This window comes from Mesorhizobium sp. NZP2298, assembly GCF_013170825.1.
GTDB lineage: Bacteria > Pseudomonadota > Alphaproteobacteria > Rhizobiales > Rhizobiaceae > Mesorhizobium.
Genome location: NZ_CP033365.1, coordinates 1,810,001 through 1,867,671, shown reverse-complemented (window position 1 = coordinate 1,867,671; position 57,671 = coordinate 1,810,001). Strand labels below are relative to the sequence as shown.

Sequence of the window (57,671 nt, the reverse complement as noted above, 5' to 3'; positions counted from 1 at the left end):
TCCATGGCGGCGACAAGCGCGCGACGGCGGCGCAAGGCCCTGATGTAGACCGGCACCGGCAGCATTGCCGCTCGCGACAAAGGCCCGCTGACATTCGGGTCGACCGGCACCGATGCGCCTGTCGCCAGCCAGTCGGCATGCACCTCGGCCCCTTCCATGGCAGCGATCGAGCCACGCTTGGTCGCCGCGCGCAGATCGGCAATCATGTCGTCGATCGATAGATCCGCAATGCGCGCGCCAGCCTGTTCGATCTTGCCGAGACAACGCTCGAACGACGTCATGACCTCACCTTCCGTGTCGCCGAAAAGAACGCCGCGCGGCACACCAACGCGAAGTCCCGCGAGCGATATGGCCGCCAGCTCGGTCGGCACCTCGCCGGCCATCACGGCGTCGGTGGCGGCACATTGCGCGACGGTTCGGGCAAGCGGCCCGATCGAGTCCAAGGTGCCAGACAGCGGAAAGGCGCCGGCCAGCGGCACGCGCCGCGCCGTCGGCTTGAAGCCGACGACGCCATTGAGCGCGGCAGGAATGCGGATCGACCCGCCCGTGTCCGATCCGATCGAGACGTCGCTCGTTCCCTCGCCGACGGAAACGCCGGCGCCGGACGACGAACCGCCGGGGATGCGGCTGGCGTCAACGGCATTGCCTGGCGTGCCGTAGTGCATGTTGTCGCCGATCGCGGTGAAGGCGAATTCGGTCATGTTGGTCTTCCCGATGATGACCGCACCGGCCTGCCGCAGCCGGAGGACGACGGCGGCGTCATCCGACGCGGGCGCGCCGGTTCTGAGCATCAGCGAGCCCGCCGTCGTCTGTTCGCCCGCGACATCGAACAGATCCTTGATCGAGACGACGGTGCCGTCGAGCGGCCCGAGCGTCACACCGGCGCGCTTACGGGCGTCGCTGGCGTCCGCCGCGGCCCGCGCGGGCTCGACATAGAGCCTCGTGAAGACCTTCTCGTCGGCCGCACGATTGGCAAGACGTGACAGGATGATTTCGAGACGGTCGCGGATGGATTGCATGTCGATGTCGGACTCCGCCAGAATGCAACGTCTTTAAAGCAATTCCAGGAAAAGTGTGTGCGGTTTTCCGTCCGGAATTGCGAAAAAACAAAGACTTAACGCAGCCGGTTTGGCCTGCGGAAGGGATAACCCGGCCAGCGTGCCTTTGCACCTGCCAGCGATAGGAAGATACTGATGCTGTACAAAGGCAGCTGTCACTGCGGCAAGGTCGGCCTCGAATTCAAGGCGGAACTGACCGGCGCCGTCCGGTGCAATTGTTCGATCTGCTCACGCAAGGGCGCCTTGCTGTGCGCCATCCCGCATGAGAGCCTGACGGTCCTGGCCTGGGGCGATGATCTGGGCACCTACACATTCGGCAACCACACCATGGCGCACCGCTTCTGCCGCACCTGCGGCATCCACCCTTTCGCCGAGGATATCCGCGAAAGCGGCGAACGCACCGCCTACATCAACCTCAACTGCGTCGCCGATATCGACCCGTCCACCTTGCCGGTCTTCGATTTCGACGGGCGTTCGGCCTGAGCGACCCCAGACCGCATCACCGATAACCCGTTGCGTCGGCTGGCTTGCCGGCGTCCTGGACCTCCGGCACATAGCGCCAGGCATCGGGCCGCGAACCGTCGAGATCGGTAAAGCCGTACACCTGCGCCAGCCCGCCGCTGGACAGCGACTGCCCGTTCCAGCGTGAGCGATTAGAATCCGCAGCCAACGCGGCAACGGCGCGCCCAACGAAGCGCGGCGTCTCCGAGATGACGAAATGCGGCACCGTGGCGGTTGCATCACGCCAGTTCTCCTCGCGCACTCCGAAGGCTTCCAGCATCATCTCCGATCGCAGCCAGCCGGGCGTCAACGAGACTGAGGTGGCTCCGTGTTTCGCAAGGTCCTTGCCATGGGCCCAGGCCATGCGGTTCACGGCGACCTTGGCGAGATCGTAGAAAGGCGACAGGCGGTAGTGATCGGCATTGTATTCGGCGGTGCCGTCCGTGACTTCGACCAGCAGCCCGCCGGGCTGCTCGATCATGAGGGGCAGCGCATGATGGGCGGTGATCAGATGCGTGTCTATGGCCAGACGCAGCATGCGCAAACCGTTCTCCAGATTGTGGTCCCAGACTGGCTTGTCCCATTCGAACAGCTTTTCACCGCCCCAGATGTCGTTGACCAGGATATCGAGACGGCCCTGTTCGGTGCGGATGCGCTCGACCAGCCTGCGCACATCGTCGGACACGAGATGGTCGACCTGCACGGCGATGCCCCTGCCACCGCTCGCCGTGGCCATTTCCGCCGTCTCCTCGATTGTTTCGGGCCGCGCGTACTCCGATTGCTGCGCGCGCGTGCTCCGCCCGGTGACATAGACAGTGGCGCCGGCAGCGCCGAGCTCGACCGCTATGCCGCGCCCGGCACCTCGTGTGCCGCCGGCAACCAGCGCAACTTTTCCTTGCAAAGTCATTGAACTCTCCCAAAAACGGCACCCATCGATCAAAAAGGGATGGCTTGCGTCACATCTATCATATATAAATGATCATTCGGTTATATTGGAATGTCAAGATGACCCGTCCCAAGACCCAGTCCGACGAGCAGGTACTGGAGAACGCAGTGCGGCTGATGCACGAGCACGGCCCGGAGGCGCTTACATTCGAGCGTCTGGCAAAAGCCTGTGGCCTCTCCGGTGCAACACTGGTGCAGCGCTTTGGCAATAAGACACGGTTGAAGCAGCGCACCTTGCTGCATGCCTGGGACGGCCTCGACGACAGGACCAGGACGCTGGCCGACAGCGTGCCCAAGACTCCGGCCGGCGCCATTGAATTGCTGGTGGCGTTGTCGCAAGGCTATGGCGGCATCGAAGCCTATGCCGAAGGCCTGCTCGTCTTGCGCGAGGATTTGCGAGACCCCGTGCTCAGGACGCGCGGTGCGGCTTGGAAGACAGCCCTTTGCAAGGCACTGGCGGCTTGTTTCGCGGCAACGCCCACACCTCCGCGGGACATCGGCCTGCTGATGGCGTCGCACTGGCAAGGCTCCCTCCTGTGGTGGAGCTTCGATCCGGCAGTTGAAGTCGCCACCTATATCGAGGACAGCCTCAGCCGCTTCGTTGCCACCATCACAACGGCAGCGGCCCGAGAACCATGATGGTTCTCGGGCCGCTGGGCAGGTCAGGGATGGGAGACTATTCGGCCTGCTTCGGGCCTCGCAGGAACACGACGATCGCCGCCATCAGCGTTGCGATGCCGCAATAAGCGAAGGCGCTGGCCACGCCGGTATGATCGACCAGCAAGCCGCCGAAGACAGCACCCAGCGCGATCGCCACCTGGAAGGTCGCCACCATCAAGCCGCCGGCACTTTCGGCTTGGTCCGGCGCTGCCCGCACCAGCCAGCTCTGCAGCCCGACCGGCACCGCGCCGAAGGCAAAACCCCAGGCGGCGACGGCGGTGGCGGCAATTGTCGGCGAGGCACCAAAGACCAGCATCGAGGCGGCGGCCAGGGCAATCAGCAAGGGCGCCAGGGCAACGGCCGCCTTGAGGTTACGCTCCGCCAGGATGCCGCCGGCGATATTGCCGAAGAAACCGCCGACGCCATAGGCCAGCAGCACCAGCGAGATCGTCTCGATGTCGAGCACCGGCACCTTTTCGAGGAAGGGGCGCACATAGGTGAAGCCGGCAAAATGTCCGGACGCGACCAGCAGCACGACCAGCAGGGCCACCCGGATCGACGGCCGCTCCAGCACATCGAGCAAGGTGCGGAAGCTCGCGACACCCACCGGTGGCAGCTTCGGAATGGTGGCCAATTGCACCAGCAGCGCCAAGGCGCCGACGATGGTCGCAATCATGAACGCCGTGCGCCATCCCCAGATGTCGCCGACATAAGCGCCGACCGGAGCGGCGGTGACGGTGGCCAGCGAGACGCCGGTCAGGATGATCGACATGGCGCGCGGCATCAGCCGCATCGGCACCAGCCGCAACGCCATGGCCGCCGACATCGCCCAGAAGCCGCCGAGCGCAACGCCGAGCACGACGCGGGCAAGCAGAAGCATCGGCAGCGATGAGGCAAAGGTGGCCAGGAGGTTGGACAGGATGAGGAATGCCGTCAGCATCCACATCACAAGCCTGCGGTCCATGCGCCTTGTGATGATGGCCATGGTGGGCGCGGCGATGGCGCCGACTATGGCTGTTGCCGTCACCGCTTGCCCGGCCACGCCTTCGCTGACACCGAGATCGCGCGCCATCGGCGTCAGCAGGCTGGCGGGCAGGAATTCGGCGGTGACGAGACCGAAAACGCCAAGCGCCAGCGAAACCACGGCACCCCATGCCGGCTCGGCTCGTTCATCGGATTCTGTGGGGTTCAGAAGTGCGGCGTCGATGACGCCTGTCGCGGGTTCGGCCATGGTCAGTCTCCGATTTGTTGCGGCACAACATTTGGCTGCGGTGCAACATAGGGAGTGACGGGCTGGAGTTTCCATGCTAGAAACCCCATTATGCTTGACCGTTCGTCCAAAATTCCGATCACCGGCGACCCGTTGACAGACATATTGCGCGGCCTGCGTCTCGACGGTGTCGAGTATGGCCGCTGCGAAATGAAGGAGCCTTGGGGTATCCAGTTCCCGGCTCAGCCCGGAGCGCGGTTTCATTTCATCGGCCGCAAGGGCTGTTGGCTCAAGCAGCCATCCGGCGAATGGGTGCAGCTCAATGCGGGCGACGCGGTGCTGCTTCCACGAGGCGAGGCGCATGTGCTGGCCAGCGAACCCGGGGCACAGGCCTGGCCTATCCATGGCTACAAGCTCGAGGAAGTCTGCAAGGACGTCTATTGCACGTCAAACGCGGAGATGTGCGACAAGAATTGCCAGCCTGGAACACTGCTTTTCTGCGCCGCGATGTATTTCAACATCGACGGCCTGCACCCCCTGCTCGGCATGATGCCGGACGTGATGCGCACGCACGAGCTGGAAGCCTACGAGCCCGGCATTCCACACCTGCTGGAGTCCATGGCGCGCGAAGTAACGATGGAGCGTGTCGGCTCCGGCGGCATCCTGGCACGGCTGGCCGATGTGCTTGCCGCCACGGTCATCCGCTCCTGGGTCGAACGTGGTTGCGGCGACTCCTCCGGCTGGATCGCCGCGGTCAGGGACCGTGACATTGGTCGCGTGCTGGCGGCCATCCATCTCGAACCTGACCATGACTGGACGGTCGAGTCGCTGGCCCGGATGATGGGCGCCTCGCGCTCGGGCTTTGCCGAACGTTTCGCCACCATCGTCGGCGAAACGCCGGCAAGATATGTCACCCAGGTCAGGATGCATCAGGCGCGTCAGTGGCTGGTCCGCGACCGGATGAAAATATCAGTCGTTGCGGCCCGCCTTGGCTATGAATCGGACGCCGCCTTCAGCCGTGCCTTCAAGCGCGTCATCGGCGCGGCGCCCAGCCATCTGCGCGCCGAGGAACAGGCCGAAATCCGCCAGGCCAGTTGAGCCGGTATCCTTCGTTGCACGGCTACCCGGCTGAACCGAAACAGCGCTTCACCCGGCGTGGCGCAAGCTGACACCGCTGCCCTTGTCGAACAGCACCACCTTGTCCGGGTTCCAGGCAAAACGCACCGGCTGTTCGATCGCGACATCGGTCCTGGCCGGCACCGTGGCGCGCAGTGTTGTGTCGCCGACACGCAGCGTCAGGATCTTCTCGACGCCATGATTTTCCACGTCATGGACACGCGCCTCGACCGGAGCGCCGCTTTCCAGATAGACATCTTCGGGACGGATGCCGAAGACGAGCGGGCGACCTTCGGTCGCCGCACCCGTCTTGGCCCCCGCTGAAAGCGGCAGCTCGAAATTCATCGGCGCCATCACCGCGCGGTTGTTGACCAGCCTGCCGTCGATGAGGTTCATCGGCGGCGAGCCGACAAAACTCGCCACATAGGTGTCGCGTGGATTGTTGTAGATCTCGTGCGGCGTGCCGGTCTGCACGATGCGGCCATGGTTGAGCACGCCGACCTTGTCACCCATCGACATCGCCTCGATCTGGTCGTGGGTGACGAACAGGAATGTGGCGCCCAGCTGTATCTGCAGGTTCTTCAATTCCGTGCGCAGCGCCTCGCGCAATTTGGCATCGAGCGCCGACAGCGGCTCGTCCATCAGGAACACGCGCGGCTTGCGCACGATGGCGCGGCCGATCGAGACGCGCTGCATCTCGCCGCCGGACAGGCGGTCGGTCTTGCGGTCGAGCAGGTGTTCGATGCGCAGTGTGCGAGCAGCGCGGTCGACGCGGTCCTTGATCTCGGCATCGGGCAGCCGGCGGATCTTCGGCTTCAGCGGAAATTCGAGGTTCTCCCGCACCGTGTAGCGCGGATAGAGCGAATATTGCTGCAGCACCAGCGCCACGTCGCGTTCGGCCGCGCCCCACTCGGCGACATCGACGCCGTCGATGAGGACCTGTCCCTCGCTCGGTTTCTCGAGGCCTGCGATCAGCCGCAGCGTCGTCGTCTTGCCGGCGCCCGTCTCGCCGAGCAGCACGAAGAACTCGCCATCGGCGATGTCGAGGTCGAGCCCGGTCAGGGCGGTGTGATTGCCGAAACTCTTGGAAATATTCTTGAGCTGGATATGGGCCATCACAATCTCACTTCCAGCGACTTGCCGCTTGCCTTGTCGAAGAAATGCGCCTGCGTCGGATCGATCCGCGCAAAGACCTTCTCGCCGGGCCCCGAGATGAAGCCGCTCTTGGTGCGAGCGCGCAGCATCTCGGAGCCGACCTTCAGGTCGACGATATCGAAGGACCCGAGCGGTTCGACGATCTGTGTCTCGACGGCCATGAAGCCGTCGGCCGCGTCACGGCGAATGAGCACGCCTTCCGGACGGATGCCGAGCGCCAGCTGGCCGCCGGCATGGCCGTTGAGCTTCGACAGCAGCGCGCGCGGAAACTCGAAGCCGGTGGCCGCGTCACCGACCGTCACCGATGCGGACGCGGCTTTTTCGGCCACCGCCGCGTCGGCGACATTCATCACCGGGCTGCCAACGAATTGCGCCACGAACAGATTGGCCGGGCGCGAATAGACCTCGTCGGGCGTACCCACCTGCTGCAGCACGCCTTCATGCATGATGACGATGCGGTCGGCGAGGCTCATCGCCTCGATCTGGTCGTGCGTGACATAGATCGTGGTCGAGCCCTGCTTGATGTGCAGCCGCTTGATCTCGGCCCGCATCTCCTCGCGCAGCTTGGCATCGAGCGCACCGATCGGCTCGTCCATCAGCATCGCCTTGGGCCGTCGCACCAGCGCCCGGCCGATGGCGACGCGCTGCATGTCGCCGCCCGACAGCGCCGATGGCTTCTTGCCAAGCAAATCCGATATCTGCAGCGTCTTGGCGACCGAGCGCACCTCGCTGTCGATCTCGGCCTTGCTCTTGCGCGTGGCGCGCAAGGGGAAGGCGATGTTCTCGTAGACGCTCATATGCGGATAGAGCGAGAATGACTGGAACACCATGGCGATGTCGCGGTCGGCGGCCTTCAGATGCTGGACCGGCTTACCGTCGATGAGGATGTCGCCCTCATCGATCGTCTCCAGCCCGGCGATCGCGCGCAGCGTCGTCGTCTTGCCGCAGCCCGATTGGCCGAGCAGCACGATGAACTCATTGTCGGCAATCTTGAGGTTGAGGTCCTTGATGACCTGTACGGCGCCGAAGAATTTCTGGACGCCGCGAAGCTCGATCTGGGTCAATGCTCTGCTCCCGGATTTCGCGCGGCGTGGCCGGTGCCGGCCTCCTCCTCAGGCGCGATCTTCGAGGTGATGTTGAAGCCGATCAGCCCGATCAGGATGATGGTCAGGCCGTATGTGTGTAGCAGCATGTTCCAGGGCTGGCAGAGCGCCACGATGCCAAGCACCATGAGCACCTGCGAACCAGGCTCCAGGTATTTCTGATTGATGGCGCGAAAGCTCATTTGCGGATCGCTCCGAAGGACATGCCGCGCAACAGATGATTGCGGAGCAGGAAGGTGAAGATGGCGACCGGCAGCAGGAACAGGAAGGTCCCGGCGGCGATCACCGTCCAGTCGGGCAGGCCGGAGCCGACCTGGCTGGGGATGAAGGGCGGCGCTGTCTGCGCGCGGCGATTGGTCATGATCAGCGCGAAGGCATACTCGTTCCATGCCGTGATGAAGCAGAACACCGCGGTCGCGGCGATGCCGGTGGCGGCCTCCGGCAGCACGATCTTGAAGAAGGCCTCCATGCGCGTGTAACCGTCGACGAGGGCCGCTTCCTCATATTCTTTCGGGATCTCGTCCATGAAACCCTTCATCAGCCAGACCGAGAAGGACAGGTTGAAGGCGGTGTAGAGGATGATCAGGCCGATATGGGTGTCGTTGAGGCCGACCGCGCGGTACATGAGGAACATCGGGATCGCCACCACCACCGGCGGCAGCATGCGTGTCGACAGGATGAAGAAGAGGAGATCCGCCTCCCCCTTCACCTTGAAGCGCGAGAAGCCGTAGGCGGTGAATGTGCCCATGCCGACCGCCAGCACTGTCGAGGTGATGGCGATGATCAGCGAATTCAGGAAACGGCTCGGATAACCCGACCACTGCACCTGGCCTTTGCCGTCGCGCACGATCTTCTCGCCGCCATCGAAAACGACCCGCTCCCACCATGGCGCCGCCGCATATTCTTCGGGTGTCGGTGGGCTGCGCAATTGCGAGCGCTTGGTGAACAGCTTCACGAAAGGCGAAATTTCCGGCTGGAAGACGACCGTCGGCGGGATGGTCGTGGCCAGGTTGCGCGGCTTGAATGCCGTCGAGGCGATCCAGTAGATTGGGGCGAGGAAGATGATCGTCACCACCAGCACGGCAACGATGGCGACGCGGTTGAAGCCGATCTCGGAAGAAGTGCGGACGGCGGCCATCTCAGCGCTCCTTCACCTTGTTGAGGTATTTGACGTAGATGTTGGTGATGGCCAGCACCATGATCAGCACGATGTAGGCCATCGCGCAGGAGCGCCCGGTCTGCCATTCCTGGAACGCCATCTTGTAGAGCCGGATCGAGATCAGTTCGGCCGTCGGCTGGCTGGTCAGGATGTAGGCGAGGTCGAAAGTCTTGAACGCTTCCATGGTGCGGAAAATGACCGCGATCATCAGGATCGGCGCCACCAGCGGCAGCGTGATGCGGAAGAACGTGTAGAACGGCCCGGCGCGGTCGATCGCGGCGGCCTCGTAGAGATGCTTCGGCACCGCCGAGAGACCTGCCAGCGACAACAGCATGACGAAGGGCGACCACATCCAGATGTCGGTCAGCGCGACGGCGTAGAGCGCCATCTTGGGATCGGCCAGCCACTCGAAATTGCCGAGCCCGAGCGCATAGTTGATGACGCCCCATGACGGGTCGTAGAGAAGCTTCCAGAACAAGCCGACAACAGCCATCGACAGCATCATCGGCAGCAGCAGGAGCGTGGTGATAAGGCCCTTGAGCGGGATATCGCGGTTGAGCAGCATCGCCACGCCGAAGCCGACGAGCAACTGACCGGCGACCGAGATGATGACGTATTTCGCCGTGATGGCGAAGTTGGACCAGACATAGGGATCGTTGAGCAGGTCGCGATAGTTCTGCAGCCCTACGAAATTCGCCGGCGCGTTGGTCGAGGCGCGGAAGTCGGTAAAGGAATAGCCAAGCGAATAGATCAGCGGAAAGATGTTGAAGACGATCAGGAACAGGACCGTCGGAACAATGAAGAGGTTGCGGATCGAAATATCGCTCAGGCCGCGCGTGGCCGCCCGCGAGGACCTGTCCAGCGTTGTGATCATCGTGGTCGCCAAGACCCCTCTCCCATTTGCAGAAAAAGAAACGGAGGAGGCACCAACGCCCCCTCCGTGAGGCATGATTGTTACTGAACGCGGCCGTACTTCTTGAACGTCGCGTTCCAGTCGGCGGCCAGCGCGTCCAGCGTTTCCTTGGCGGTGCCGTCGCCACCGATCATGTAGGGATAGATGCGCTGGTTCAGCTGCTGCAGCAGTTCGGCGTATTCCGGCACGGCCCAGAAGTCCTTCACCTTGAACATGGTCTCGTAGAAGGCCTTGTTGTAAGGCGTGGCGCTCTGGAATTCCGGCGATTTGAGCACCGCCGCGCTGCAGGTATAGCCGCCAAGGGCCGCCCACTTCTTTTGGGTCTCGTCCTTGATGAACCATTCAAGGAACTTCATCGCCTCGTCCTGCTTCTTCGAGTACGAGATGACGGAGATACCCTGACCGCCGAGTGCGGCGAACTGGTCGCCATTCGGTCCCGGCGGGTTGGCGAAGAAGCCGGTGTTCTTGGCGTTCGGGTTCGACGCCTCGTTGATCAGCGAAGGGAAGAAGGCGAAGAAGTTCATGCTCATCGCCGCCAGGTTCTCGGTGATCGCCTGATTGTCCTCGACGAAGAACGATTTGGCCCAGCCGGGAGGCGTGAACTTGTAGAGTTCCTTGTAGGCGTCGAGCGCGGCTACGGCCTTGTCGGAATTGATGTGGCCATCGACCTTATAGGTCGCATAGTCACCCAGCTCGCCGCCATAGGAGAACAGCGCGTTCTCGAAGCCCATTGCCATCGCATCATAGGAATTGTCGGTATAGATCGCGATGCCATAGCGCTTCTGGTCGGGCCGATAGAAGAACTCGGCTATGTCGCGCAGCGCCTTGAAATCCTTCGGCACATCGAGGTCGTAGCCATATTTGGCCTTGAACGCTTCCTTCTCCTTGGGATCTTCAAACCAGTCCTTGCGGTAGGACCAGCCGACAGCGTCGCCTTCGAGCGGAATGGCCCAGTACTTGCCGCTGTTGCCGGGGTATTCGGCATAATATTTCACCGTCGCCGGCGCCATGACATTGCCGAGGTCGTGCTTCTTGAAGAAGTCCGTCAGGTCGACATAGTGTCCCCCGGTCGAACCGGCGCCCAGCCACTGCGAGTCGCCGACGACCAGGTCATAGGCATCGCCATGGGCGTTGAACTCGGTGAAGGCCTTCGTCTGGAAGTCGGCCCACGGCGTGGTCTCCACCGTGATCTTGACGCCGGTTTCCTTCTCGTACTCGTTGCCGAGTTCCTGCAGGTAATTGGCTGGATCCCATTCCGCCCAGAAGATGGTGAGCGACTTTTCCTGCGCGTAGACGGACGTTCCGCAGGCAAGCGTTAAGCCGATACCAGCAAGCATGCTGGTCACTAACTTGCGCATAATGATTTCCTCCCTTGTGCGCATTCTACCCTGTCATGCGAGCCGGCAACGGGGCCGGCTCCGGTAGTTCCTCCCGTGATCGCACCTTTCCGGCTTCGGGCCTCCTCGCCCTGCCGGAAAATGGATCGCAGCCCTCACTTTTGATCCACTTTTCTTTTCTAATCTGGTATTACCAATTCTGCATCGTCGTCAAGCCCTTTCTTGGAGGACGGGCCTAGCCATTCCGACGGAATTCAGGCTTTATCTGCCTGTTTTCCAATGATTTTCCTACTCAGTGATACGCAGGGGCGTTGCATAGCTCTCTGCGTCAGGGGTAATATTGATAGTCGGCATGCAAATCTGGTCGAACCAGATAGGCTCTATCTCACGATCACCCTTGAACCGTTGCCACCTCCTTTACCAATCGATTCCGCCACCGCCGCGCGCACCAGGGCGCCTGCCGCCCATTGCGCGACGGACCGCGTCTTGCGGCTGTCCAGACCCCAGATATCCTTGAGCACGATCAGCACCTCGACGCCGAAGATCAGCGACAGCGCCTGCGCCAGGCGCTTGAAGTCGCGCGGCGGCAAATGGCCCTTGAGCGGGCCGATCGCCTGCTGCAGCAAATCGACGCGATGACCGCGCGTGAAGGCCGGCTCGCCGCCCAGCGTGCCGGCCTGGCGTCGCGCCCATTGATCGAGCGACAATTTCAGCGCCGCCTTGAACGTCGCCTCGAAGGCCTCGATGCGTGGCATCGCCGTGTCGAACAGATCCGCGACTCGGCGCTCGGCGTCCGCGGAAGTCGATTGCCAGGTCAGGATTGGTCCCAGCCCCTCGTCGACGACGGCCTGCACCAGTGCCGCCTGGCTGGGGAAATAGCGATAGGCGGTGGCGCGGGAAACCTCCGCCGCTTCCGCCACCTCGCTCACCGACGGCGTGACGCCTGCCTGCATCAACCGTGTCGCCGTCTCCAGCATCAGCCGTTTCGTGCGCGCCCGGGGTCCACGCTCGGCGGCCTGGCCGCTTCCCCGCTCCGTGTCGTCGCCCGCAGTGGCTCGTTGACGTGAGATATCCATATCAATATGATACGCGCGTCTCAAAAATTTGCAATGACCTGGGAACCGCCCATGAAGCGCATCTACGTCGTGGGCACCGCCGACACCAAGGGCGAGGAACTTGCCTTCCTGGCCGACGCCATCGCCGCCACGGGCGCTGCCGTTTCTCGCGTTGATGTCGGAACACGCGCTTCAACCGTTCCCGTTGACATCAGCGCGAAGCAGGTGGCCGGTCATCATCCTGAAGGCAGCGCGGCCGTGCTCCGCGTCGATGACCGTGGCGCCGCGGTTGCCGCCATGGGCGTCGCCTTCACCCGCTTCGTCCTATCGCGAAACGACATCGCCGCCGTGATCGGCATAGGCGGCGGCGGCGGCACCTCGATCATCACGTCGGGCATGCGCGCGCTGCCGCTCGGCCTGCCGAAAATCATGGTCTCGACGCTCGCCTCGGGTGACACGGCGCCTTATGTCGACGTCTCCGACATCATCATGATGCCATCGGTGACCGATATGGCGGGACTGAATCGGCTTTCCCGCGTCGTGCTGCACAACGCCGCCCAGGCCATAGCGGGCATGGCGGCAAGCCCGGCCCCGGCGCCCGACGGCAAGCCCTCGATCGGGCTCACCATGTTCGGCGTCACCACGCCTTGCGTGACGGCGATCGCCGACCAGCTCCGCTCCGGATATGACTGCATGGTCTTCCACGCCACCGGCACCGGCGGCCGCAGTATGGAGAAGCTGGCCGACAGCGGCCTGCTGTCTGGTGTCATCGACATCACCACGACCGAGGTTTGCGACCTCCTGTTCGGCGGCGTGCTGCCGGCAACGGAGGATCGCTTCGGTGCGATTGCCCGCAGCAAGCTACCCTACATCGGTTCGGTCGGCGCGCTCGACATGGTCAACTTCTGGGCGCCGTCGACCATACCGGAACGCTATCGCGGCCGGCTTTTCTACGAGCACAATCCCAACGTCACGCTGATGCGCACAAGCGCTGACGAATGCCGCGCGATCGGCGAGTGGATCGGCACCAGGCTCGCCCTCTGCGAGGGGCCGGTACATTTTCTCATTCCTGAAAAAGGCGTCTCGGCCCTGGACATCGAAGGTGGCGCCTTTTTCGATCCGGAAGCCGACAACGCCCTGTTCGAAGCCATCGAGCGCACCATCGAACCGAGCGCCACGCGCCGTGTCACGCGCTTGCCATTGCACATCAACGACCCCGAATTCGCCAAGGCCGCGGTCGCGGCTTTTATCGAAATAGCCAGACACTGAGGTTCCAAAAAATGCCCGCCATACCGCGCAAGGACATACTGAAGAAATTCCGTGGAATGATCGACAAGGGCGTGCCGATCGTCGGCGGCGGCGCCGGCACCGGCCTGTCGGCCAAGGCCGAGGAAGCCGGCGGCATCGATCTTATCATCATCTACAATTCCGGCCGCTATCGCATGGCCGGCCGCGGCTCCGCCGCCGGCCTGCTCGCCTATGGCAATGCCAACGAGATCGTCAAGGAAATGGCCTATGAGGTGCTGCCGGTGGTCAAGAAGACGCCGGTGCTCGCCGGCGTCAACGGCACCGATCCGTTCGTCATCATGCCACTGCTTCTGGCCGAGCTGAAGACGATGGGCTTTTCCGGTGTGCAGAACTTTCCGACCATCGGCCTGTTCGACGGCACCATGCGGCAGAGTTTCGAGGAGACCGGCATGGGCTTCGGGCTCGAGGTCGACATGATCGCCGAGGCGCACAAGCTCGACCTCTTGACCACGCCCTATGTCTTCAATCCCGACGAGGCCCGCGCCATGACCAAGGCCGGCGCCGACATCGTCGTTGCTCATATGGGCGTGACGACGGGCGGCTCGATCGGCGCCACCTCGGCCAAGTCGCTCGACGACTGCGTGGTCGCGATCGACGCCATCGCCGAGGCGGCACGTTCGGTACGCAAGGATGTCATCCTGCTTTGCCATGGCGGCCCGATCTCGATGCCGGATGACGCCCGCTACATTCTGTCTCGCGCCAAGGGCCTGCATGGCTTCTATGGCGCGAGTTCGATGGAACGGCTGCCGGCGGAAGCAGCGATCGCCAGACAGACGGCCGATTTCAAGGCTGTCACACTGGGCGGCGACAAAGCGACCACGAAGAAAAAGAAGGGATGAGAGAGATGACGGACAAGAGCAAGGTGTTTGTCTATCCGAAGGACGTCAGCGCCTTCGGCTTCGACTGGGGCAGACTGGCGCTGACAGTGGCTCCGGAAGTGAATGGTGCTACCCGCTTTTCCGGCGGCGTCGTCGACCTGCCTTCCGGCAAGGGCCACACCCGCCACAACCATCCGGGCGCCGAGGAAATCATCTTCGTCATCTCCGGCCATGGCGAACAGATGGTCGAGGACGAGAAGGGCAATCCGGTGATCGCGAAGGTCGGCCCCGGCTGCACCATCTATGTGCCGGAGAGCCGTTTTCACTCGACGCTGAATACGGGTGACGGGCCGATGCAGCTGTTTGTTGTCTACTCGCCCGCCGGGCCTGAGCTGGCGTTGAGGGAACTGCCGGATTTCAGGTTGGTGCCGGCAGGGAAATAATCTTCCTCCCGTCCCTCATTTGCGGGGAGGCCCCTCATCCGGCCCTTCGCGCCCACCTTCTCCCCAAGGGGAGAAGAGACTGGCGTTCGCGCCGGCCCTCCTCTCCCCTCGGGGAGAGGTCGGATTGCCCCGAATTGCCCTTCGCAATCCGGATGGCAATCCGGGTGAGGGGCAGCACCCTTCAATACCGGCTAGGCGGTCCCACCCCGGTTCCACCCGCGCCCGCGATCGCCGAACATCACATAACCGCTGTCGGTCACCGCAAGCGTATCCTCCAGCTTGATGAAACCGCGCGTCGGGTGAAGCATGGTCGTCTCGACCGACAGCACCATGTTCTTTTCCAGCGGTTCGGCCGCGTAGGTGCCTTCATAAGTCACCGGATGGTTGGTCATCAGGAATGGCGCCTCATGCGTGATCAGGCCCATGCCATGGGCGAAGAAATCCGTATAGGGCGCGACCTTGGATTTCTTCAGCACGCCTTCGGCATGCGAAATCATGTCACCGCCCAGCGTGCCCGCTCTGACCTTCGAGAACGCCGCCTGCTGCACCGCCTCGACCTCGGCCAGCAGATCCTCCAGCTCGGCGTCCGGTTCACCCAGAATGCCCATCCGGCAGAGGTCGCCAATATAGCCGTGGTAATTGCCGCCGGAATCGATCGACAGCACCTCGCCCTTCTTCCAAGCTTGTGGCGAAGCGGCGCGGTTATGGCTTGAGCCCAGTGTCAGCAGGCAATATTCGAAATGCGCGCCGCGATTGGTTTCCTCGCGCCGCAGCTGTTCGATCATCTCGACCTTGGTCCTGCCTTCGCGCGCCCAGGCAATGGTCGCCAGCATGGAATCGGTGATCAGTTCGGAGGCGGTGCGCAGCTTCTCCAGTTCGGCGTCGGTCTTGATGGCGCGCATACGTTCCAGCATGTCGGTCGCGTCGATCAACTTCGCGTCCGGCAGCGCCTTGCGGATCAGCGTGTAGGCATCCGACGGCAGGAAGCCGGGCTCGATACCGATGCGGGCACCGGCCTTGCCGATCTTTTGCAGATGTTCGACGGCAAGATTGGCGGCATCCAGCGTGCCCCAGCAGGCGGCATGCAGCGTCGGCGTCCAGAACGGGTTGTTCTGGTGCTCGCCGCCCTCCATGCGGTTGCCGATATAGGCGGCGTGATCCGGCCCGCCCTTTTCATAGATGACAATCGGCAGGTAACGGCTGTGGCCGATCGCATCCATGGCGGCGAAGAAGATGAACTTGTAGCCGCCCAGCAGGTATTGTGTGTTGTGCTTGGAAGTTGCGAGCAGCACATCGATGCCGGCCTCCTCCATCAGCCGGTCGACCCTCGCCTGGTCAAAAGGGATATTGCTGACGGCATTCTTGCCCGGCGCAATGTTCATGTCTCTCTCCCTGAATTTGCCTGGGATCGATGCTGTTTCGCCCATATCCCTTGGCTGTGGATCAAATCTGCACCATTTTGCCCGCTCTGGTCTAGCCAGAAATACGCGAACGGCGCTGCGGGACAGTCACCAACTCATCATCTGTCGTATATGCGCCAAATCTGGTCCTACCAGATTACTTGGATTGAACCCGTTCTCTCAAACTGGTCCAGCGAACGAAAATTTCAAAGCCAAGCAAGGATGCGCCAATTCCGTCTCTGGCGAAACCCTCGGCAAGGCTCATAATCGCTGCCGCAAGGATGCCGATGCCGGCATCCGAGGGGTGTTGTCGCGCCCGAAGGGGTCGCGGAGAGGACGGAGTTCGATCATGCCAGGTTCCACGATTTCCAGACGCACGATGCTTGCCGGCTCGGCGATGCTTCTGGCTTCCACGGCCATGCCGACATTGGGCTGGACGCAGACGCCGAAGAAGGGTGGACGGCTGGTATTGGCCGCGGACTCCGAACCGCGCAACCTCAATCCGGCGATCGTCGCCTCCAACGGTGTCTTCTTCATCTCCAGCAAGATCGTCGAAACGCTGGCCGAAGCCTCCTTCGATGGCAAGGACGGGCTCGCCCCACGCCTGGCACTGAGTTGGGAAGGTTCCGCCGATGGGCTCTCAGTGACGTTCAAACTGCGCGAAGGCGTCAAATGGCATGACGGCAAGCCGTTCACCTCCGCCGACGTCGCCTTCTCCGCGCTGCAGATCTGGAAGCCGCTGCAGAATCTCGGCCGCACCGTGTTCAAAGACCTTGCGGCCGTCGACACTCCAGACGATTTCACCGCCGTCTTCAAATTCGCCAAGCCGACGCCATTCCAGCTGATCCGCAACGCGCTGCCGGCGCTGAGCAGTGTCGTGCCGAAACACGTCTACGAAGTCGGCAAGATCGAGGACAACCCGGCCAACACCGCCCCCATCGGCACCGGCCCATTCAAGTTCGGCGAGTACAAGCCAGGCCAGTATTACCGGCTGATCAAGAACACCGATTACTGGGCCAAGGACGAGCCCTATCTCGACGAGATCATCTACCAGGTTCTGCCCGACCGCACCTCGGCGGCGAACGCTCTGGAAGCCGAGGAGATCCAACTCGCCGCCTTCTCCGCCGTGCCGCTGGCCGACCTCGACCGCATCTCCAAGGTGCCGGGCCTGAAGGTGATCTCCAAGGGCTATGAAGGGCTGACCTATCAGCTCGTCGTCGAGATCAACCATCGCCGCAAGGAACTGGCCGATCTGAAAGTGCGCCAGGCGATCGCGCATGCCATCGACAAGGATTTCGTCGTCAAGACGGTGTTCCTCGGCTATGCCGCGACAGCCACCGGACCGGTGCCCAAGAACGATCCGCAATTCTACACCGCCAATGTGCCGACCTATGCCTTCGACGTCGCCAAGGCCAACGCGCTGCTCGACGAAGCCGGTTACAAGAAAGGCCCGGACGGCAAGCGCTTCACGCTGAAACTCTTGCCGGCGCCCTATTTCAACGAGACCAAGCAGTTCGGTGACTATCTGCGCCAGGCGCTGGCCGCCATCGGCATCGACGCGGAGTTGGTCAACAACGACTCCGCCGCGCACATCAAGGCCGTCTACACCGACCATGCCTTCGACCTCGCCGTCGGCCCGCCCGTATTCCGCGGCGACCCGGCGATCTCGACCACCATCCTGGTGCAGAGCGGCATTCCCGACGGCGTGCCGTTCTCCAACCAGGGCGGCTACAAGAGCGATGCGCTCGACGCGCTGATCACCAAGGCCTCGGAAACGCTCGACACCACGGCCCGCACCGACCTCTACAAGGAGTTCCAGAAGGAGGTGGCGGCCGACCTGCCGCTGATCAACGTCGCCGAATGGAGTTTCATCAGCGTCGCGCGCGACACAGTGGGCAACATCGCCAACAATCCGCGCTGGGCTGTCTCGAACTGGGCGGACACATATCTGGCTGGCTAGCGCTCCCTGCAGGCTTGCGCATCGCAAATCCGGGTGCTCAGGTTCGAGAATGAGAGTTCCTTCGCGCCCCCCTCTGTCCTGCCGGACAGCGCCAACCTTACACTCCCCCTTGTGGGGAGGGTAAGGCGATCATGACCCGCGCCCTCACCCTCATCCGCCGCCGCCTCCTCGGCAGCATCTTCGTACTGCTGATCGTCGTCATCGGCACCTTTCTATTGCTCGAGGCCGCACCCGGCGACGCGGTCGACGCTTATATCGTCTCGACCGGCGGCGACGCCGGCATGATCGAATTGCTGCGTCATCGCTGGGGTCTCGACCAGTCGGAACTGACGCGGCTCGCCAACTACCTCTGGGCGCTGCTGCACCTGGATCTCGGCCAGTCGGTGACCTTCTCCAGGCCGATCCGCGACGTCATCCTCGAGCGCCTGCCCAACACGCTGCTGTTGATGGTCAGCGCCACCGCGCTGTCCTTCGGCCTCGGCTCGACGCTCGGGATCTATGCCGGCGCCCGCCCCGGCAGTTTCCGCGACCGCTTCCTCTCGATCGGCTCGCTGGCGCTCTATGCCGTGCCGGGTTTCTGGCTCGGCCTGGTGCTGATCGTGATCTTTGCCGTCGGCCTGCGCTGGCTGCCGATCGGCGGCATCGAGACGCTCGCCTCGGACAAGACCGGCCTCGACCGTGCGGCCGACATCGCCGTCCATCTTGTCCTGCCGGTTTGCGCCCTTGGCTTCATCTATCTGGCGCTCTACCTGCGCATGATGCGCGCCGGCATGGCCGAGGCCTGGCGCCAGGATTTCGTGCTGGCCGCCCGCGCCAGGGGGCTTTCGCGTCGCCGCATCGTGCTCGCTCACGTCGCCCGCAATGCGCTCTTGCCGCTGGTCACCATGCTTGGCCTGCAATCGGCGCAGATGCTCGGTGGCAGCGTCGTCATCGAGAGCGTCTTTTCCGTGCCCGGCCTCGGCCGGCTGGCGCAGGAAGCGGTGGCTTCGCGCGACACGCCCCTGCTGCTTGGCATCATCCTCACCAGCGCCGCCCTGGTCATCATCATCAACCTTCTCGTCGACATCGCCTATGCCTTCCTCGACCCGCGCGTCGGTGCTGGCGAGGCCAGCGCATGAGCCCGCTGCGCCGCCTTCTGCGCACGCCCGAGGCCGTCGCCGGCGCCATCCTTCTGGCCGTACTGATTGCGATGGCGCTCATCGCGCCGTTGCTGTTTCCTGGCGACCCGCAAGCCATCGCCGGCCCGGCGCTGCTGCCACCCTTCCAGGACTGGCCGCTGCCGCTCGGCACCGACCGGCTCGGCCGCGACGTGCTGGCGGAGCTTTTCCACGGTGCCCGCACCTCGCTGGCTGTCGGCCTTGCCGCAGCGGCGGCGGCACTCGCCATCGGCGCGGTGATAGGCACGCTGGCCGGCTTTGCCGGCGGCCTCGCCGACGAGGTGCTGATGCGCATCACCGACGCCTTCCAGACCGTGCCGGGCTTCCTGCTCGCGCTGGCCTTCGTCAGCGTCGTCGGGCCATCGCTCAGCATCGTCGTTGCGGCAATAGCGCTCGGCACCTGGACCGGACCGGCTCGAATTGCCCGCGCCGAAGTCCTCTCCATTCGCGAACGCGATTATGTCGCCAGCGCCCGCGCCATCGGCATGCATCCGGTGGCGATCGCCTTTCGCGAGGTGCTGCCCAACGCCTTGCCGCCGGTACTGGCGATGTCCTCGGTGATCGTCGCGGCCGCCATCCTCACCGAGGCGGCCTTGTCCTTCCTCGGCCTTGGCGACCCCAACCGGGTCACCTGGGGTGGCATGATCGCGGAGGGCCGCGCCGTGCTACGCACCGCTCCCTTCCTGTCGATCGTCCCGGGAATAGCGCTGGTGTTGACAGTGCTCGGCGTCTATCTCGCCGGCGAAGGCATCGTCGAGACGACGGCGGTCAAAAGAGGCCTGTCGTGACCGCGCTCGCTTCGATCCACGACCTGACGGTGACCTACCGCCGCGACGGCAGCGCGGTGGCGGCACTGAAGGACGTTAGCTTCGATATTATGGCCGGCGAGCGCCTGGCCATCATCGGCGAAAGCGGCTCCGGCAAGAGCACGCTGGCGCTGGCGATTGCGGGGCTGCTGCCGGCTTCATCATTGGCTGGTGGGAGAATTGAATGGCCCGGCCATGGCCAATCTCCCCTCGGCGGCCGCGACATCGGCTTCGTCTTTCAGGACCCTTCCGCCAGCCTCGATCCTGTGATGACCGTCGGCAAACAGATCGCCGAAGTCGCCCGCACTCATCTCGGCCTTACCTGGCCTCAGGCATACGCGAAGGCAAGAACCTTGCTCCAACGCATCCAGCTGCCCGACCCGGACTCGGCCCTGCATGCCTTTCCGCATCAGCTCTCCGGCGGCCAGAAGCAGCGCGTGGCGATCGCCGCCGCGATCGCTGCCGGACCGAAACTGCTGATCGCCGACGAGGCGACCAGCGCGCTCGACACCATCGTGCAGGCCGAGATCGTCGGCTTGATCCGGAGGCTGGTGGCCGAGGACGGCATGACGCTGCTGTTCATCAGCCACGATATCGCGCTGGCGGCAGAACTAGCGGAGCGCATCGCCGTCTTCCGCCACGGCCAGCTGATCGAGCTTGGCGCCACGGAACGGATTATCGGCGCCCCAACTCAGGCCTACACGCGCGCACTGCTCGACGCCCATATCGGCCTCGACGCTGAGCCACTATTGAGCCGAAGCGGGCCCCACGGATGAGCCTGCTCTCGGTGTCCAACCTCACCAAACGCTACCGTCGCGGTGGCAAGACCGTCATTGCGGCCGACGATGTCTCTTTTCATATCGAGCCCGGCGAAACATTGGCATTGGCCGGCCCCTCCGGCAGCGGCAAGTCGACGATCGCGCGGCTGGTGCTGCGCCTGATCGAGCCAGACGCCGGCCGCATCGAATTCGAAGGCGATGATTTCCTGGCCTTGCGTGGCGCTGCGCTCAGAGCACGCCGCGCTCGCCTTCAGATGGTATTCCAGGATCCACTCTCCGCCTTCAACCCGCGCGCCACGGTGGCACGTGTGCTCGACGATCCCTTGCGTATCCATGGCATCGCCTCTCGCACTGAACGCCCGCGCCGCATTGCTGCCTTGCTCGAGCGCGTCGGGCTGGCGGTCGATCTGGCGCCCCGCGCCATCCATGAGATCTCCGGGGGCCAGCGGCAGCGTGTGGCCATCGCCCGCGCCATCGCCACGAAACCATCGCTGATCGTACTCGACGAGGCCGTGTCGGCACTCGACGTCTCGGTGCGCGGCCAGATCCTCGACCTGTTGCTCGACCTGCAAGGGCAGGAACGGATCGCCTATCTCTTCATTTCCCATGACCTCGGTGTTGTCCGCGCGGTCGCCCACCGCGTCATCCTTCTCGATGCCGGGCGGATTGCCGAGAGCGGCGACGCGCGTGCCGTCATCGACGCACCGCAATCGGCCATCGGCAAGGCGCTGGTGGCGGCAGCACCAAGATTGAACAGGACCGGACCATGATCCCGAAAAAGTGGGACCCGGTTTTCCCGGACAAACGGGAACCGTTTTGTCCAGATCATGATCAAACAACAAATCAGGACGCATCATGACCGACCCGCAAGCCAGAGCCGAGAAACTGTCGCGCGAACTCGATTCCGCCTTCCGCAACCGCGCCGATCTCTACCGTCTCTTCCTCGACGAACTGACCGGAGAGCTGGGCGCTGAAAAGGCGGAGGCGATCATGATCCGCGCCATCGAGCAGCGCGGCAAGGAGGTGGCGGCAGCGGCCTTCGCCAGCTTTGGCGCCAACGACGCGCGCGCCATCGGCGAGGCCTTCCTGGCCGTCAGCCCTGATGGCGGCCAGATGTATCCGACCGATGTCGAGCGCGGCGATGACCGCATCTCCTTCAAGGTCAAGCGCTGCCCGCTGAAGGACGCCTGGGTCAAGGCCGGCGTTGGCGACGAAAAGCTCGCCACGCTCTGCCGCATCGCCGGCGCCTTCGACCGTGGCCTGTTCGAGGCGACCGGCGTGCGCTTCGACAACGTCACCTGGACGCCGGGCCACGGCTCCGGCTGCTGCCACATCGCATTGGCCAACCGCGATGCGGCTAGGCGATTGACGATCTAAGGTCTGTTGAGATTCAGGTCAGGCCGAGTCGGAATCGAAGACGGACGCGAAGCGACCGTTTGCAGGCCGGCATCACTGAATATCAATTCACCTTAGCCGCCGACCATCAGCTTGACGACCTCGTCATGGTTGGTCTCGGAGATCTTGCGCTCGCCGGCCTGGACGCCGCGCCGCAGCACGACGATGCGATCCGAGACCGCAAAGATGTCCTGCAGATTATGCGAGATGAAGATCACGCCGCGCCCTTGCGCCTTGAGCTGGTGGATCAGCGAAATTACCTTGCGCTGCTCCGGCACGCCAAGCGCGGCGGTCGGCTCGTCCATGATCAGGATCTGTGCATCCCAGTAGACAGCGCGGCCGATGGCGACGGCCTGGCGCTGGCCGCCGGAGAAATTGCTGACCGGGGCCTCGAGCCGGCTGACATGGAAGTCCAGCCGGCCCATCGTCGCCTTGGCCGCCTCGGCCATCGCCTTGCGGTCGAGCACCGGCAGGAAGCCGAACGCCTTGCGCATCGGTTCGCGGCCAAGGAAGATGTTGGCGCCGATCGACAGATTGTCGGCGAGCGCGAGATCCTGGTAGATCGTCTCGATGCCCTTTTCGCGCGCCTCCTGCGGCGTCGCGAACGTCACCGGCTGGCCCCTGAGCAGGATTTCGCCACCCGTCGGCTGGAACACTCCCGATATCGCCTTGATCAGCGTCGTCTTGCCGGCACCATTATCACCGGCCAGCGCCACCACTTCGCCCGGCCCCACGGCCATGGAGAAATCGTTGAGCGCGCGCACGGCGCCGAAGTGCTTGGACAGGTTTCGGACCTCCAGCAGGGGCGTGGTCTGGTTGCTGCTATTCATCCTGACGAGCTCCACTGAACCGGCGTTGCGCCTGGTCGATGAGGACGGAAATGATGATGACGACGCCGACGGCGATGAACTGCCAGAACGGTTCGACATTGACGAAGACCAGCCCGTACTGGATGACCGCGATGACCAGCGCGCCGGCGACCGTGCCGAAGATGGTGCCGGAGCCGCCGAACAGGCTGGCGCCGCCGATCACCACCGCCGCGACGCTGTCGAGCAGCAGGGGCTCGCCTGCCTGCGCCGCACCCGCGGTAAAGCGCGCGGCATAGAGCGCGCCGCCAAGGCCCGCGCACATTGCCGACAGCACATAGAGCCGCAATATGTGGCCCCTGATGTCGATGCCGGCGCGCCGCGCCGCCTGCACATTGGCGCCGATGGCATAATTGTGCTGGCCGAACCGGGTCTGGCTGAGCAGATAGTGCATGACGATGACGAAGACCGCGGTGATCAGCACCAGATAGGGCACGCCATAGAACTTGCCGTTGCCGAGCAGCGCGAACCAGGAATTCTGCACCGGCACGGTGGTGCCGCCGGCGAGCAGGAAGGCGGCGCCGCGCGCGACGCCGAACATGCCGAGCGTGCCGATGAAGGGCGGCACCTTTAGCCGCGAGATCAGCAGGCCGTTGATGACGCCCGGCACGCCGGCAACGATCACCGAGGCAAGGATGCCGGCCAGCATGGCCAGCGGCAGGGGAATTGCGGCTCCCGCCAGGTTTGTGGCATGCGCGGCGATGACAGCGGCAAGGCCCATGATGAAGCCAAGCGACAAGTCGATGCCGCCCGAAATGATGACGAAGGTCTGGCCGGTCGCCAGCAGCAGCGGCGCCACGGCGAAGATCGCGATGGATTGCAGGTTGAACGGGTTGAGCATGAAGGTCGCACCGAAGGCGAGCCTCGACCAGACCTCGAAACAGACGATCAAGCCGGCAAGGAACAGCCAGGCGCGTCCTTCGGCGATGCGTGCGATCAGGCTCCTGGCTGGATCGCCGTGATCGGCTTGAGGGGCGACATGCTTGTCGGCCGGCTGGGCAGGTGATGTCGAGGTCATGGATACTCCGCGGCGCCTTCAACAGGTCTCGATTGGCGAGGACCCGGTCCGGCTCCTCCTGGCGGACCGGGAGGAGCCGGACTGGTCTGGACTTACTCGGAGTAGAGATACTTCGAGATGTTCGGATCCGCGATGTTGGACTTGTCCATGATCGTGAAGCCGGTGCCGATGCTGACCGGGATCGAGTTCCCGGTCAGGTGGGCATAGGCTGAGACGACGCCGTAATAGCCGATCTCGGCGGGATGCTGGGCAATCGCCACATCGACCAGACCGGTGTTGATGTTATCGACGATGCTGGTCGGAGCATCGAAGGCGACGACCTTGACGGTGCCGCTCTGTCCGGCCTGCTTGACGCCGTTGGCCGCACCCAGCGCCGAGAACAGATTGGCGCCGAAGACGCCAACCAGGTCGGGATTGCGGGCAAACACCGCCTGCAGCTGCGAGGCCGCCTTGTTGGCGTCGTTATCGTTGAACTGGGTCTCGAGAACGGTGATGCCGGGATGGTTGGCCGCCATCTCCTTCTTGAAGCCGTCCTCACGCTGGTCGGTGGTCGAGATGCCGGGCTTGACGTTCGACACATAGACCTTGCCCTTGTCACCGATGGCGGTGGCCAAGGCGCGCGCCGCGATAGCGCCGCCGAGCACGTTGTCGGAGGCGATGTAGGAGAGCGGGAAGTCGGCATCGCCAGTGCCGGTCTGGTAGACACCGCTGCCGATGAACGTGTCGACGGTGATGACCGGGATGCCGGCATCATGGGCCTTGCGCAGCGGCTCGACCAGCTGCGCCTTGTCGGTCGGCGCGATCAGGATGGCGTCCGGCTTCTTGGCGATGACGGCGTCGAGCACCGGCACCTGGGTGACCGGGTTGAAGTCCGGTGCACCCTGGAAAACCAGGTTGACGCCGAGCGCGTCGGCGGCCGCCTGCGCGCCCTTGCGCATGGTGATGTAGAAGCCGTCCGTGGTCAGGCCCGGAATGAGCGCAATGGTGTACTTCTTGTCCTGCGCCTGTGCGGGCGCGATCAGCACCGTCGCACTGACGGCAAGCGCCGCGAGCGCGGCAACAATCTTCTTCATGACATCCTCCTCATTATTGGCAGATCTGCCGTTGCAAGTGACATTGGAATGGCCGTCATCCCTGCGGATGCCGACGGCCGGGAACGCCTGTTTGCCTTCGCGGGCAGCTCCTCCCAAGCGCCCTCCAGTCGATATGTCAGCCGGTCAGCCGGCCGGCGCACCTGGCCACAGCCCCGAACCTCCGCCTCCGCGAGGTCCGGCAAACTGTGCCCCACGCCGCGCCTTGCCGGCGGGCGTTCGAACTTGTAACACTTTGCAGAAATAAATTGCAACTCGGTTTTTCCGAGCTGGCAGCGCCGGGTTTTTCACACCGTACGACATTCGACTGCTCCGCGGAGCCCCGGCCGACTATCGCCCGCGGCATTCGGCGGCACAACTGGTTTTCGCGGCAGATACTGCCCGCTCCATGGCTACGCGAGCGCCGCGAGGATGGCCTGCGCCGTCTTGGTATCCGTCACCAGCGTGTTGATGAGCCCGGCGCGAACGGCGGCAATGATCGCCGTCGCCTTTTCCGGTGATGCGGCAAGGCCGATGACCAGCGGCACGGCGCGCAGTTGCGCCGGCGACATGGCGATCATCCGGCTCTCCCCTTCCCAGGCAATCAGCGTGCCCTCGGCATCGAAATAATGGCGAAGCACGTCGCCGGCGGCATGAACCAGCGCCTGCTCGCTCGGCGTGGCGGCACTCGCCTCGGGCGCATTGATGGCATGCGGCAGGCCGATGCCGACGATCGCGACATCGGTCCGCTCCCACAGCGCAACGGCATCGCGTATGGCGGCGTCGCGCAGGAAAACCTCACGCAATTCGCTGGAGGGCAAATAGGGCGCATGGATGAAATGCGGCGTGCCGCCGAACTCCTCGGCGGCAAGCCGCACGAATTCGTTGACCTGAAAATGCGCCGCCTGCTGCTGCATGCCGCCGGTGGCGGCCACGGTCAGCACGCCCGGCATGCGCGGCAGGCCGGCCCGGATGACCTCGCGCACGGCGCGTCCCCAGCCGATGGCGACGACGGAGCCTGCCACCAGTTGCGCCTGCCTGAGCAGACCGCCAAGCGGTGCCGCGAGCGCTGCCAGCGTACCCGCCGCTGGCGTTTCCACCACCGCAGCATCCCGCAATTTCAAGCCATCGACCAGCTGCCTGGTGATGTCCTCCGGTGTCGCCAGGTCGAGAACCTCGATGCGCACGATCCCTTCGGCCCGCGCCCGCTGCAGCAGGCGCGAAATCGTCGCGGTGGAGACACCGAGCTGCCGCGCGATGTCGACCTGCGACATCTCCTCCACGTAATGCAGCTTGGCCACCGTGTGCAGCATCGTCCGCGATGGGGTGGCATCCTGGATGGGAGAAACAGGCAGCTTGCAATTCCTTTCAGCAACGTGTTACACACGTGTACGCCGACGGGAGTTATCGCGCAAATCAAGCCAACTCGCAACGTGCGGTGCCACTGCAGGCCGCCGGGCCAGCGAGGCGCTGTTCGCGAGGGGCGAAGGACGCGGCACCGCCGCGAAAAAACTCCCTGCCGGTACGGCAGGCAGAACTGAACATTATTCTTTTCACGGGATCCGCGCCCTCCGCGAGAGAGCGCCAACATCGGACCGAAGATCATGACGAAGATGACCACCGCGGAACTGCGCGGCTATCAGCAGATATGCGGCAAGGACGGGGCCATGGTGGCCATCGCCTGTGACCAGCGCGGCGGCATGCGGACCTTGCTGGCGTCGGACCCTGAGGAACAGGCCAGGATCACCAACGACATGCTCGGCGACACCAAGGCCGATATCACGCGTTACCTCGCCAGTGCGGCATCCTGCGTGTTGCTCGACCCGCTCTGCGCGGTGCCGCGCATTGTCGACGATGGCGTCTTGAACCGCGATACGGCCCTTCTCATCGGTCTCGACGCGTCCGGTTTCGACGTCTCACCTGAAGGCTATCGCCTGTCGCGCCTGGTTCCCGGCATCGATGCGCGCCGTGTCCGCGCACTCGGCGGCACCGGCGGCAAGATCATGGTCTATCTCAGAGCCGACAGGCCGCAAGCCAACGAGCACAACATCGCCATCCTGCGCCAGTGCATAGCCGATTTCGGTCAGGAGGACCTGCTGCTGGTCGTCGAGTTCCTGACCTATCAGCTCGAGGGGGAAAGCCCCGAGGATTATGCGGCCAAGACGCCATGGCTTGTCGAGGAAGGCACCAGGATTTCGCTGGAGTGCGGCGCCAAGGTGCTGAAGCTTCCCTACCCCGGAACGCCGCAAGCCTGCGCCAACATCACCAAAATGGCCGGTGAGGTGCCTTGGGCGGTGCTTTCGGCCGGCGTCAACCACGCCACCTTCCTTGGCCAGGTCGAGATCGCCATGCAGAACGGCGCCTCGGGCGTGATCGCCGGCCGCTCGTTGTGGAAGGATTGCATCTCGCTCGACCGTGACATCCAGCGCGAAAGGCTTAAGACCATCGCGGTGCCGCGATTGCGTGAGATCCAGGCCGTGATCGGGCACTACCGGCAGAAAGCCGCTGCCTGATAATCGAATTTGGAACTAGAGCTATTCCAGCAAGAGTGTGAAGCGGTTTTGCGTCCGGAATTGCGTGAAAACAAATGCGGAACGCCATGCCTCTCAGCATAGGAATCGACATCGGCGGCACCAATCTGCGTGCCGCCCGCATCGCCGAGACCGGTGAAATCCTCAAGCGCGTTTCCGAAAAGAGCGCGCCCGACCCGGAACTGGTGCTCGGCCGCATCGCCGACATGGTGCGCCTTCTCGACACGCCGGATGTGAAGGCCATCGGCGTCGGTGTCCCCGGCCGCGTCGATGCGCGGCGCGGCGCGGTCCTCTCGGGCGGCTATGTCAACCTCGCCTCGGTTGCACTGGCGCGGCGCCTGGAAGACATGACGGGCAAGCCTGTCGTCATCGACAATGACTGCAACATGGCGCTGGCCGCGGAGATGGCGCTCGGCGCCGGGCGGGGCCATGGCAACATCGTCATGTTCACCATTGGCACCGGCATTGGCGGCGCCGTCGCCCAGGATCGGCGGATCACGCGCGGCTCGGCAACGGCAGGCCAGCTCGGCCACATCACCGTCGACGTCAATGGCGAGGTCTGCGCCTGCGGGCGTCGCGGCTGCGTCGAGACCACCAGTTCGGGCACGGCGCTCGGCCGTCACATTGCACGCGCCGCGCTCGGCCCCGACATTTCGGTCGATCAGCTCTTTGCCCGCGATGCAGCGGGCGATACCGCCGCGCGCAGCGTACTGGATGCCTGGGCGAGGCCGCTGCGTGCCGCCATCGACACAGCCGTTGCCGTGCTTGATCCCGACATGGTGCTGCTTGGCGGCGGCCTCGGCCGGGCGGCACACCTAGCGCTCGGCCGCGCGCCGGCGCTGGCGCCCTGGTATCAATGCCAGGTCGAACCCGCGCAACTCGGCGATGACGCTGGTGTGATCGGGGCCGGGTTGCAGGCCCTGGCGGCGGAGCCGCATGCCGTTCCGGTTGCCCCCTTGGCCCTGTCCGGCCAGATCAAGCGCGCGGTGCTTGTCAACGGAATCCCCGCCAGCGGCAAGAGCACGGTCTCGCGCGGCATCGCCGATCGCATGGGCTGGCCGTTGCTGGCGCTCGACACCATCAAGAACCCGTTCCTTGAAGTGCTCGGCGGCGGCGACCGTCTATTCAACCGCACGCTTGGCCGCGCCAGCTACCAGGCGATCTGGTCCGTCGTCGGCGAAGCTCCGGCAGGGACCACGGTGATCGTCGATGCCTGGTTCGGCTTCCAGCCGCGCGAGGTTCTGGAGGATCACCTGCGAAAAGCCGGTGTCGGGCAGACCGTTGAAGTCTGGTGCCACGCGCCGGGCGAAGTGCTTGCCGAGCGATACGGCGCCCGGCTCGACCAGCGCCCCGCCGGCCATCCCGGTGCGGCCTATATCCCCGAACTGATCGAGCTCGCCAAGCGCGCCGAACCGCTACGGCGCGGGCCGCTCTTCGACGTCGACACGACCAAGCCGATCGACTTCGACGCCATCACGGCCTGGCTGCGAGCCAAAATGGCTGGCGACGCATAGATAGTCGGTCGGCCCCGTTCAACCGCCGCCCAGGACGTGGAGTTCCGTCCCAGCCGCTTCGATGACGGCGCGTAGCGCCGGCTGCGGTTCGCGATCGGTGACGATGTCGGAAAGCTCGCCGATTGCGCAGACGCGTTCGAGGCTGTTGCGGCCGAACTTGTCGTGGGTCACCACAAGCGCCGTCGATAGCGCTCGTGCAATCATTGCCCGTTTCACCGCGGCCGCCCCCGAGATCATGTCGCTGGGCCCGTCCACGGACAGGCTCGAGGCGCCGATGATCGCAACATCGGCATTGTAGCGCCTCACGAATTCCACCGTGTCCTCGCCGAGCACGCTGGCTTCGCGGCTGTCATAGGTGCCGGGGCACAGGATAACCCGAAAGGTTGGATTGGCGCCGGCCACCGAGGCGACACCGATGGAGTTGGTGATGATGGTCAAGTCGCGCCTCAGCTGCGAGAGATTGCGCGCCGCCTCGTAAGTCGTCGAGCCGCCGTCGATCATCACGATCTGGCCTTTCTTAACCAGCCCGGCCACGCCACGCCCGATCCGGGCGCGCTCCTCGATCATGGTCTGGCTGCGCTCGGCGATCACAGGCTCGGATGTCACCAGCGAGATCGTCGCGCCGCCATAGGTCCGGTTGAGCAGCCCCGCATCGCCAAGCTCGATAAGATCGCGCCGAATCGTTTCGCCGGCGACACCAAGGCGCGTTGCGAGCCTGGAGATACGGATCGATGCCGAGCGCCGCACTTCCGACAGAATGAGCTCATGCCGCTCCTTCTTCGATAGCCGGCTTTGTTCCATGATCGATCCTCCGCGAAGTCGACACTATTAACCATGCCGAAGCAGATGGGAAAGAGTCTGGCGAGAGGGTTATGGCGCGCATGCACCGTATGATTTCTGGCCAGCCCGGCGCGAGGTGATCACCTCGCGCGATCATCGCGAGATGCTCGACGCCATCAATGATCGCGGCATCACAAGGCGGCCGTTCCCGACCGCGCACCGCGCTAGGTCGTGCATCGGCCGAAGGAGGTCGATGCCGCGCTGGACCGCGTCGTCTCAGTTGGTGTTGAAGCGGACTTCCTCAGATCAACTTTCGGTAACGCCCGGCGCCCGAGGATCATGTCCGCGGCCTTCTCGGCGATCATGATGGTTGGACCGTTGAGATTGGAACTGACGACGGTCGGCATGACCGAGGCGTCCACCACCCGCAGCCCGTCAATGCCGCGGACACGCAGCCATGGATCGACAACCGAACCGTCGTCGGCGCCCATGCGGCAGGTGCAGCTCGGATGGAATTCAGTCTCGAGGCGCGTGCGCATCAACTCGTCGATCGCGATGTCGTCTTCGACGCCGGCGCCGGGAAACGCCTCGCTGGTGCCGAGAACCGCAAGCGCCTTGTCGCGGGTGATCTCGCGGGTGACGCGAAGTCCGTCGCGAAATTCGCGCAGGTCGCGATCAGTTGCCAGGAAGTTGAACCGGATCATCGGCGCCGTCCGGGGGTCCGACGTGCGCAGCCGGACCGTGCCGCGGCTTTCCTGCCGAAGCTGAGACAGGTGCAGCATGAACCCGTGCGCCAGCGAGAAGCCTTTGCCAGATTTCTCCATCTTCATCGGACCGAGATGATATTGCATGTTGGGATAGTCGACGGTCGGATCGCTGCGGATCACGCCGCCGACTTCCCATATGTTGGACGAAACCGGGCCGGTTTTCGTCGCGAGCCAGCGCGCGCCGGCATAGGCCTTGCCAGCCGGATGGCCCAGCCAAGTCATCGAGACAGGCTCCCTGCAATTGAAGGCCAGCCCGATGTTGAGATGGTCCTGCAGGTTACGTCCGACTCCGTCGTTGCGAACGACGGTCTGGACGCCAGCTTGGGCGAGTTCTTCGGGATTGCCGATGCCTGACAGCATCAGGATCTGCGGACTGTTGATGGCGCCGGCGCTGAGAATCACCTCCATGGCCGCCCCTGCGCAGACGACAGCACCGGCCCGTTCGTAGACGACCCCGGTCGCACGGCCGCCGGAGATGGCGATGCGATGGACCAGCGCGCCGGTGATCACGGTCAGGTTCGAGCGGTTTCTTGCGGGATGGAGATAGGCAACGGCGGCACTGCAGCGCTGTCCGCCGCCCTTGGTCGAATCCATGCGGCCGAGACCTTCAGGCTGCTCTCCGTTCAGATCGTCGGATATGGTGTGGCCGACATTGGCGCCGGCCTCCAGAAACTGGTCGAAAACCGGTGATTGCAGCCTTCCCTGGCTGACCCGCAGCGGACCGTCGGCGCCATGGTAGGGACCGACACCCCGGTCGCTGGTTTCCGATTTCCTGAAGTAGGCCAGGCAGTGGGCATAACTCCATTCGTGCAGCCCTGTCGCGGCCCATGCGTCATAGTCGCGTGGATGACCGCGCAGATAGACCATTGCGTTGATCGAGGACGAGCCGCCCAGCACCCGCCCGCGCGGAACCGGTATTCGTCGTCCCATCAAGCCCATCTCGGGTTCGCTGTGATAGTTCCAGTTTATGCGGCGGTCGCCATGGACCTTGTAGACGCCGGCCGGCATCCGCATCATCAGTCCGCCGTCCGGCGGACCAGCCTCGAGCAGCAGCACGCTACAGTCCGGGTTGGTGCTCAGCCGGTTCGCCAGAACGCATCCGGCGGAACCCGCTCCAACGATGATATAGTCGTATCGGGCTTTTTCTCTCATCTCGGTCCTGCGGTGGCGGTCGACCTATCTCAGCTCTCCTGAAGCTGACGGGCGGCGATGACGCCATCGAGCCAACCTTCAGCCATCTCGGGAACCGAAGCCAGCAGCAGCTGCGTGTACGGCTTGTGCGGCGGCGCCAGCACCTCTTCCTTTGGTCCCTGATCGACCACGGTGCCCTGATGCATGACGACGACATCGTCGGCAATGGCTCTCACCGTGGCGAGATCATGGGTGATGAAGAGGTAGGACACGCCCAATCTTTGCTGCAAGGAGACCAGCATCTTCAGGATTTCAGCCTGCACGATCTGGTCGAGAGCAGAGGTGACCTCGTCGCAGACGATCAGCTCGGGATCGGCAGCCAAGGCCCGCGCAATGGCTACGCGCTGGCGCTGGCCGCCCGACAACTGGCCGGGCAGCCGATCGATGTAGGAGGCGTCGAGCTCCACTGTCTTCAGCAACTCCAGGATGCGTTGCGTCCGTGCCGAGCCGGTCAGGCCATGGTAGAATTTCAACGGTCGACCAATGATCTTGCGCACCGCATGGCGTGGATTGAGCGCGGTTTCGGCCGACTGGTAGATGATCTGGATTTTTTGCAGCGTGTCCTTGGTGCGCTGGCGCACGAGAGGCGCGCATGGCTCGCCCTTGAAGGAGAGCGAGCCGCTGTCTGGCGCCATTAGTCCGGCGATGACACGGCCCAGCGTGGATTTTCCCGATCCGGATTCGCCGACCACCGCCACGGTCTGCCCATATCCCACCAATACCGATATGTCGCGCAACACCTGAAATGAACCGTAGGATGCGCTGAGACCATCGATCCGCAAGAGCTCCGGCGCCTCGGATCTTGTTGCCATCGGGATGTCATGAACCGCCCAGAGCGATTTCGTATAGGGATGTTCCGGTTGCGTCAGCATCCTGGAGACCGGCCCCTCCTCGACTGCTTCGCCATGGCGCAGGACCATGATCCGGTCTGCCATCTGCGCGACGATGGCGAGATCATGTGTGATGTATAGGGCGGCAACGCCGAATTTTTGGATCGCTTCCCGGATCGATACCAGGACCTCGACCTGCGTGGTCACGTCAAGCGCCGTCGTCGGCTCGTCGAAGACGATCAGGTCCGGCTTGCAGATCATAGCCATTACGACCATGGCGCGCTGCAGCTGACCTCCTGAAACCTGGTGCGGATAGCGCCTGCCAAAATGGTCGGGGTCCGGCAATCGCAGCGCGCGAAACAACGCCCGCGCATTGGTCTCGGCTTCCATGCGGCCCTGGCCGCCACGCGAAACAGCTGCCTCGACGATCTGCTCCATCAGGCGGATGGCAGGGTTGAAGGAGGCTGCGGCGCTTTGCGCGACATAGGAGATGCGGACGCCGCGGAGGCGGCGTTGACGAGCCTCCGGCAGGTTTAGGACGTTCTCGCCGTCAAACAAGACACTGCCCGATTTGATGCGGCACCCCTGACGCACATGGCCAAGGGTGGCGAGGCCGATCGTCGACTTGCCGGCTCCGGACTCGCCGACCAGCCCCACCACTTCGCCTCGCTTCAGGGTGAAGCTGATGCCCTTCACGATCTCCGACCACTCGCCGCCGGCCTTCGCCTCTATGCGGAGATCAGAGACCGTCAGGACGGTGCTGTCGGCGCGACCCGGCCGACTAGCGCTCGTCATCGGAAAGACCACTTGATTCATTCAAAAACCAGTCCGCAACGAAATTGACGGCGACCGTCAGCAGCGCGATTGCCGCCGCCGGGATGAGCGGTGTGAAGTCGCCGCCGCTTATAAGGGCGGCGGTGTCACGGACCATGGAGCCCCATTCGGCCATTGGCGGTTGGAGGCCGACGCCGAGGAAGGACAGGGCTGCTATGGCCAGGAAGACAAAACAGAATCGCATGCCGAATTCGGAAATGAGCACGGGCAGGATGTTAGGCAGGATCTCCTGGGTGACGATCCAGGGCAGTTTTTCGCCCCTGGCGTGCGCGGCCTCGACAAACTCCAGTGTCACCACGTTGAGCGCGGCCGCGCGCGACAGGCGGAATACACGGGTCGAATCGATCACCGCGATGATCAGCACCAGATTGGTGACGCTGGAGCCGAAGATCGCCAGCAGCATGAGCGTGAAGATGAGATCGGGGATCGACATCACGGAATCGACGAAGCGGCTGAGCAACTGATCCGTCACGCCGCGCAAGGCGGCCGCGACGATGCCGAGGCTGCCGCCGATGATGAAGGCAAGCAGCGTGGTGACGAAGGCGATACCGATCGAATTGCGCGCGCCGAATATCAGGCGGCTGAACAGGTCGCGTCCCAATTGGTCCGTGCCGAAGACGAACTGGCTGCTCCACGGCTCGAACGGCGTTTCCGACACGACCTGATATTCGCCGTAGGGCGCGATCAGCGGCGCAAACAGCGCCGCGGCAAGATAGGTGGCGAGCACGACCATGCCGAACCACGCCGTGGGTGGTGCACGGCGCAGACGGCGTTTTGCGCTTGCGAGGAAGCCTTGCGCGCGTTCGGGTCGCTGGACGTTGGACAATGCCATATCGGCCTCAGCGCGGGTGGAGGAGTCTGGGATTGCTGACGATCGAGATGATGTCCGCTATCAGGTTGAGCAGGATGTAGGTGATCGAAAAGATCAGCGCGCAGGCCTGAATGACTGGAATGTCGCGGTTGCGCACCGCGTCCACCATGGTCTGGCCGATGCCAGGATAGACGAAGACCACCTCGATCACCACAACGCCGGCGATCAGATAGGCGAGGTTCAGCGCAACCACGCTGGCGATTGGTCCGACCACGTTGGGCAGCGCGTGACGCAGAACGACACGAGCAGCCGATTCGCCCTTGAGATGCGCCATTTCGATGAAAGGGCGCGACATGACGCTGATGATCGCCGCGCGCGTGTTGCGCATCATATGCGCGAGGATGACAAGCGTCAGAGTCAGCACAGGCAGCACCATTCGCATGAGTTGGTCGCCCAGATGCATCGATGGCCGGATGCTCGACAACGATGGAAACCAATGCAGATTGATGGCGAAGATCAGCATCATGATGTAGGCGAAAAAGAACTCCGGGATCGAGATGGCGGCGAGGCTCGACGCGCTGAGCAGGCGGTCGAGGAAGCGATTGCGATACAGCGCGGCGATGATGCCGAGGCCGATCGCCAGGGGGACGGCTATCAGTGCGGTCAGCGCCGCCAGATACAATGTGTTGAGAAGGCGCGGCCCGATGATGTGGCCGACTGGGCGCGACGAGAAGGATTGTCCGAAATCGCCGGTCAGCGCGTGGCCAAGCCACATCAGGTAGCGCTGGTACCACGGCAGGTTGAGGCCGAGCTGCTCGCGGAACGCGGCCACCGTATCGGGCGTCGCCGAACGGCCGAGGATCGCCGTTGCGAAATCACCGGGCAACATGCTGACAGCCAGGAAGATCACAAACGATACGATCAGCAGGCTGAGGAAGCCAAGCGCCACCCTTTGCAGAAGCATTCGCGCGACCGGATGTCTCGTCGAACTCACGGCGATCCTTTCAAAGGAATCTGCCCGGCCTCGCGGACGGGCCCAGTGCCGGACGGCAATCGGCACGTGCGGATGGAAGGCGGACAGGCAACAGTTTGTCCGCCCTCTGCATCACGCTAGACCATCCACCAGCGCTCGGTCATGCGGAGATTGTCGCATGGGAAAATGCCCCCGATGGGGCCGTGACCGAGCTTTTTCGACAAGCCGTAGTTCCAGTTGACGAAAGCAAGCGTGATCATGCCGCCATCGTCATGCACGATCTGCTGCATCTCTCCATATTGCGCCGCGCGCTTGGCCTGGTCGGTCTCGGCGCGGGCGGCAATGAGCAGTTCGTTGAAGCGCGGGTTCTTCCAGTGTGTGCTGTTCCAGGGTGCGTCGGCGGCAAGCACTGTCGAGAACAACCAGTCGCATGTCGCGCGGCCATACCAGTCCACACCGCTGAATGGCTTCTTCAGCCAGACGTTTTCCCAGTAGCCGTCGTCGGCCTCGCGGACGATGTTGATGTTGATGCCCGCTTTCGCGGCTTGCTCCTTGTAGAGCACGGCCGCGTCTATGCAGCCCGGAAATGCCGCTTCGGAAACCGACAAATTGACGTCGACCGAGGTCAGGCCGGCCTTCTTGAGATGCTCCTTGGCTTTTTCGATGTTGTAGTCGTGTTGGGGTGTCGGGTCTTTGTAGAATGGCATGGCGGAGGCGACGGGAGTGTCGTTGCCCTTCTTGCCTTCGCCCAGGAAAACCTTGCGCAGGATATCGTCGCGATCGAGCGCGTATTTCATCGCCAGGCGCACATCGACATTGTCGAACGGCGCGACCGAGGTGTCCATGTCGAAGGTAAAATGGCGCAGACTTGGCACGCGCTGGATCTCGAGATCCGCGTTGCGCTGAATCGGCGGCATGTTCTTCACCTCGAGGTCGTTCATAAAGTCGACCTCACCGGTGACGAACGCGTTGGTGCGTGCGGTCGGGTCGGTGATGCAGATGAACTCGAACTCGTCGAGATAGGGTTTGTTGTCCTTGTGGTAGTTCGGGTTGCGGGTCATCTTTATCGACACGCCGGGATCGAAATTCTCCAGCTTGAAACTGCCTGTACCGATGCCTTTTTGCCAGTCGATGCCGCCTCCTGCCTTGGCCTGCATGATCGACAAATGATAGTCGGCGACCAGATAGGGGAAGTCGGCGCTGCCCGAATTCAGCGTGAACACGACATTGCTGTCGCCGTCCTTGTCGATGCTGGCGACCTGAGACAGAATCGACTTGGCGCCCGACGTGGACTTTTCGCCCATATGGTGGCGGAAGGATTCCTGGACATCCTCGACGGTCAGGCTCTTGCCATCATGGAAGGTGACGCCGTTGCGCAGCTTGAACACCCATTTCTTGGCGCCATCGCTCGGCTCGAAGCTTTCGGCGAGATCACCGACAATGCTGCCGTCGGCCGCGATCTCGGTCAGGTTGTTGCATAGCGATCCGTTGAAGGCAGCCTGCGCGAAGCTTGCCGGCCAGGTGCCCGGATCGAGTGTGTCGTTCTGCGAGGCATCGGACATGCCAAAGCGCGCCGATCCACCCTTCTTGGGTTCCTCGGCGGTCGCGAAGTTCGGGAACGAGGTGGCGCCGAGCCCTGCCGTCGCGACGAGCGCGGCGGAGCGCCCAAGGAATTCTCGACGTGAAATCTGGCCTTTCTTGAAGCGTTCGGCCCAATAGCTGAATTCAGACATGTTTCTCCTCGAAACGCCTGTTCCCCTTTTTGCCAACCGAAAAACAGGCGATTCCCGGTCGGCGCTTTGTGGCGGATACCGCTCTTCGAATGGCGGCTTTCTCCATGGTCACCCTAACGCTAGCCACCCATGAAAAGCTTGTCAATGATTTCTGATTGACCAATCAATCATGATTTGTTGATATGCCTTCGCAAGCCTGCATGACCGGTGAGAAAGGAACTCGGCCGAATGACGCTCGACCTCTGCTATCTGTCCGCCAGCGAGGCGCTTCGCCGATTTCGAGACCGCACCGTGTCGCCGGTCGAGGTGATCGAGGCGCAATTGCAACGCATCGATCAGACAAGCGACACCGTCAACGCGACGAGTTTTGTCTATGCGCGGGAGGCCTTGGATGCTGCTCGGGAAGCAGAGCGCCGCTATGGCATGACCGATGGCCGCTTGCGGCCGCTGGAAGGCATTGCGACGGCGATCAAGGATGAAAGCAACATCGCTGGCAAGATCACGACTTACGGTTCGTTGATCTACAGGAACAATGTCGCCCAGACCACGAGCACGGTCGTGCAACGGCTGCTCGACGCCGGTGCTATCGTCCACAGTCGCACCACGACACCGGAATTTTCATGCGAGGGCGTCACCCATTCGCGACTCTGGGGCGTCACCCGCAATCCCTGGAACCTGGATTATACGCCGGGCGGCTCCTCCGGCGGGTCGGGCGCTGCCCTTGCGGCAGGACTTACGACGCTCGCCAACGGCTCGGACATTGGCGGCTCGATCCGCATTCCGGCCTCAGCTTGCGGTGTCGTGGGCTTCAAGCCGCCCTACGGACGCAATCCTGCCTCTGCGCCGTTCAATCTGGACCCATACAACCACCCCGGCCCGATGGCCCGTTCGGTCGAGGACTGCCTGCTGATGCAGAATGTCATGTGCGGGCCGGATCCGCTGGACATTGCCTCGCTCCGGCCCAAGCTTGCAATGGCTCCCGACCGCGGTGGCATCAAGGGCTGGAAGATCGCCTATTCCCTGGATCTCGGCTATTTCGAGATCGATGAAGAGGTTCGGCGCAACACGCTCGCGGCGCTGGATGTCTTCCGTTCGCTTGGCGCTACGGTCGAGGAAGTCGATCTCGGCTGGACGAAGGAGAGTGAACGCGCCGCGATGAGTCATCTTCGGACCATCTTCGGATCTTGGCTTGCGGAGTATCTCGACGATGCCAGAGGCGATCTGCTGACCGGATATGCTCGTCATTTTGCCGAAGGCGCGCGCGACAACACCTGCCAGGAATTCCTCAAGTCGATGTACACCGGCGGTGCCATGTATGCGTCGCTGGGGCCGATGCTCGAGAGGCATAACATCTTCATCTGCCCAACGCTGGCGGTTCCCGCCGTCGCCGCCGATCATGATCCGTCGAAGGACAAGGTGACGATCAACGGCAAGGACGTCCACCCGTCGGTAGGCTGGCCGATGACCTATCCGTTCAACATGCTGAGCCGCTGTCCGGTGCTGAGCGTTCCGTCCGGGCGAGCCTCGAACGGCGTGCCGACCGGCATCCAGATCGTTGGCCGGACCTTTTCCGACGAAACCGTTTTCACTGCCGGCCTTGCCTATGAAGATGCGCTTGGTGGATGGTACGGGACGGCACGGGACCGGCCTGTGGTCGCCTCCACAGCCTCCGTCGCAAATCAGGTCCAGGCATGAAAACCGTATATTCTCCACTGCACGCGCTTCAGGACGCCGAGGCGGAATTCATTCGCGGCAAGCGCGTGCCGAGCTTCGAGATGCCGCGCCGCGCCGAACTCGTGTTGGCACAGGTCAAGCACGTCTTCGGCGACGAAACGATAGAGCCGCGCGACTTTGGAACGGAGCCGCTGGTCAAGGTTCACGACGAGGCGCTGGTGGCGTTCCTGTCGACCTTCTGGGATCGGTGGTCGGCCGAGAACGGGCCGGTCGATGCTTTCCCGAACGCCTGGCCGCCGCCCCGTTCGCATCGTTTGAGGACGCAGCGGATCGGCGCTGAACTCGGCCGCTTCTGCATAGACATGAGCAGCCCGATCATGGAGGGCACGTGGCGGGCCGTCTCGGCATCGGCCAATGTTGCGTTGACAGCGCAGGCTTTGGTGGCGGGAGGGGAACGCGCTGCCTTCGCGCTTTGCCGCCCACCTGGACACCATGCGGGCCGCGATTATTTCGGCGGCTACTGCTTCATCAACAATGCCGCCGTCGCGGCGCAGGCTTTCCGGGACCAGGGTGCCGCCAGGGTAGCTGTGCTGGACGTCGACTATCATCACGGCAACGGAACGCAGGACATTTTCTACGGCCGCAACGATATACTAACGGTCTCGATTCACGCCGATCCGATTCTCGAATATCCGTACTATACGGGCTATGCCGACGAGGCGGGGGAAGGCGACGGTCACGGCTTCAATCTCAACCTGCCCTTGCCCTGGGGGACCCGTTTCGACGCTTATGGTGAGGCGCTCGACGTGTCGTTGTCACGCATTGCCTCGTTCGGCGCGGAAGCGCTCGTCATCTCGCTCGGTGTCGACACTTTCGACGGCGACCCGATTTCGAAATTCAAACTGCGCAACGCTGATTTCTCGACCATCGGCCGCGCTATCGCCCGCCTCGGCCTACCGACTGTGTTCATCATGGAGGGCGGCTATGCGGTGGCGGATATCGGCATCAATGTCGTTAACACGCTGAGTGGCTTCGAAGACGGTTTCGCCAAGTGATGGAAGGCCGGAATCGTCGGCGAAAAACCGATCAGAAATCGTCCGGAAAGATAGACTTGAGATAGAACAGGCAGGCTTTCTTCGCCATCTCGCGGTCGGCGGGACCGATCGTCCCGAAAACTTGTCCAGAAATCCACAGCCCGTCGATCATGGCATTCAGACTCCGTGCCACGATAGCTGGATCGAGAACGAGCCGCCTTTGTTCCGCAAGCGCCGCGATATCGGCTTTCACGACGGCATCATAGCGCCCCTTCAATTCGGCGCAGCGCCGCTGATATTCCGGATTTCGCACCGATTCCGCCCAAAAAGCGGTGAAGACGGCGATATGTCCCGGGTTCGACTTTTCGGCATCAAAGTCGAGTGCAATCATGCCCAGCAGGCGAGCGACCGGCGAACCATATTCCGACCGGTTGAGGTTGCGGTCGTACTCTTCGACCATATGGTCGAGGGCGGCCAGCGTAATGCCTTCCTTCGATTTGAAGTGGAAGGACACGACGCCATAGCTACATCCCGCCTCCCGCGCGATGTCGTTCATGGTGAAGCCGGCCAACCCCTTGCGTGCAATGACGATGAGCGCCGCCTCGAGCAGCGCGCGTCGGCGTTCGAGCACCTGGTCCTCGCGCGTCGGCGTGCGCCGCGTGTCGGTCCGTTTCTTAGCTTTTGTTGCGGCTTGGTTCATAGTGTCTTGCGGCTTCAACCGAAAATTGTTCAATCTGGATAGCAGCTTCGACAAAGTCGGCACAAGACTTCGCCACCCGCCAAATACTAGATCTCTTCATCAAGCCCAAGGAACCGCGCGGCGTTGTCGTGCAGCCATTTGCGGCGTACGGCCTCATCGATCGCCAGCGCCTCGACCTCGCCAAGCGCGCGCTCGGGCGCAAGCATCGGAAAGGCAGTGCCGAAGATCATCTTGTCCTGGAGCAGCGTGCGGCCATATTGCAGCAGCGGCTCGTAGCCGGAATGGGCCTTCGCCAGCAGTGACGGGCGCACCGCGAGAAGTCCTATCCACAAATTCGGATGGCGCCAGGCGACGCCGATCAGCTCGTTGACCCAAGGCCAGCCTGGCGGCGATGCACAGACCTTCATCCCGGGAAAATCGACCATGACCTGGTCGAGATATTCCGGCTTGCCGAACCGCATCGGCGTGGCCGTCGAGAAATTGATGCCGCAATGAATGTTGACCGGGATCCCCAGTTCGATGGCCTTTTCATAGAATGGATAGAGCAGCCGGTCGTTGGGACAGAGTTTCAATTCGAAACATTGCAAATTGAGTCCACGCAGGCCCAGTTCGCGCACGGCGCGCTCCAACTCCTCGACCGCCGGCTTGCCCTTGTGCGGGTCGACGCCGGCGAACCCGATGTAGCGCGGGCCGTTCGCCGTGCAGAATGCGGCGACGGTCTCGTTGGAGATCTTGAAGCCGAATGTCGTCTCAACGTCTCTCGCCTTGACCACGACATGCCGCGCGGCGAGCCTCTCATAGGTGTCGAGATAACCCTGCAAATCCTTCGCCGCATCAGAATCGGCCGAGAGCTTCTCGCTGGCCTCGTAGACACGGCGATAATTCTGCAGGTGCGGCGCGGCGGCGCTGAAGCCCGGAGATGGCGGCCGGCTCGAGAAATCGATCCACATAGTTCTACTTCCACTGCCGGCGTTCGGACAGGATGACGCGCGCCGCATTGTGACCGGGAACTCCGGTGACGCCGCCGCCCGGATGTGTCGAGGCGCCGCACTGGTATAGCTTGCGGATCGGCGTGTGGTAGTCGGCATAATGCGCGGCCGGGCGCTTGAAGAATATCTGGTCGGCACTGATCTCGCCGTGATGAACGTGCCCGTTCGGCAGATCGAATATCTGTTCGAGATCGAGCGGCGTCAGAATCTGACGATGCAGGATTCGCTCTTCCAGGTCCGGAGAGTGCGCGCGCAGCACCCGCATGGCGGTTTCGTACAGTTCTTCGCGGCGACTGTTCCAATCGCCGTCGCGCAGTGCGTAGGGGGCGTGGCCGCCGAAAATGTTCATGACATGGTGACCGGCAGGCGCCAGCGACGGATCGACCACGCTCGGGGTTTTGACGATCAGGAACGGGCGCTCGGCAATCCTGCCATAGCGCGCATCGTCATGCGCCCGGTCCATATAGTCGACGCTGCCGCCGATGGTGAGCTGGACGGGATAGTCAAAACCAAGCTCCTTCGTCGACAGGCGAGGGAAGGTCGGCAGTCCGTCGAGGGCCAAGTTGATGCGGAAGACCGTCGATTGCGACCTGAAATTCTCGATCTGCCTGATGAAGCCTTTGGGGAGCAGATCCGGCGGCAGGAGCTTCAGGAACGTGGTCTTGGCGTTGGCGTTGGCTATCACGATGCTTGCATGGATCGTTTCGCCGGACGCCAGCTGGACGCCTTGGGCCGCGCCACCGCTAACGAGGATTTTCTCAACGTCAGCGTCGGTGCGGACCACCATGCCATGCGCCTCGCCAGAACGGCGAATGGCGTTGGAGATTTCACCCATGCCGCCCTTGATGAAGCCGGACGGACCGGCGGGCGTCGTCTGGTCGCGCACCACCGAGCGCACCAGCATGTAGCCGGATCCGGGCGAGCGCAGGCTGGAATTGCCGCCGCCGCCGCCGGCGAAGAAGCCAAGCACCAGCTTGACCTCGTCCGATTCGAACCAACGGCTCAGCAAATCGTAGGCGCTGAGCGTCAGAAGGTCGTAGATGTCATAGAATTTGGAACCGATCTTTCGGAAGCGCCAGGCGAAGCCGATCAGTCTTGCCAAGTCCCTGGGTGTCTTGCCGCCCGGATCGACAGGGGTCTCGAACAGGAGCTGCTTGAGGAACGGTGCCACGCCCAGCAAGAATTCCCGATAGGCCGGATAGGCGGCGGCGTCCTTGCTGGAGAATTTAGCGATCTCGGCGCGGAATTTCTCGGGCGATCCCCACATCGTGAAGGTGCGGCCGTCTTCGAACGGAAAGACCGCGGGCGGCGGCTCCAGCACTTCGAAGCCATGCTTCTGCAATTCCAGGTCCAGAATGACCTTGGGCTGCATGAGACCCATGATGTAGGAAGCGGTCGAAACCTTGTAGCCGGGCCAGACTTCCTCGGTCACCGCGGCACCGCCCACAAGCTTGCGCCGTTCCAGCACGCAGACCTTGACGCCGGCCCGCGCCAGATAGGCGCCGCATACAAGGCCATTGTGACCTGCGCCGACAATGACCGCATCGAATGTCTTCGCCATCATCGCATCCTTCACAGCCAGCGGTTCTCGACACGGTCGAAGCTTCCGGCGCGCAGATCGTCGGCTTCCTTGGCCAAAAGCTGCTTGGCGATCTTCAGCGAGACGGTGCGCGGGAACTCGTCCCGGAAGGCGTAGAAGCGCGGCACCTTGAAAGGCGCCAGCTGCCGCTTCGCGGCCTCGATGATGGCGGCCAGCGTCTCGGCACTAGCGACCGCTTCTTCCCGCAGCTTGATGTACGCCTTGACCTCCTCGCCGCGAAGCGGGTCCGGAACACCGATGACAGCGGCCTCGGCGATCACCGGCATGGCATTCAGCACCGACTCGACTTCGCGGGCGGCGATGTTTTCGGCGCTGCGCCGTATCATGTCCTTCTTGCGGCCGACGATGCTGTGGAAACCATTTTCATCGACCCGGAAGAGATCGCCGGTGCGGAACCACCCATCGGAAAACACCGAGGCCGTCGCTTGCGGATTGTTGTAATAACCCAGCATGATACCCGGCCCGCGGATGAGCAGTTCGCCGACCTCGCCTGCCGGCAGCGTGCGGCCCTGCTCGTCGACCACCTTGCACTCGCGGAAGGGGCAGGGAATGCCGCAAGAGCCGGAGCCGACCATGTCGGACCGCTCGATCGGCATGAACATCGCGGGGCCGACCTCGGTCATGCCGAAGGCCTCGCGCGCGTTGAGATCGTAGCGTTGCTCCAGGTCCGCGTGCAGGTCGCGTGGGACGCCGTAGACATTGGCGCGGACAATCTCGTTGCGAGCGTCGTCGGCGTGTCGTGGCTGGCTGTGGAGCACCCATGGCAATAGACAGAAGTTGATGCGATGCGTGCGCACCCATTCCATGAAGCGGCTGGTGCTCTGGCGGGCGGCGACGAAGAGCGTGCCGCGCTGATAAAGCGTCATCAGTAGCAGCCATTGCGGATCCATGTAGAAGAACGGCGTCGAGGCCAGGATGCGCTCGTAGCGGCGGCCGTCGCGAAAGGCGTTCACCTTGCCGCTGCTGATCCAGTAGCGCTGCGTAAGCATGCAGCCCTTGGGGAAACCGGTGGTGCCGGATGTGTACTGGATGTTGAGGAGGTCGCCATGGCCAACCGGCGCCGGCGCGTCGAACGTTTCGCGCGGCTGCGAGGCCAGTTCGGACCACGCAACGGCGCCGGCGGCCTCGCCGTCCACCACGACGGTGTGTGCCGGCGCAACCCGGATCAACCCGTCCCTGCGGCAACTCTCCACGATCTCGATGCAATCGCCATGCGCGATGATGAAGGACACATCGGCATCGTTGACTACATGGGCGAGTTCGCGCTCGCGATAGTTGACATTGACCGGCACCATGACCGCGCCGATCCGCCCCAGCGCCAACCATGCCAACGGCATTTCGGGAACATTCGGCAACATTACGGCGACGTGGGTGCCCTTGACGATGCCAAGCCCCACGAAGCGCGATGCAAGGCCGTTCACCATGCGGCGCATTTGGGCGTAGGTGATGTTCTGGCCGGTCTCGAAGAAGTTCCACAAAAGCCGATCTCCGGCCGCCGCTGCGGCTTCGTCGATCAATGCACCGATGTTGGCCGGCAAAGGTTCAACCTCGATGCGCCGCCGCCGTTCGGCGGCATCGGGAACCTGATCCGAAAGAACCTTCAGCCGGCCCATCAGTGGGCGAACCACATCGCCTTGAGGTCCGTGTATTTCTCCATCGCATGGATCGACTTGTCACGGCCGAAGCCCGATTGCTTGAAACCGCCGAAGGGCACCGACATCAGCCCTCGGTCGAAACAGTTGACCCATACAACTCCAGCTTTGATGGCCTTGGCCGCGCGATGCGCCTTCTTCACATCGTTCGTCCACACCCCGGCCGCGAGCCCGTAGATCGTGTCGTTGGCGACGGTCATGGCCTCATCGAAGTCGCGCACCGTGATGGTCGCGAGCACTGGACCGAAAATCTCTTCGCGCGCGATCTTCATCTGGTTGGACACGCCGTCGAAGATCGTTGGTTCGACGAAAAAGCCGCCGCTGTCCTGGCGGACGCGATTGCCGCCGGCGACGATCCTGGCGCCGCCGGCGACGCCATCCTCGATGTAGCCCATGACGCGGGCCAGTTGCTCTTCGGTGACGATCGATCCCAGTTTCGTAGACGGGTCGAGGGGATCGGCCGGCGAAAGCGCCGCCGCCTGCTGAAGCAGCTTTTCGAGGAACCTGTCCTTGATCTTGTCCTCGACAATCAGCCGGGAGCCCGCATTGCAGACCTGTCCGGAATTGGCAAAGATGCCCGCCGCGACGGATCGCGCCGCGGCATCGAGATCGTCGCAGTCCGCCAGCACCACCTGCGGCGATTTTCCGCCGAGTTCCAGCCCGATGCGCTTGATGTTCGACTGACCCGAATATTGCATGAAGTAGCGGCCGACTTCCGTGGAGCCGGTGAAGCCGACGCAATCGACGTCCATGTGAAGCCCGAGCGCCTTGCCGGCGACGTGGCCGAGGCCGGGCACGACGTTCAGCACTCCGGCCGGCAGGCCGGCATCCATGGCAAGCTGCGCGATGCGCAGGGCCGTGAATGGCGACTGTTCAGCCGGCTTCAGGATAACCGAGTTGCCGGTGGCAAGCGCGGGACCGAGCTTCCATGCGGCCATCGAAAGCGGATAGTTCCACGGCACCACTGCCGCCACAACGCCCACCGGTTCGCGCACAACGATCGTCGTCACGTCGTCGGCCGTCACGGCAACTTCGCCGTAGACCTTGTCGATGGCCTCCGCATACCAGGCAATGCAGTTGGCGGCGCTTGGGATGTCGCCATTGGTGCTGTTGGCGATCGGCTTGCCAACGTTCAGCGTCTCCAGAAGGCCGAGTTCCTCGCGGTTTTGCAGGAGCAGTTCGGAAAACCGCAGCAGCACCTTCTTGCGCTCGGCGGGGGCCGCACGAGACCACGCGCCGGATTCAAAGGCCCTGCGGGCCGAGATGACGGCCGCGTCGACATCGGCAGTGCCACAGGCTGCAACCTCGGCGATGATCTTGCCATTGCCGGGATAGACGCAATCGAAGGTTTCGCCCGAGATGGCATCCACATAGACGCCGCCAATAAAGGCTTTCGTCGGCAGCTGCGTCTGCTCGGCGCGCTGATGCCAGTTCGGCTTGTGTTCAACGTTCATGACTGTCTCCGTCGCGTCGGCTCGATAGAAGAGGATACTTCCGTATTTCGATTGACTGGTCAATCAGATTTTGCATCCACAGCCTTATACAAGCTCTCCGTCTTCGATCTCCGCGGCCGTGCGCACTATGCCTTCGCGCAGGATGCCGATCATGTCGTCGATCTGCTCCCTGGTGATGATCAGCGGGGGAGACATCACGCACATATTGCCGAGCGGACGCACGATCAGGCCGAGTTCCGCACAATGGGCGTCGATGCGCGCGCCGATCCGTTTGTCGAAATCGGTGACATGCGGCGACGATGGATCGACCAGGCATTCGACGCAGCCGACCAGGCCGGATGCTCGGACATCCGCGACCAGCGGAAGGTCGGCCAAGCTGTGGAGGCGCTCCGCGAAATAGGCCGAGCTTGCGCGCACATGCTCCAGTATGCCGTCCTTGTCGATCACGTCGATGTTGGCGAGCGCGGCGGCGCAGCTCACCGGGTGGCCGGAATAGGTGTAACCGTTCGAATAGTGGCTTCCCTTGGCGTTCTCGCCGCTGACCTTGTCCAGCAGGCGCTCGGAGATGGCAAAGCCGCCGAGCGGCACATAGCCGGAGGTCACGCCCTTGGCGAAGGTGATGATGTCGGGGACGACACCGAACACCTTTTCCGACGCGAACCATTCGCCGCAGCGGCCAAAGCCTGTCACCACCTCGTCGGAAATATAGATGATGTCGTGTTCCTCGCACACCGCCTTGAAGCGCGCGTGATAACCCTTCGGCGGGATGATGACGCCGCCTGATGCCAGCAATGGCTCGGCCAGGAAGACCGCCACCTTGTCCGCCCCGATGCGCGCGATCTCCTGCCGGAATTCGTCCACCAGCCAGTCCAGAAACTGGGCTTCGTCTTTGCCTCCGGCGAAGCGGATGTTGGGACTCGAAATGAACGAAATTCGCTCCGAGACAATATCGAAATTCGGCCAGTTGCCAGCACGTCCCGAGCAGGCAGCCGTCAGCGCCGTGCTGCCGTGATAGCCTTCGCGCCGCACGATGATGTGCTTCTTCTGCGGGCGTCCCAACACGTTATTGTAGAACTCGACGAACCGCAGCGCCGAGTCGACCGCGGTCGATCCTCCGGTGGTGAAGAAGACGCGGTTGAGATCGCCCGGCGTCAGCGCGGCGATCCGCGCCGCCAACTCGGCGGCGGGAGAATTCGTCGTGTACCAGGGCGAGTTGTAAGCCAGCCGGAGCGCTTGCCGCGCAATGGCATCTGCAATCTCATGTCGGTTGTAGCCGATCTGCGTGCACCACATGCCGCCGGGGCCGTCGATCAGCCGACGCCCTTTTGTATCCACCACGTAGATTCCCTCGCCATGGGCAATAACTGGGCGCGCGGAATGCCCGAGTTTTTCCATGGCTTCAGCTGGCGACAACAGATGCAGTCGGGCGGCCTCTTCCGTTTCGCTGGCATTCCACTGCGAACCAACTAGCTTGTTCATAAAACCTCCGAGCCTCCCAAGTCCCGTCCTGCAATTTCGGTCGACAACTCCTTCCTGATAAGCCGATGGTCACCGGAAAGTCAACAAACTGATTGATTGGACAATCAGTTTGTTGACTTTCGCTTCGGGCACGCCGCATGCTTCTCCTGTGGTCACGCCTTTCGGGGGTCCGTCCTGCTCCGACGGGATTGGTCGCCTCCCGGTGGGCGCCGCGACTTCGCTGGTTTCGACCGCGGAATCATTTGGTTTTCGATATGGGTGTTCACCCTTCGAGATTTGTGCGAGGTACGATTTTGCCGTTCCGCGTGCTCGCGCGTTGACATCGTCTCAGTATAGCCGATCCGCACCGAGATCGAGGCGACACGCTTGCCGTTCTTTCGCAGATCTCAAGGTTGAACTGGCGGCTGAACTTCCTTCTCCGCATTTCCACTCTCCAATTCCGTTAAACACCCTGTCTCGGTCGACGAAACCGGGAGCAGGCCATAGCCTGCCACCCTGTTTGATCAGCGTTGGCCAGCCGTGTTGTTTCCGGCACTTGGCATCAGTCGAGCTTCTTGGTCGAAGATCGAGTAAAGATGCTGCGGAGCTTGGGGAAATAGAGGATTACAACTGAGACCACCAAGATCGTCAGGAGTAAAACCACAAACTGCATGATCATGTAGCCGATTTGATCGCGCGGCATGAACCAACCAGCCACGATACCGGCGCCAGTCAGGAGAATGCGAATGAGCCAACTCATAATGATGGAATCCAGTGGTTGTTCACCGTCAGCATATCGGGTTCTGCCCGCCAGACTTTGCTTTGGATCAAGTGCATATGATGGCGTTGGCTCGGTGTGAGGAGAAACGAGAGGGCGGTGACGAATGACCGGCGGCACGGCAATTCAGGGCAGTCTGCTCACGACAACGCCCATATGCCCACGGGCGGAGATCCAGCCTACTGTGACGTCGCAATGGAGCGCCTGAATAGGAGCAGGCTCGCTCCGAGAAACGTTACTCCCATCATCAGCACGGTCGCGAACTCCTTCCATACGATTGTGAAATCCGCCCCCCGGGAGACGATCGCCTGCATGAAGCTGACGTAATGTCGGGAAGGCAGGAACCACGTCACGTACTGAAGCCATTGGGGTTGATTCGCGACGGGTGACATTCCCCCCGACAACATCATCATCGGCATGACGACCATCATCATCAGTAGCGCGAACTGCGCCATCGTGCGTGCGAGCGTACCGAGAAAGATGCCGATAGCAGCCGCGGCAAAGACGTAGATGGTCGTGCCAAGCATCAGCAGACCCCGCGAACCAGCGATTGGAACGTCGAGCGCTCCCTCCACGACCAGCAGCAAAGAGCAGGCGAATGCGACGATGATCACGAGGCCGTTCGCCCAGACCTTGGCGAGCGCGATCTCAAATGCCGTGAGGGGCATCACCAAGAGATGCTCGATGGTGCCGTGCTCGCGCTCGCGCAGCAGCGCCGCTCCGGTCAGGATGATGACCAGCATCGATAGCTGATCGGCCAGGCTCACAATCGACTTGAACCAAGATTGTGTCCCCCCAGGATTGAAGGCTCGACGAATGGCAAGATCGGAGGAGAGTCCTCTTGTTTCTTCGAAATCCTTCCGGTACCGGGCGACCTCATTGGTCACCATGCTCTGGATGTAACCAGTACCGAGTGCGGCCTGCTGCGAGGCTGTGGCGTCCACATTCACCTGGATCTCGGTGTCACGCCCCTTTCTTGTGTCTTTCTCGAATCCCGGGGGTATGACGACGATGAAGGTGTAGAGCCCCTCGTCCATCGCGCGGTCGATGTCGGCGGCACTAATGGTTTTGACGGTCTGGAAGTACGGCGGATAGAACAACCCGGCGATTGAGCGAGAGAGCTGCGATTGGTCCTCGTCGACAATGCCAATGGCGGCGTTGTTGACAGTCTCGCCAGCACCGGTCGACTGCGTGTAGATGCTGAAGCCAAACGACCAGATGATGAAGAGGATCATCGTCAGGTCCTTTGCAAGCGCCCGAAGCTCCTTGGTGCCGAGCCAGAAGATGTTGGAGAAGCTGAACATCGTCACTTCTCCTGTTTTTTCAGGAAGATCATTGAAAGCATCAGAAAGGCCGGGGTGAACAGCGCAAGCGCCAGCAGATCCGTCCTCATGTCGCCAAGCCCAAGCCCCTTGGTGAAGGCGCCGACGCTCATGTGTGTGTAGTAGGTCGTCGGCCACAGCCTGCCCATGAGGCGCGCGCCGCCCTCGAGCGTCGAGACGGGCTGCATCATCCCCGAGAATTGCATCGTTGGCAGCATCGACAAGACCGCGCCGGCGAAGACCGCCGTCACTTGGCTCCTAGTGAGGGTCGAGATGAAAAGTCCATAGCCAGTGGCGGCCGCGGTGTAGAGCAGAGCCCCAAGGGCCAGGACCATGCCGTTGCCCTTGAGCGGAACCCCAAACAAGAACAGGACGGTCGCCGTCAGGATGACGAAATTGATCATTCCGACGCCGAGATAAGGCAGCTGCTTGCCGATCAGGAATTCCAGCCGGGTCGTTGGCGTGACATAGAAATTGGTGATCGTGCCGATCTCCTTTTCCCGTGCGACGCTCACCGCCATCAGAATCGCCAGGAACATCATCAGCAGCATGGCCGGAAGCGATGGCCCGATGGAATAGATGCTCTCTCCTGTCGGATTGTAGCGATAGCGGACCTCGAGCGCCGTGGTGGGACCGGATGTGGATGGGGTGCTCGCCTCACGGCTTCTTTGCTCGGAAAAGAGGGCGTGCGCCTGCTGTACATATCCCTCTATGGTCGCCGCCCTCGTGGTATTCGCGCCATCGATCCACGCCGAGACCTGCCAGTCGGAGCCGCGCTTCATCATACGGCCGAAGTTCGACGGGATCTCGATAGCGAGCTCGATGTCGTTGGACTTCAGGCGGTCTTCCATCGCCTGCACGTCCTGGATCGGCGACCGCTCCGTGAAATAGGGGGAACTTGAGAAACCGCTGAGATACGCCCGGCTTTCGGGTGTGTTGTCATGGTCGAAGGCCGCGTACGTCAGGTTGGTCACGTCGTTCGACAAGCCGAAGCCGAAGATCAGCATGATGATGAAGGAGCCGAGGAAGGCGAAGGCGAGCCGAACGGGATCGCGCATCAGCGACAGCATCTCGCACTGCGTGTAGGCGAACAGGCGCCGTAGCGGCATAAAGCGCGGGCGATCAGGCGAAGCGACCCGCGCTTCCTGCCAGACCGGCGGCGGAACTTGCTGTGTGGCTGGCTCGGATCGAGACCCCTCGGCTTCCTCGATATAGGCAATGAAAGCCGCTTCGAGATCGGCGCCGTTCTTGGAGGCGATCACATTCCCCGGTGTGTCGCACACGAGCACGCGGCCTGCATGCATCAACGAGATGCGGTCGCAACGCATCGCTTCGTTCATGAAATGCGTGGAGACGAAGATGGTCACATTGCGGCTTCGCGACAGGTCGACCAGCAGCAACCAGAATTCGTCTCGCGCCTGCGGATCAACGCCGGAGGTCGGCTCATCGAGTATGAGGATATCCGGATCGTGCACGATCGCGACCGCGAGCGAGAGGCGCTGGCGCACACCGAGCGGAAGGGAATTGGCCTCAGCATCCGCATAGTCGGTAAGTCCAACCTGCTCAATGAGCGTTGCGCTGCGGTCGGCGGCATTGCGCAGATGGAACAGGCGGGCGTGCAGAAGAAGGTTCTGGCGAACCGTCAACTCGCCGTAGAGAGAAAAGGATTGCGTCATGAAGCCCACGCGCCGACGTATCGACAGATCCTTCGCGTCGACTGGACTGCCGCACACCTCCGCCTCGCCCTCACTCGGTGCAAGAAGCCCGGTCAGCATCTTCATCGTTGTGGTCTTGCCGCAACCGTTGGAGCCAAGGAAGCCGAAGATCTCGCCTTTCTCGATGGTGAAGCTGACGCGATCGACCGCGGTGAACTTACCGAAGCGGCGGGTCAAGCCCTTCGCCACGATCACCGGTTCTTCGGCGCTCGGTTTGCGTGGCGGAATGACGAAGCGCTTGTGTTTGCTCTGCTGCCCTGGCTGCAAGGCGACAAAAACCGATTCAAGATCTTGCTCGCCGGTAGCTTTCCGTAGCTCGTCGGCGGTGCCGAAGGCCAGCACTTTCCCATGATCCATCGCGACCAGCCAATCGCATTGGCTGGCTTCGTCCATGTAGGCGGTCGAGACGACGACGCTCATCGCCGGCCGCTCGCGGCGCAGGTCGGCGATGAGTGTCCAGAATTGTCGCCGCGAGAGGGGATCGACACCCGTCGTCGGCTCATCGAGAATGAGAAGGTCGGGATCATGGATGAGCGCGCAGCACAGTCCCAGCTTCTGCTTCATGCCGCCCGAGAGCTTCCCCGCGGGACGGTCGAGAAAGGGCAGCAGTCCCGTTGCGCCCGCGAGCTTGCGAATGCGCATATCTCGCTCACCCGCATCAAGACCAAACAGCCTGCCAAAGAAGGCAAGGTTCTCCGCAACGCTTATCTCCTGGTATAGGTTCTTGCCGAGCCCCTGCGGCATGTAGGCGATGCGCGTACAAACTGCCCGGCGATATCTGGCACTGGCCATGCTGCCGTCTAGGACTTGGACCGTCCCCATCTGCAGCTTGCGCGCGCCGGCGATCAGACCAAGCAGGGTCGACTTGCCGGCGCCATCGGGGCCAATGAGGCCCGTCATCCGGCCACTGGGCAGATCGAACGACACGTTGTCGAGCGCCAAGACCTTGCCGTAGGCATGGGTCACGCCAGTGATCCGGGCAGTCTGGCCAGCCGGTGCCGCCATCGTCATTTCACCGCGTCCAGGGGATCACCCGGGAAACGTTTCTGCAGGGCGTCCGGCCAGTCGGGCGGGTTCGGCTCGAGTCGGACATAGCCGGTGCCTCTCGCCCCGGTCTTTACCTGCTCGATGTGATCTTCGACGAGGCTAGACGGAATGCGCAGCTTGACCCGGAACATCAGCTTGTCCCGCTCGCTGCGCGTCTCGATCTGCTTTGGGGTGAACTGGGCTTCGGGCGAGACAAAGCTCACCTTGGCGGGCACGGCGAAGTCGGCGCCGTCGAACTGGATGCGAGCCTGCGAGCCAACGGGAACCCTCATGGCCTGCTCGGAGGTCAGATAGATCTCCATGTAGATCTCAGAGAGATTGACGATCGTCAGGACTTTACCGCCGGCGCTGACGACTTCACCGGGATTTGCAAGGCGATAGAGGACGCGGCCCCTGACTGGTGTTGCGAGGGCCGCATCTGCGATTTGGGCATCGGTCTGATCCACCACAGCTTTCGCCGCATCAATTGAGCGCTCTCTGGCAGTCACATTCCTTTCCGCTGCCTCAAGAACAGCGCGCGCGGAATCGCGCTCGCTCTGGTACTGATCGCGTGTTTGCTCGCTGACAGCACCTGTATTGGCGAGTGTGAGAGCCCGGCGGAGGTTGGCCTCCTTGAGCGTCAATTCAGCCTGCCGCTGGGTCACCGTCGCCTTCGCCTCGAGCAGCAAAGCTTCCTCGGAGGTCTGATCGGCGACATACTTGGCACGCTCGGCCAGAAGTTCCGTCGTATCGATCCGGGCGAGGATCTGCCCGGCGGAAACCAAGTCGCCCTCTTCGACAAGCACATCCCGCACGCGGCCGGCGGATTTCGCGGAGATGTCGACCTCATCGGACTCGATTCGGCCGTTGCCCGATACCAGCCCATCCGGCAACTTTCCTTGCTGGCTCTGCCACCAATACCAAGCGCCGCCAGCACCGGCCGCCACGATCAGGACAAAGATCAGAACACTCGTCGTCGATGGGCGGCGGATCTTCACAAGTGATTACTCCTAGGGTTGACCTACAAGAGGAGGAGAAATCGCTCTGAGTCCTTGATTCAGCTCAAACTTTGATTTTTCCAGAACCGCATCGAAAACGACTGTCTGACAAAGACGGCCGCCATGGCGGTTCTCCAGGGTTACGGTCCCACCGTAACGCTCGATAATTTCCTTCGCGATGGCGAGACCAAGGCCGGCACCTGGAATTGATTGCCAGCCGCCCGTGTCGACACGAAAGAACGGCTCGAACGCCTTGTTCATCAGCTCATGCTGGAGGCGGATCTCGCCACGACGAACTGCCGAGGAGCGATCCACTTCCCGCGCGTGTGCGATCGGGAGGCGATTGCGTCGTTGATCATCAACCAATAGAGAGGGGACAAATCAGACAAAAGGACCATGGATGACCAACCAAACCGATACCCGCGCTGCCGAACTAGCTGAGTTAACTGCCGACATTGTCTCAGCGTATGTCAGCAACAATCCTTTGCCGGTGTCTGGCTTGCCGGACGTAATAGCATCGGTTCATGCTTCGCTGTCCAGACTTGGCACGCCGATCGCGCCTGTCTTTGAACCGCAAACTCCCGCGGTCAACCCGAAGAGATCGGTGACGCCGGACTTCATTATCTGCCTCGAAGACGGCAAGAAGTTCAAATCCCTCAAGCGGCATCTTAGCACGGACTTCGGCCTGACACCGGACGCCTATCGCGCCAAATGGAACTTGCCGCACGACTACCCTATGACAGCTCCGAATTACGCCGCTCAGCGCTCGCAACTGGCGAAGTCCATCGGGCTTGGCCGCAAGGCTGAATCCGCCGCACCAGCCAAGAAGGCACCTGCAAGACGGAAAGCCAAGGCGTAGTCCGCAACCACCTGCCGCAACGTGAAGACTCAGCTATGTCTGGAGAGCGGCGGACCCTGAAAATGACCGTCAGGCCGGCGCCATTTGAGCAACCTCCCAGCGAGGGCGCCGGTCTTTCTCCTATCGGGGCGCCTTCGAATACGCCTGCGCCAGTAACGACATCAAGCACCGCACGACCAAGGCCAGGCATCCGTGGACAGGTCGAGAGGATGAACCGGACTATCAAGGACGCCACCGTCAAGCGCTTCTACTACGAGGCCATGACCTCCGCACCCATCTCGCCGACTTTGTCGCCGCTTACAACTTCGCCCGCAGGCTCAGGACCCTCAAGGGTCTCACACCCTACGAGTTCATCTGCAAGCCGTGGGCATCACAACCGGAACGCTTCAAACTCAGTCGGCCCCCGCAAATGCCGGGACCAAACATCTAGTCACCGATGGCGCTCTCAAGAAGCCCTGGAGTCCGCTTCTGGAAATTCTCCAGAAGCGCGGCGCACCGCATGAGGCGGAATCCCTCGATCCGTGGATGGTTCCTCGACAGGTTGAGCCGTATCCAGTGTAGATAATTGGCTCACACGAGGATCATTCCCACAACGCAAAAACCGCCCCGGTTGGACCGGGACGGTTTTTGATTTATGACAAAATTGGTTTTGGGGACAGGATTTGAGTTTTCTGTCCTCGGCGTCGGCTTTGCCTCCTTGCGGGGCCCAGATGACAGGTTCAAATCGGCCGGCCGTGACAGCAAAATACAAAAGAGCCCGCACAAGGCGGGCTCTTTTGTATTTGGTTGCGGGGACAGGATTTGAACCTGTGACCTTCAGGTTATGAGCCTGACGAGCTACCGGGCTGCTCCACCCCGCGTCAACCCTCAGCAAGCGTTTGCTTGCTGATCTAGGCAAGCATTTTCTTGCCGAACTAAGCAAGCGTTTGCTTGCTGATCTAAGCAAGCGTTTTCTTGCTTTGGACGTAAGCGCACACCCACGAATAGGATGGCCTACAAATAGGTAGATGGCTCACCAAATGAAAGGGCCGCTTACGCGGCCCGTGTTTCCCGTTGGCGGGCCTTGTTCGTAGAGAGAAGATTTCATCACATCGACCAAAAAATCGGCTTCGATTTCTGGAAGGTACGATGTGACACATAAAACGTGCATTTAGCAGACCTGGCAGCGACCTACTCTCCCGCGTCTTGAGACGAAGTACCATCAGCGCTGGAGCGTTTCACGGCCGAGTTCGGAATGGGATCGGGTGCAGCCGCTCCGCCATAACCACCAGGTCGGCAAAACGCACGTTGTTCGAGAAGCTGTTTTCTGTGCCAAGGCGACGTTTGCGTTTTGCTAACGGGCAAAGCCCGCAAGCGCGACTGCGCGCCGCCGGTTTTCCGGCGCCCTCGCGGAGCATAGGCCCGTAAGGGCCGCTCATGCGTGAGCGCTGGTAAGACCATCGTATTTCACGATGAGCATAAGGAATGAGAACGATCAAGCCGATCGAACTATTAGTACCGGTAAGCTTCAAGCGTTGCCGCTCTTCCACACCCGGCCTATCAACGTGGTCGTCTTCCACGGTTCTCAGGGAATACTCGTTTTAAGGTGGGTTTCCCGCTTAGATGCCTTCAGCGGTTATCCCGTCCGGATATAGCTACCCTGCTATGCGGCTGGCGCCACAACAGGTCCACCAGAGATCCGTCCATCCCGGTCCTCTCGTACTAGGGACAGATCCTTTCAATATTCCTACACCCACGGCAGATAGGGACCGAACTGTCTCACGACGTTCTGAACCCAACTCACGTACCGCTTTAAATGGCGAACAGCCATACCCTTGGGACCTGCTCCAGCCCCAGGATGCGATGAGTCGACATCGAGGTGCCAAACAACCCCGTCGATATGGACTCTTGGGGGTCATCAGCCTGTTATCCCCGGCGTACCTTTTATCCGTTGAGCGATGGCCCTTCCACGCGGGACCACCGGATCACTATGACCGACTTTCGTCTCTGCTCGACTTGTCAGTCTCGCAGTCAGGCAGGCTTATGCCATTGCACTCAGCGAACGATTTCCGACCGTTCTGAGCCCACCATCGCGCGCCTCCGTTACTCTTTAGGAGGCGACCGCCCCAGTCAAACTACCCACCATACATTGTCCCGGACCCGGATAACGGGCCGCGGTTAGACATCCATAGTAATAAGGGTGGTATTTCAAGGGTGGCTCCACCTGAGCTGGCGCCCAGGTTTCAAAGCCTACCACCTATCCTACACATGCCACTACGAATGCCAATGTAAAGCTATAGTAAAGGTGCACGGGGTCTTTCCGTCTAACCGCAGGAACCCCGCATCTTCACGGGGAATTCAATTTCACTGAGTCTATGCTGGAGACAGCGGGGAAGTCGTTACGCCATTCGTGCAGGTCGGAACTTACCCGACAAGGAATTTCGCTACCTTAGGACCGTTATAGTTACGGCCGCCGTTTACTGGGGCTTCGATTCAGAGCTTGCACCCCTCCTCTTAACCTTCCAGCACCGGGCAGGCGTCAGACCCTATACGTCGCCTTGCGGCTTCGCAGAGCCCTGTGTTTTTGATAAACAGTCGCTACCCCCTGGTCTGTGCCACCCTCCTCTGCTTGCGCAGAAAAGGGTCACGCTTCTTCCGAAGTTACGCGTGCAATTTGCCGAGTTCCTTCAGCATAGTTCTCTCAAGCGCCTTGGTATACTCTACCAGACCACCAGTGTCGGTTTCGGGTACGGTTTATAAGGAGGAGCTATTTCCTGGAACCACGCAGCAGCCCGTTCAATCCGATAAGATTGGACTACCTCAATGATCCGTCACTACCTCCAAGCCCACGAATATTAACGTGGTTCCCATCGACTACGCGTTTCCGCCTCGTCTTAGGGGCCGGCTAACCCTGCTCAGATTAGCTTTAAGCAGGAACCCTTGGTCTTTCGGCGGGGGAGTCTCTCACTCCCCTTACGTTACTCATGTCAGCATTCGCACTTCTGATACCTCCACCACCCCTCACGGGTATGGCTTCATCAGCTTACAGAACGCTCCGCTACCGCTCGTATTGCTACGAACCCTAAGCTTCGGTGTATGGCTTTAGCCCCGTTACATTTTCGGCGCAAAGACCCTTATTTAGACCAGTGAGCTGTTACGCTTTCTTTAAATGATGGCTGCTTCTAAGCCAACATCCTGGTTGTTTTGGGATCCTCACATCCTTTCCCACTTAGCCAT

General features: G+C 62.4%; 49 protein-coding genes, 1 tRNA gene, 2 rRNA genes and 1 pseudogene (2 of these 53 running past the window's edge). 18 read left to right on the top strand and 35 right to left on the bottom strand.

Features of this window, described 5'->3' with window-relative positions; all coding sequences use genetic code 11:
• On the bottom strand, positions 1-1,019 hold the 5' portion of the coding sequence (locus EB231_RS09050; RefSeq protein WP_172348504.1) for an amidase. The gene continues 277 nt to the left of window position 1, outside the view; only the first 1,019 of its 1,296 coding nucleotides appear in the window; its start codon is at positions 1,017-1,019; its stop codon lies off the left edge, out of view.
• A 174-nt stretch (positions 1,020-1,193) separates the two neighbouring features.
• On the opposite strand from EB231_RS09050, the gene EB231_RS09045 reads away from it, so the two are divergent.
• Positions 1,194-1,541: a GFA family protein gene (locus EB231_RS09045; protein ID WP_172348502.1), complete on the top strand. Its 348-nt coding sequence runs from the start codon at positions 1,194-1,196 to the stop codon at positions 1,539-1,541.
• Positions 1,542-1,557: 16 nt separating this feature from the next.
• Here EB231_RS09045 and EB231_RS09040 read toward each other — a convergent pair whose 3' ends face one another.
• Positions 1,558-2,466 carry an SDR family oxidoreductase gene (locus tag EB231_RS09040; RefSeq protein ID WP_172348500.1) on the bottom strand — a complete coding sequence of 303 codons (909 nt, stop codon included), beginning with the start codon at positions 2,464-2,466 and terminating at the stop codon, positions 1,558-1,560.
• Positions 2,467-2,564: 98 nt separating this feature from the next.
• On the opposite strand from EB231_RS09040, the gene EB231_RS09035 reads away from it, so the two are divergent.
• Positions 2,565-3,143 carry a TetR/AcrR family transcriptional regulator gene (locus tag EB231_RS09035; RefSeq protein WP_206681902.1) on the top strand — a complete coding sequence of 193 codons (579 nt, stop codon included), beginning with the start codon at positions 2,565-2,567 and terminating at the stop codon, positions 3,141-3,143.
• A 37-nt stretch (positions 3,144-3,180) separates the two neighbouring features.
• Here EB231_RS09035 and EB231_RS09030 read toward each other — a convergent pair whose 3' ends face one another.
• Positions 3,181-4,395 carry an MFS transporter gene (locus EB231_RS09030; RefSeq protein ID WP_172348498.1) on the bottom strand — a complete coding sequence of 405 codons (1,215 nt, stop codon included), beginning with the start codon at positions 4,393-4,395 and terminating at the stop codon, positions 3,181-3,183.
• 90 nt (positions 4,396-4,485) lie between these two features.
• Between EB231_RS09030 and EB231_RS09025 the strand changes: the two genes are divergently transcribed.
• The gene (locus EB231_RS09025) at positions 4,486-5,472 is read left to right on the top strand and encodes an AraC family transcriptional regulator (protein WP_172348497.1); all 987 of its coding nucleotides are present in this window, start codon (positions 4,486-4,488) and stop codon (positions 5,470-5,472) included.
• Positions 5,473-5,520: 48 nt separating this feature from the next.
• Here EB231_RS09025 and EB231_RS09020 read toward each other — a convergent pair whose 3' ends face one another.
• The 7 genes from EB231_RS09020 to EB231_RS08990 all read right to left on the bottom strand — a co-directional run bounded on the left by EB231_RS09020 (position 5,521) and on the right by EB231_RS08990 (position 12,233).
• Positions 5,521-6,606 (bottom strand): ABC transporter ATP-binding protein, encoded by a 1,086-nt coding sequence (locus EB231_RS09020; RefSeq protein WP_172348496.1) that lies wholly within the window; start codon positions 6,604-6,606, stop codon positions 5,521-5,523.
• Positions 6,606-7,709, bottom strand: a complete 1,104-nt coding sequence (locus tag EB231_RS09015) for an ABC transporter ATP-binding protein (RefSeq protein ID WP_172348495.1) — start codon at positions 7,707-7,709, stop codon at positions 6,606-6,608. Before EB231_RS09015 ends, EB231_RS09020 begins: the two co-directional genes overlap by 1 nt.
• On the bottom strand, positions 7,706-7,930 hold the full coding sequence (locus EB231_RS09010; protein ID WP_140772182.1) for a hypothetical protein: 225 nt from the start codon (positions 7,928-7,930) through the stop codon (positions 7,706-7,708). Before EB231_RS09010 ends, EB231_RS09015 begins: the two co-directional genes overlap by 4 nt.
• Positions 7,927-8,886 carry a carbohydrate ABC transporter permease gene (locus EB231_RS09005; RefSeq protein WP_056568289.1) on the bottom strand — a complete coding sequence of 320 codons (960 nt, stop codon included), beginning with the start codon at positions 8,884-8,886 and terminating at the stop codon, positions 7,927-7,929. The genes EB231_RS09010 and EB231_RS09005 overlap by 4 nt, the downstream gene beginning before the upstream one ends.
• A gap of 1 nt (position 8,887) precedes the next feature.
• Positions 8,888-9,793, bottom strand: a complete 906-nt coding sequence (locus EB231_RS09000) for a carbohydrate ABC transporter permease (protein ID WP_056568286.1) — start codon at positions 9,791-9,793, stop codon at positions 8,888-8,890.
• Positions 9,794-9,861: 68 nt separating this feature from the next.
• On the bottom strand, positions 9,862-11,178 hold the full coding sequence (locus EB231_RS08995) for an ABC transporter substrate-binding protein (RefSeq protein ID WP_172348494.1): 1,317 nt from the start codon (positions 11,176-11,178) through the stop codon (positions 9,862-9,864).
• 359 nt (positions 11,179-11,537) lie between these two features.
• Positions 11,538-12,233 carry a TetR/AcrR family transcriptional regulator gene (locus EB231_RS08990; protein WP_172348493.1) on the bottom strand — a complete coding sequence of 232 codons (696 nt, stop codon included), beginning with the start codon at positions 12,231-12,233 and terminating at the stop codon, positions 11,538-11,540.
• A gap of 51 nt (positions 12,234-12,284) precedes the next feature.
• On the opposite strand from EB231_RS08990, the gene EB231_RS08985 reads away from it, so the two are divergent.
• From EB231_RS08985 to EB231_RS08975, 3 genes are read left to right on the top strand one after another with little or no spacing between them, the layout of a single operon-like run.
• Positions 12,285-13,481: a Tm-1-like ATP-binding domain-containing protein gene (locus EB231_RS08985; protein ID WP_172348492.1), complete on the top strand. Its 1,197-nt coding sequence runs from the start codon at positions 12,285-12,287 to the stop codon at positions 13,479-13,481.
• An 11-nt stretch (positions 13,482-13,492) separates the two neighbouring features.
• Positions 13,493-14,359, top strand: coding sequence for a phosphoenolpyruvate hydrolase family protein (locus EB231_RS08980; RefSeq protein WP_140772192.1), 867 nt, complete (start codon positions 13,493-13,495; stop codon positions 14,357-14,359).
• Between the two features lie 5 nt (positions 14,360-14,364).
• Positions 14,365-14,781 carry a cupin domain-containing protein gene (locus tag EB231_RS08975; RefSeq protein WP_172348491.1) on the top strand — a complete coding sequence of 139 codons (417 nt, stop codon included), beginning with the start codon at positions 14,365-14,367 and terminating at the stop codon, positions 14,779-14,781.
• A gap of 191 nt (positions 14,782-14,972) precedes the next feature.
• On the opposite strand, the gene EB231_RS08970 is transcribed toward EB231_RS08975, so the two are convergent.
• A complete protein-coding gene (locus EB231_RS08970) occupies positions 14,973-16,163 on the bottom strand; it encodes a M24 family metallopeptidase (protein ID WP_172348489.1) in 1,191 nt (396 codons plus the stop codon).
• 367 nt (positions 16,164-16,530) lie between these two features.
• Here EB231_RS08970 and EB231_RS08965 point away from each other — a divergent pair, with 367 nt between their 5' ends.
• The 6 genes from EB231_RS08965 (at position 16,531) to EB231_RS08940 (ending at position 22,260) form a co-directional block, all read left to right on the top strand.
• A complete protein-coding gene (locus EB231_RS08965) occupies positions 16,531-18,141 on the top strand; it encodes an ABC transporter substrate-binding protein (RefSeq protein WP_172348488.1) in 1,611 nt (536 codons plus the stop codon).
• A gap of 131 nt (positions 18,142-18,272) precedes the next feature.
• Positions 18,273-19,259, top strand: a complete 987-nt coding sequence (locus tag EB231_RS08960) for an ABC transporter permease (protein WP_172348487.1) — start codon at positions 18,273-18,275, stop codon at positions 19,257-19,259.
• On the top strand, positions 19,256-20,086 hold the full coding sequence (locus EB231_RS08955) for an ABC transporter permease (RefSeq protein WP_172348486.1): 831 nt from the start codon (positions 19,256-19,258) through the stop codon (positions 20,084-20,086). The genes EB231_RS08960 and EB231_RS08955 overlap by 4 nt, the downstream gene beginning before the upstream one ends.
• On the top strand, positions 20,083-20,880 hold the full coding sequence (locus tag EB231_RS08950; RefSeq protein ID WP_172348485.1) for an ABC transporter ATP-binding protein: 798 nt from the start codon (positions 20,083-20,085) through the stop codon (positions 20,878-20,880). The genes EB231_RS08955 and EB231_RS08950 overlap by 4 nt, the downstream gene beginning before the upstream one ends.
• The gene (locus EB231_RS08945) at positions 20,877-21,653 is read left to right on the top strand and encodes an ABC transporter ATP-binding protein (RefSeq protein ID WP_172348484.1); all 777 of its coding nucleotides are present in this window, start codon (positions 20,877-20,879) and stop codon (positions 21,651-21,653) included. The genes EB231_RS08950 and EB231_RS08945 overlap by 4 nt, the downstream gene beginning before the upstream one ends.
• Before the next feature lie 85 nt (positions 21,654-21,738).
• Positions 21,739-22,260: an L-2-amino-thiazoline-4-carboxylic acid hydrolase gene (locus tag EB231_RS08940; RefSeq protein ID WP_172348483.1), complete on the top strand. Its 522-nt coding sequence runs from the start codon at positions 21,739-21,741 to the stop codon at positions 22,258-22,260.
• 92 nt (positions 22,261-22,352) lie between these two features.
• Here the strand turns inward: EB231_RS08940 and EB231_RS08935 are convergent, their stop codons facing one another.
• The 4 genes from EB231_RS08935 to EB231_RS08920 form a co-directional block, all read right to left on the bottom strand.
• Positions 22,353-23,108: an ATP-binding cassette domain-containing protein gene (locus EB231_RS08935; RefSeq protein ID WP_172348482.1), complete on the bottom strand. Its 756-nt coding sequence runs from the start codon at positions 23,106-23,108 to the stop codon at positions 22,353-22,355.
• A complete protein-coding gene (locus EB231_RS08930; RefSeq protein WP_172348481.1) occupies positions 23,101-24,162 on the bottom strand; it encodes an ABC transporter permease subunit in 1,062 nt (353 codons plus the stop codon). The genes EB231_RS08935 and EB231_RS08930 overlap by 8 nt, the downstream gene beginning before the upstream one ends.
• A 92-nt stretch (positions 24,163-24,254) precedes the next feature.
• Positions 24,255-25,235 (bottom strand): ABC transporter substrate-binding protein, encoded by a 981-nt coding sequence (locus EB231_RS08925; RefSeq protein WP_172348480.1) that lies wholly within the window; start codon positions 25,233-25,235, stop codon positions 24,255-24,257.
• Between the two features lie 410 nt (positions 25,236-25,645).
• On the bottom strand, positions 25,646-26,545 hold the full coding sequence (locus EB231_RS08920) for a sugar-binding transcriptional regulator (protein WP_172348479.1): 900 nt from the start codon (positions 26,543-26,545) through the stop codon (positions 25,646-25,648).
• A 291-nt stretch (positions 26,546-26,836) separates the two neighbouring features.
• Between EB231_RS08920 and EB231_RS08915 the strand changes: the two genes are divergently transcribed.
• Positions 26,837-27,745, top strand: a complete 909-nt coding sequence (locus EB231_RS08915) for a tagatose-bisphosphate aldolase (protein WP_172348478.1) — start codon at positions 26,837-26,839, stop codon at positions 27,743-27,745.
• An 86-nt stretch (positions 27,746-27,831) separates the two neighbouring features.
• Positions 27,832-29,277 carry an ROK family protein gene (locus tag EB231_RS08910; RefSeq protein WP_246740899.1) on the top strand — a complete coding sequence of 482 codons (1,446 nt, stop codon included), beginning with the start codon at positions 27,832-27,834 and terminating at the stop codon, positions 29,275-29,277.
• An 18-nt stretch (positions 29,278-29,295) separates the two neighbouring features.
• On the opposite strand, the gene EB231_RS08905 is transcribed toward EB231_RS08910, so the two are convergent.
• The 6 genes from EB231_RS08905 to EB231_RS08880 form a co-directional block, all read right to left on the bottom strand.
• Positions 29,296-30,078, bottom strand: coding sequence for a DeoR/GlpR family DNA-binding transcription regulator (locus tag EB231_RS08905; RefSeq protein WP_172348476.1), 783 nt, complete (start codon positions 30,076-30,078; stop codon positions 29,296-29,298).
• 203 nt (positions 30,079-30,281) lie between these two features.
• Positions 30,282-31,976 carry a choline dehydrogenase gene (locus EB231_RS08900; protein WP_172348475.1) on the bottom strand — a complete coding sequence of 565 codons (1,695 nt, stop codon included), beginning with the start codon at positions 31,974-31,976 and terminating at the stop codon, positions 30,282-30,284.
• Positions 31,977-32,005: 29 nt separating this feature from the next.
• Entirely contained in the window at positions 32,006-33,640 is a 1,635-nt protein-coding gene (locus tag EB231_RS08895; protein WP_172348474.1) for an ABC transporter ATP-binding protein, read from the bottom strand.
• Entirely contained in the window at positions 33,627-34,511 is an 885-nt protein-coding gene (locus tag EB231_RS08890; RefSeq protein WP_172348473.1) for an ABC transporter permease, read from the bottom strand. The genes EB231_RS08895 and EB231_RS08890 overlap by 14 nt, the downstream gene beginning before the upstream one ends.
• 7 nt (positions 34,512-34,518) lie before the next feature.
• Entirely contained in the window at positions 34,519-35,454 is a 936-nt protein-coding gene (locus EB231_RS08885) for an ABC transporter permease (protein ID WP_172348472.1), read from the bottom strand.
• Positions 35,455-35,600: 146 nt separating this feature from the next.
• Complete coding sequence (locus tag EB231_RS08880) at positions 35,601-37,196, bottom strand: ABC transporter substrate-binding protein (RefSeq protein WP_172348471.1); 1,596 nt, start codon at positions 37,194-37,196, stop codon at positions 35,601-35,603.
• A 228-nt stretch (positions 37,197-37,424) separates the two neighbouring features.
• Here EB231_RS08880 and EB231_RS08875 point away from each other — a divergent pair, with 228 nt between their 5' ends.
• Positions 37,425-38,891 carry an amidase gene (locus EB231_RS08875; protein WP_172348470.1) on the top strand — a complete coding sequence of 489 codons (1,467 nt, stop codon included), beginning with the start codon at positions 37,425-37,427 and terminating at the stop codon, positions 38,889-38,891.
• Positions 38,888-39,925 (top strand): histone deacetylase family protein, encoded by a 1,038-nt coding sequence (locus EB231_RS08870; protein ID WP_172348469.1) that lies wholly within the window; start codon positions 38,888-38,890, stop codon positions 39,923-39,925. Before EB231_RS08875 ends, EB231_RS08870 begins: the two co-directional genes overlap by 4 nt.
• Before the next feature lie 31 nt (positions 39,926-39,956).
• On the opposite strand, the gene EB231_RS08865 is transcribed toward EB231_RS08870, so the two are convergent.
• From EB231_RS08865 to EB231_RS08815, 11 genes are all read right to left on the bottom strand, one after another.
• Complete coding sequence (locus EB231_RS08865) at positions 39,957-40,622, bottom strand: TetR family transcriptional regulator C-terminal domain-containing protein (protein WP_206681901.1); 666 nt, start codon at positions 40,620-40,622, stop codon at positions 39,957-39,959.
• Between the two features lie 68 nt (positions 40,623-40,690).
• Positions 40,691-41,602, bottom strand: coding sequence for an amidohydrolase family protein (locus EB231_RS08860; protein ID WP_246740898.1), 912 nt, complete (start codon positions 41,600-41,602; stop codon positions 40,691-40,693).
• The gene (locus EB231_RS08855) at positions 41,559-43,154 is read right to left on the bottom strand and encodes a phytoene desaturase family protein (protein ID WP_172348467.1); all 1,596 of its coding nucleotides are present in this window, start codon (positions 43,152-43,154) and stop codon (positions 41,559-41,561) included. Before EB231_RS08855 ends, EB231_RS08860 begins: the two co-directional genes overlap by 44 nt.
• Before the next feature lie 11 nt (positions 43,155-43,165).
• Positions 43,166-44,806, bottom strand: coding sequence for a class I adenylate-forming enzyme family protein (locus EB231_RS08850; protein WP_172348466.1), 1,641 nt, complete (start codon positions 44,804-44,806; stop codon positions 43,166-43,168).
• Positions 44,806-46,299, bottom strand: coding sequence for an aldehyde dehydrogenase (locus tag EB231_RS08845; RefSeq protein ID WP_172348465.1), 1,494 nt, complete (start codon positions 46,297-46,299; stop codon positions 44,806-44,808). The genes EB231_RS08850 and EB231_RS08845 overlap by 1 nt, the downstream gene beginning before the upstream one ends.
• Positions 46,300-46,383: 84 nt before the next feature.
• Positions 46,384-47,778, bottom strand: a complete 1,395-nt coding sequence (locus EB231_RS08840) for an aminotransferase (RefSeq protein ID WP_172348464.1) — start codon at positions 47,776-47,778, stop codon at positions 46,384-46,386.
• A 541-nt stretch (positions 47,779-48,319) separates the two neighbouring features.
• The gene (locus tag EB231_RS08835) at positions 48,320-48,655 is read right to left on the bottom strand and encodes a hypothetical protein (RefSeq protein ID WP_172348463.1); all 336 of its coding nucleotides are present in this window, start codon (positions 48,653-48,655) and stop codon (positions 48,320-48,322) included.
• 59 nt (positions 48,656-48,714) lie between these two features.
• The gene (locus EB231_RS08830; RefSeq protein ID WP_172348462.1) at positions 48,715-49,839 is read right to left on the bottom strand and encodes an ABC transporter permease; all 1,125 of its coding nucleotides are present in this window, start codon (positions 49,837-49,839) and stop codon (positions 48,715-48,717) included.
• A 2-nt stretch (positions 49,840-49,841) separates the two neighbouring features.
• On the bottom strand, positions 49,842-52,583 hold the full coding sequence (gene rbbA, locus EB231_RS08825; protein WP_172348461.1) for a ribosome-associated ATPase/putative transporter RbbA: 2,742 nt from the start codon (positions 52,581-52,583) through the stop codon (positions 49,842-49,844).
• Positions 52,580-53,596, bottom strand: coding sequence for an HlyD family secretion protein (locus EB231_RS08820; RefSeq protein WP_206681900.1), 1,017 nt, complete (start codon positions 53,594-53,596; stop codon positions 52,580-52,582). Before EB231_RS08820 ends, rbbA begins: the two co-directional genes overlap by 4 nt.
• A 12-nt stretch (positions 53,597-53,608) precedes the next feature.
• The gene (locus EB231_RS08815) at positions 53,609-53,857 is read right to left on the bottom strand and encodes an ATP-binding protein (protein ID WP_445299301.1); all 249 of its coding nucleotides are present in this window, start codon (positions 53,855-53,857) and stop codon (positions 53,609-53,611) included.
• A 139-nt stretch (positions 53,858-53,996) separates the two neighbouring features.
• Between EB231_RS08815 and EB231_RS08810 the strand changes: the two genes are divergently transcribed.
• The gene (locus EB231_RS08810) at positions 53,997-54,455 is read left to right on the top strand and encodes a MucR family transcriptional regulator (RefSeq protein WP_172348460.1); all 459 of its coding nucleotides are present in this window, start codon (positions 53,997-53,999) and stop codon (positions 54,453-54,455) included.
• A 130-nt stretch (positions 54,456-54,585) separates the two neighbouring features.
• A pseudogene (locus EB231_RS08805) lies at positions 54,586-54,885 on the top strand (integrase core domain-containing protein); the annotation flags it as partial.
• Between the two features lie 353 nt (positions 54,886-55,238).
• On the opposite strand, the gene EB231_RS08800 reads toward EB231_RS08805, so the two are convergent.
• The 3 genes from EB231_RS08800 to EB231_RS08790 form a co-directional block, all read right to left on the bottom strand.
• A tRNA-Met gene (locus EB231_RS08800) sits at positions 55,239-55,315 on the bottom strand.
• Positions 55,316-55,612: 297 nt separating this feature from the next.
• A 5S ribosomal RNA gene (gene rrf / locus EB231_RS08795) occupies positions 55,613-55,727 on the bottom strand.
• A gap of 198 nt (positions 55,728-55,925) precedes the next feature.
• Positions 55,926-57,671 (bottom strand): 23S ribosomal RNA (locus EB231_RS08790) (it continues 1,052 nt past the right edge of the window).

Bases quoted from the DNA above. Each gene is read 5' to 3' on its own strand.
- EB231_RS08870 (WP_172348469.1), top strand. From the start codon at position 38,888: ATGAAAACCGTATATTCTCCACTGCACGCGCTTCAGGACGCCGAGGCG.
- EB231_RS08895 (WP_172348474.1), bottom strand. From the start codon at position 33,640: ATGACGAGCGCTAGTCGGCCGGGTCGCGCCGACAGCACCGTCCTGACG.
- EB231_RS08860 (WP_246740898.1), bottom strand. From the start codon at position 41,602: ATGCGGCGCGCGTCATCCTGTCCGAACGCCGGCAGTGGAAGTAGAACT.
- EB231_RS08920 (WP_172348479.1), bottom strand. From the start codon at position 26,545: ATGCTGCACACGGTGGCCAAGCTGCATTACGTGGAGGAGATGTCGCAG.
- EB231_RS08910 (WP_246740899.1), top strand. From the start codon at position 27,832: ATGCCTCTCAGCATAGGAATCGACATCGGCGGCACCAATCTGCGTGCC.
- EB231_RS08915 (WP_172348478.1), top strand. From the start codon at position 26,837: ATGACGAAGATGACCACCGCGGAACTGCGCGGCTATCAGCAGATATGC.
- EB231_RS08905 (WP_172348476.1), bottom strand. From the start codon at position 30,078: ATGGAACAAAGCCGGCTATCGAAGAAGGAGCGGCATGAGCTCATTCTG.
- EB231_RS08945 (WP_172348484.1), top strand. From the start codon at position 20,877: ATGAGCCTGCTCTCGGTGTCCAACCTCACCAAACGCTACCGTCGCGGT.
- EB231_RS09045 (WP_172348502.1), top strand. From the start codon at position 1,194: ATGCTGTACAAAGGCAGCTGTCACTGCGGCAAGGTCGGCCTCGAATTC.
- EB231_RS08900 (WP_172348475.1), bottom strand. From the start codon at position 31,976: ATGAGAGAAAAAGCCCGATACGACTATATCATCGTTGGAGCGGGTTCC.
- EB231_RS09010 (WP_140772182.1), bottom strand. From the start codon at position 7,930: ATGAGCTTTCGCGCCATCAATCAGAAATACCTGGAGCCTGGTTCGCAG.
- EB231_RS08885 (WP_172348472.1), bottom strand. From the start codon at position 35,454: ATGCTTCTGCAAAGGGTGGCGCTTGGCTTCCTCAGCCTGCTGATCGTA.
- EB231_RS08955 (WP_172348486.1), top strand. From the start codon at position 19,256: ATGAGCCCGCTGCGCCGCCTTCTGCGCACGCCCGAGGCCGTCGCCGGC.
- EB231_RS08980 (WP_140772192.1), top strand. From the start codon at position 13,493: ATGCCCGCCATACCGCGCAAGGACATACTGAAGAAATTCCGTGGAATG.
- EB231_RS08850 (WP_172348466.1), bottom strand. From the start codon at position 44,806: ATGGGCCGGCTGAAGGTTCTTTCGGATCAGGTTCCCGATGCCGCCGAA.
- EB231_RS08970 (WP_172348489.1), bottom strand. From the start codon at position 16,163: ATGAACATTGCGCCGGGCAAGAATGCCGTCAGCAATATCCCTTTTGAC.
- EB231_RS09005 (WP_056568289.1), bottom strand. From the start codon at position 8,886: ATGGCCGCCGTCCGCACTTCTTCCGAGATCGGCTTCAACCGCGTCGCC.
- EB231_RS08935 (WP_172348482.1), bottom strand. From the start codon at position 23,108: ATGAATAGCAGCAACCAGACCACGCCCCTGCTGGAGGTCCGAAACCTG.
- EB231_RS08840 (WP_172348464.1), bottom strand. From the start codon at position 47,778: ATGAACAAGCTAGTTGGTTCGCAGTGGAATGCCAGCGAAACGGAAGAG.
- EB231_RS08960 (WP_172348487.1), top strand. From the start codon at position 18,273: ATGACCCGCGCCCTCACCCTCATCCGCCGCCGCCTCCTCGGCAGCATC.
- EB231_RS08810 (WP_172348460.1), top strand. From the start codon at position 53,997: ATGACCAACCAAACCGATACCCGCGCTGCCGAACTAGCTGAGTTAACT.
- EB231_RS08975 (WP_172348491.1), top strand. From the start codon at position 14,365: ATGACGGACAAGAGCAAGGTGTTTGTCTATCCGAAGGACGTCAGCGCC.
- EB231_RS09025 (WP_172348497.1), top strand. From the start codon at position 4,486: ATGCTTGACCGTTCGTCCAAAATTCCGATCACCGGCGACCCGTTGACA.
- EB231_RS08965 (WP_172348488.1), top strand. From the start codon at position 16,531: ATGCCAGGTTCCACGATTTCCAGACGCACGATGCTTGCCGGCTCGGCG.
- EB231_RS08880 (WP_172348471.1), bottom strand. From the start codon at position 37,196: ATGTCTGAATTCAGCTATTGGGCCGAACGCTTCAAGAAAGGCCAGATT.
- EB231_RS08940 (WP_172348483.1), top strand. From the start codon at position 21,739: ATGACCGACCCGCAAGCCAGAGCCGAGAAACTGTCGCGCGAACTCGAT.
- EB231_RS09035 (WP_206681902.1), top strand. From the start codon at position 2,565: ATGACCCGTCCCAAGACCCAGTCCGACGAGCAGGTACTGGAGAACGCA.
- EB231_RS08990 (WP_172348493.1), bottom strand. From the start codon at position 12,233: ATGGATATCTCACGTCAACGAGCCACTGCGGGCGACGACACGGAGCGG.
- EB231_RS08830 (WP_172348462.1), bottom strand. From the start codon at position 49,839: ATGTTCAGCTTCTCCAACATCTTCTGGCTCGGCACCAAGGAGCTTCGG.
- EB231_RS08985 (WP_172348492.1), top strand. From the start codon at position 12,285: ATGAAGCGCATCTACGTCGTGGGCACCGCCGACACCAAGGGCGAGGAA.
- EB231_RS09020 (WP_172348496.1), bottom strand. From the start codon at position 6,606: ATGGCCCATATCCAGCTCAAGAATATTTCCAAGAGTTTCGGCAATCAC.
- EB231_RS08925 (WP_172348480.1), bottom strand. From the start codon at position 25,235: ATGAAGAAGATTGTTGCCGCGCTCGCGGCGCTTGCCGTCAGTGCGACG.
- EB231_RS08855 (WP_172348467.1), bottom strand. From the start codon at position 43,154: ATGGCGAAGACATTCGATGCGGTCATTGTCGGCGCAGGTCACAATGGC.
- EB231_RS09040 (WP_172348500.1), bottom strand. From the start codon at position 2,466: ATGACTTTGCAAGGAAAAGTTGCGCTGGTTGCCGGCGGCACACGAGGT.
- EB231_RS08930 (WP_172348481.1), bottom strand. From the start codon at position 24,162: ATGACCTCGACATCACCTGCCCAGCCGGCCGACAAGCATGTCGCCCCT.
- EB231_RS08815 (WP_445299301.1), bottom strand. From the start codon at position 53,857: ATGAACAAGGCGTTCGAGCCGTTCTTTCGTGTCGACACGGGCGGCTGG.
- EB231_RS09030 (WP_172348498.1), bottom strand. From the start codon at position 4,395: ATGGCCGAACCCGCGACAGGCGTCATCGACGCCGCACTTCTGAACCCC.
- EB231_RS08845 (WP_172348465.1), bottom strand. From the start codon at position 46,299: ATGAACGTTGAACACAAGCCGAACTGGCATCAGCGCGCCGAGCAGACG.
- EB231_RS08995 (WP_172348494.1), bottom strand. From the start codon at position 11,178: ATGCGCAAGTTAGTGACCAGCATGCTTGCTGGTATCGGCTTAACGCTT.
- EB231_RS08875 (WP_172348470.1), top strand. From the start codon at position 37,425: ATGACGCTCGACCTCTGCTATCTGTCCGCCAGCGAGGCGCTTCGCCGA.
- EB231_RS08890 (WP_172348473.1), bottom strand. From the start codon at position 34,511: ATGGCATTGTCCAACGTCCAGCGACCCGAACGCGCGCAAGGCTTCCTC.
- rbbA (WP_172348461.1), bottom strand. From the start codon at position 52,583: ATGACGATGGCGGCACCGGCTGGCCAGACTGCCCGGATCACTGGCGTG.